Annotated in this window: 44 protein-coding genes (2 of these 44 only partly in view); 29 read left to right on the top strand and 15 right to left on the bottom strand. The window is 37.5% G+C overall.

The features are described 5' to 3' along the window. From IPO46_11395 to IPO46_11320, 16 genes are all read left to right on the top strand, one after another. Positions 1–490: the 3' end of a family 20 glycosylhydrolase gene (locus tag IPO46_11395; protein ID QQS62678.1), read on the top strand. Its footprint begins 1,802 nt before the window's first position; only the last 490 of its 2,292 coding nucleotides appear in the window; the start codon falls outside the window, past its left edge; it ends in the stop codon at positions 488–490. A 46-nt stretch (positions 491–536) separates the two neighbouring features. After that, positions 537–1,694: an exo-alpha-sialidase gene (locus IPO46_11390; GenBank protein QQS62677.1), complete on the top strand. Its 1,158-nt coding sequence runs from the start codon at positions 537–539 to the stop codon at positions 1,692–1,694. A gap of 167 nt (positions 1,695–1,861) precedes the next feature. Beyond that, positions 1,862–2,980: a glycoside hydrolase family 27 protein gene (locus IPO46_11385; protein QQS64399.1), complete on the top strand. Its 1,119-nt coding sequence runs from the start codon at positions 1,862–1,864 to the stop codon at positions 2,978–2,980. A 5-nt stretch (positions 2,981–2,985) separates the two neighbouring features. Continuing rightward, positions 2,986–3,312 (top strand): L-rhamnose mutarotase, encoded by a 327-nt coding sequence (locus tag IPO46_11380; protein ID QQS62676.1) that lies wholly within the window; start codon positions 2,986–2,988, stop codon positions 3,310–3,312. Positions 3,313–3,329: 17 nt separating this feature from the next. Further along, on the top strand, positions 3,330–4,637 hold the full coding sequence (fucP, locus tag IPO46_11375) for an L-fucose:H+ symporter permease (protein QQS62675.1): 1,308 nt from the start codon (positions 3,330–3,332) through the stop codon (positions 4,635–4,637). 15 nt (positions 4,638–4,652) lie between these two features. Further along, positions 4,653–6,299: an altronate dehydratase gene (locus IPO46_11370; protein QQS62674.1), complete on the top strand. Its 1,647-nt coding sequence runs from the start codon at positions 4,653–4,655 to the stop codon at positions 6,297–6,299. An 11-nt stretch (positions 6,300–6,310) separates the two neighbouring features. Continuing rightward, positions 6,311–8,293: a glycoside hydrolase family 2 protein gene (locus tag IPO46_11365; GenBank protein QQS62673.1), complete on the top strand. Its 1,983-nt coding sequence runs from the start codon at positions 6,311–6,313 to the stop codon at positions 8,291–8,293. Positions 8,294–8,316: 23 nt separating this feature from the next. Next, the gene (locus tag IPO46_11360; GenBank protein ID QQS62672.1) at positions 8,317–9,081 is read left to right on the top strand and encodes an SDR family oxidoreductase; all 765 of its coding nucleotides are present in this window, start codon (positions 8,317–8,319) and stop codon (positions 9,079–9,081) included. 5 nt (positions 9,082–9,086) lie between these two features. Beyond that, positions 9,087–10,460, top strand: coding sequence for an alpha-L-fucosidase (locus IPO46_11355; protein ID QQS62671.1), 1,374 nt, complete (start codon positions 9,087–9,089; stop codon positions 10,458–10,460). A gap of 12 nt (positions 10,461–10,472) precedes the next feature. Continuing rightward, positions 10,473–11,333, top strand: a complete 861-nt coding sequence (locus IPO46_11350; protein ID QQS62670.1) for a fumarylacetoacetate hydrolase family protein — start codon at positions 10,473–10,475, stop codon at positions 11,331–11,333. Then, positions 11,320–12,144 carry an amidohydrolase family protein gene (locus IPO46_11345; GenBank protein ID QQS64398.1) on the top strand — a complete coding sequence of 275 codons (825 nt, stop codon included), beginning with the start codon at positions 11,320–11,322 and terminating at the stop codon, positions 12,142–12,144. The genes IPO46_11350 and IPO46_11345 overlap by 14 nt, the downstream gene beginning before the upstream one ends. A 2-nt stretch (positions 12,145–12,146) precedes the next feature. After that, positions 12,147–12,929, top strand: a complete 783-nt coding sequence (locus IPO46_11340) for an SDR family oxidoreductase (protein ID QQS62669.1) — start codon at positions 12,147–12,149, stop codon at positions 12,927–12,929. 22 nt (positions 12,930–12,951) lie between these two features. Then, positions 12,952–13,794 carry a glycoside hydrolase family 16 protein gene (locus tag IPO46_11335; GenBank protein QQS62668.1) on the top strand — a complete coding sequence of 281 codons (843 nt, stop codon included), beginning with the start codon at positions 12,952–12,954 and terminating at the stop codon, positions 13,792–13,794. Positions 13,795–13,820: 26 nt separating this feature from the next. Further along, entirely contained in the window at positions 13,821–15,863 is a 2,043-nt protein-coding gene (locus IPO46_11330; GenBank protein ID QQS62667.1) for a beta-galactosidase, read from the top strand. Positions 15,864–15,980: 117 nt separating this feature from the next. Further along, positions 15,981–18,374 (top strand): glycoside hydrolase family 95 protein, encoded by a 2,394-nt coding sequence (locus IPO46_11325; protein QQS64397.1) that lies wholly within the window; start codon positions 15,981–15,983, stop codon positions 18,372–18,374. Between the two features lie 63 nt (positions 18,375–18,437). Continuing rightward, a complete protein-coding gene (locus tag IPO46_11320) occupies positions 18,438–21,011 on the top strand; it encodes a family 20 glycosylhydrolase (GenBank protein ID QQS62666.1) in 2,574 nt (857 codons plus the stop codon). A 30-nt stretch (positions 21,012–21,041) separates the two neighbouring features. Here the strand turns inward: IPO46_11320 and IPO46_11315 are convergent, their stop codons facing one another. Next, positions 21,042–21,665 carry a response regulator transcription factor gene (locus IPO46_11315; protein QQS62665.1) on the bottom strand — a complete coding sequence of 208 codons (624 nt, stop codon included), beginning with the start codon at positions 21,663–21,665 and terminating at the stop codon, positions 21,042–21,044. Positions 21,666–21,667: 2 nt separating this feature from the next. Next, positions 21,668–23,656, bottom strand: coding sequence for a sensor histidine kinase (locus IPO46_11310; GenBank protein ID QQS62664.1), 1,989 nt, complete (start codon positions 23,654–23,656; stop codon positions 21,668–21,670). Positions 23,657–23,857: 201 nt separating this feature from the next. On the opposite strand from IPO46_11310, the gene IPO46_11305 reads away from it, so the two are divergent. The 8 genes from IPO46_11305 to IPO46_11270 all read left to right on the top strand — a co-directional run bounded on the left by IPO46_11305 (position 23,858) and on the right by IPO46_11270 (position 33,061). Then, the gene (locus tag IPO46_11305) at positions 23,858–24,895 is read left to right on the top strand and encodes a hypothetical protein (protein ID QQS62663.1); all 1,038 of its coding nucleotides are present in this window, start codon (positions 23,858–23,860) and stop codon (positions 24,893–24,895) included. A gap of 90 nt (positions 24,896–24,985) precedes the next feature. Beyond that, entirely contained in the window at positions 24,986–26,332 is a 1,347-nt protein-coding gene (locus tag IPO46_11300) for a T9SS type A sorting domain-containing protein (protein QQS62662.1), read from the top strand. Positions 26,333–26,451: 119 nt separating this feature from the next. Further along, entirely contained in the window at positions 26,452–27,501 is a 1,050-nt protein-coding gene (locus IPO46_11295) for a DUF839 domain-containing protein (GenBank protein QQS62661.1), read from the top strand. After that, positions 27,485–29,296 (top strand): hypothetical protein, encoded by a 1,812-nt coding sequence (locus IPO46_11290; protein ID QQS62660.1) that lies wholly within the window; start codon positions 27,485–27,487, stop codon positions 29,294–29,296. The genes IPO46_11295 and IPO46_11290 overlap by 17 nt, the downstream gene beginning before the upstream one ends. A gap of 19 nt (positions 29,297–29,315) precedes the next feature. Then, complete coding sequence (locus IPO46_11285; GenBank protein ID QQS62659.1) at positions 29,316–30,767, top strand: hypothetical protein; 1,452 nt, start codon at positions 29,316–29,318, stop codon at positions 30,765–30,767. A 189-nt stretch (positions 30,768–30,956) separates the two neighbouring features. Continuing rightward, a complete protein-coding gene (locus tag IPO46_11280) occupies positions 30,957–31,640 on the top strand; it encodes a hypothetical protein (GenBank protein ID QQS62658.1) in 684 nt (227 codons plus the stop codon). A 108-nt stretch (positions 31,641–31,748) separates the two neighbouring features. Next, entirely contained in the window at positions 31,749–32,378 is a 630-nt protein-coding gene (locus IPO46_11275) for a PorT family protein (protein ID QQS62657.1), read from the top strand. Between the two features lie 35 nt (positions 32,379–32,413). Then, complete coding sequence (locus IPO46_11270; protein QQS62656.1) at positions 32,414–33,061, top strand: hypothetical protein; 648 nt, start codon at positions 32,414–32,416, stop codon at positions 33,059–33,061. Between the two features lie 53 nt (positions 33,062–33,114). On the opposite strand, the gene IPO46_11265 is transcribed toward IPO46_11270, so the two are convergent. Both IPO46_11265 and IPO46_11260 read right to left on the bottom strand, forming a co-directional pair. Further along, entirely contained in the window at positions 33,115–33,876 is a 762-nt protein-coding gene (locus IPO46_11265) for a response regulator (GenBank protein ID QQS62655.1), read from the bottom strand. After that, positions 33,863–36,874: a histidine kinase gene (locus IPO46_11260; protein ID QQS62654.1), complete on the bottom strand. Its 3,012-nt coding sequence runs from the start codon at positions 36,872–36,874 to the stop codon at positions 33,863–33,865. The genes IPO46_11265 and IPO46_11260 overlap by 14 nt, the downstream gene beginning before the upstream one ends. Before the next feature lie 198 nt (positions 36,875–37,072). Here IPO46_11260 and IPO46_11255 point away from each other — a divergent pair, with 198 nt between their 5' ends. The 3 genes from IPO46_11255 (at position 37,073) to IPO46_11245 (ending at position 42,562) form a co-directional block, all read left to right on the top strand. Continuing rightward, positions 37,073–37,276 carry a HigA family addiction module antidote protein gene (locus IPO46_11255; GenBank protein QQS62653.1) on the top strand — a complete coding sequence of 68 codons (204 nt, stop codon included), beginning with the start codon at positions 37,073–37,075 and terminating at the stop codon, positions 37,274–37,276. 255 nt (positions 37,277–37,531) lie between these two features. Continuing rightward, entirely contained in the window at positions 37,532–41,875 is a 4,344-nt protein-coding gene (locus IPO46_11250) for a T9SS type A sorting domain-containing protein (GenBank protein ID QQS62652.1), read from the top strand. Between the two features lie 189 nt (positions 41,876–42,064). Beyond that, on the top strand, positions 42,065–42,562 hold the full coding sequence (locus tag IPO46_11245) for a hypothetical protein (GenBank protein ID QQS62651.1): 498 nt from the start codon (positions 42,065–42,067) through the stop codon (positions 42,560–42,562). 117 nt (positions 42,563–42,679) lie between these two features. Here the strand turns inward: IPO46_11245 and IPO46_11240 are convergent, their stop codons facing one another. Next, entirely contained in the window at positions 42,680–43,306 is a 627-nt protein-coding gene (locus IPO46_11240; GenBank protein QQS62650.1) for a nucleotidyl transferase AbiEii/AbiGii toxin family protein, read from the bottom strand. After that, positions 43,261–43,563, bottom strand: a complete 303-nt coding sequence (locus IPO46_11235) for a hypothetical protein (GenBank protein ID QQS62649.1) — start codon at positions 43,561–43,563, stop codon at positions 43,261–43,263. The genes IPO46_11240 and IPO46_11235 overlap by 46 nt, the downstream gene beginning before the upstream one ends. Positions 43,564–43,822: 259 nt before the next feature. Here IPO46_11235 and IPO46_11230 point away from each other — a divergent pair, with 259 nt between their 5' ends. Together IPO46_11230 and IPO46_11225 are read left to right on the top strand one after the other, a co-directional pair. After that, entirely contained in the window at positions 43,823–46,258 is a 2,436-nt protein-coding gene (locus IPO46_11230; protein ID QQS62648.1) for a TonB-dependent receptor, read from the top strand. A gap of 73 nt (positions 46,259–46,331) precedes the next feature. Then, a complete protein-coding gene (locus IPO46_11225; protein ID QQS62647.1) occupies positions 46,332–47,558 on the top strand; it encodes a PepSY domain-containing protein in 1,227 nt (408 codons plus the stop codon). A 9-nt stretch (positions 47,559–47,567) separates the two neighbouring features. Here the strand turns inward: IPO46_11225 and IPO46_11220 are convergent, their stop codons facing one another. The 9 genes from IPO46_11220 to IPO46_11180 all read right to left on the bottom strand — a co-directional run. Continuing rightward, complete coding sequence (locus tag IPO46_11220; protein ID QQS62646.1) at positions 47,568–48,980, bottom strand: glycoside hydrolase family 125 protein; 1,413 nt, start codon at positions 48,978–48,980, stop codon at positions 47,568–47,570. 2 nt (positions 48,981–48,982) lie between these two features. Continuing rightward, positions 48,983–51,274, bottom strand: a complete 2,292-nt coding sequence (locus tag IPO46_11215) for a GH92 family glycosyl hydrolase (protein QQS64396.1) — start codon at positions 51,272–51,274, stop codon at positions 48,983–48,985. Between the two features lie 47 nt (positions 51,275–51,321). Beyond that, the gene (locus IPO46_11210) at positions 51,322–53,631 is read right to left on the bottom strand and encodes a GH92 family glycosyl hydrolase (GenBank protein ID QQS62645.1); all 2,310 of its coding nucleotides are present in this window, start codon (positions 53,629–53,631) and stop codon (positions 51,322–51,324) included. Between the two features lie 225 nt (positions 53,632–53,856). Further along, the gene (locus IPO46_11205; GenBank protein QQS62644.1) at positions 53,857–54,636 is read right to left on the bottom strand and encodes a TerC family protein; all 780 of its coding nucleotides are present in this window, start codon (positions 54,634–54,636) and stop codon (positions 53,857–53,859) included. Between the two features lie 37 nt (positions 54,637–54,673). After that, complete coding sequence (locus tag IPO46_11200) at positions 54,674–55,336, bottom strand: VTT domain-containing protein (GenBank protein QQS62643.1); 663 nt, start codon at positions 55,334–55,336, stop codon at positions 54,674–54,676. A gap of 42 nt (positions 55,337–55,378) precedes the next feature. After that, positions 55,379–55,648 (bottom strand): zf-TFIIB domain-containing protein, encoded by a 270-nt coding sequence (locus tag IPO46_11195; protein QQS62642.1) that lies wholly within the window; start codon positions 55,646–55,648, stop codon positions 55,379–55,381. Between the two features lie 826 nt (positions 55,649–56,474). Next, positions 56,475–56,942, bottom strand: a complete 468-nt coding sequence (locus IPO46_11190; GenBank protein QQS62641.1) for a CHRD domain-containing protein — start codon at positions 56,940–56,942, stop codon at positions 56,475–56,477. Between the two features lie 97 nt (positions 56,943–57,039). Beyond that, positions 57,040–57,312 carry a hypothetical protein gene (locus IPO46_11185; GenBank protein ID QQS62640.1) on the bottom strand — a complete coding sequence of 91 codons (273 nt, stop codon included), beginning with the start codon at positions 57,310–57,312 and terminating at the stop codon, positions 57,040–57,042. Between the two features lie 7 nt (positions 57,313–57,319). After that, a protein-coding gene (locus IPO46_11180) for a M4 family metallopeptidase (GenBank protein QQS62639.1) crosses the window boundary here: on the bottom strand, positions 57,320–57,671 show its end. It continues 737 nt past the right edge of the window; only the last 352 of its 1,089 coding nucleotides appear in the window; its start codon lies off the right edge, out of view; its stop codon occupies positions 57,320–57,322.

Raw genomic sequence — 57,671 nt, 5'->3', positions numbered from 1 at the left:
TGCAAAACAAAATTTTGTAATGCACAAAGCCATTGCAAGGCCGGTGAACTATACGTTTCCGGTAAGTAGGTTTTACATGGCCGATGGCCCCAACTCTTTAACAGACGGCGTAAGGGGAACCGGCATTGTGGGTAAGTACTGGCACGGTATCAGCGGAAATGATTTAATAGCAACAATTGATTTAGGAAACACAATAAATATTCAATCCATATCATTAGGTTGCTTACAAAACTACAGCGATTGGATTTTTCTTCCGCAATCTGTAAAATTTGAAACTTCCATTAACGGAAATGATTTTGAAGAAATACAAATCATCCAAAATCCAATCAGCACAAACGAGAAATCTGTACAATACGATTTTAAAATTTCATTTCCGGCAAAGCAGGCAAAGTATATACGGGTAAGTGCAAAAAACAACCTTTGCCCTCCCGGCCACCCAGGTACAGGAAAGCCTGCATGGATTTTTGCAGATGAGGTTATTGTGGAGTAATTATTTTTTTTGATTTTTTAGGCTATTCATAATATTATAAGTTGCAATGAAAAAATTGTTAGTGTTTTTATTCATTATCTTTTGCACTATAAATATTTTTAGCCAGCCAAATATACCTGTTTTTGAATCGGGTAAGGATGGCCATAAAAGCTACCGCATCCCTGCAATTATTAAACTGAACAATGGCCACCTGCTTGCTTTTGCCGAAGGCCGAGTACAAGGCGCAAGCGATTTTGGAGATGTGAATATTGTACTAAAAATAAGTACTGATAATGGCCGTACATGGGGTAGCATAAAAACAATTGTTGATTATGATACCCTGCAGGCCGGAAACCCTGCGCCTGTTGTTGACCTCACAGATCCAGCTTACACAACTGGTAGGATATTTTTATTTTATAATACCGGTAATAAACAAGAAAGCGATGTGAGAAATGGAAATGGATTGAGGGAAGTATGGTATAAAACATCTACAAATGGCGGTATCAACTGGAGCGAAGCCGTGAACATTACTTTGCAAACTCATCGCCCAAAACTACCGCAAATAAACCCTGCTTATAATTTTACCGCTGACTGGAGAAGTTACGCCAACACACCTGGCCATGCAATGCAATTTGAAACCGGGAAGTATAAAGGAAGGATTTATATTGCGGCAAATCATTCTGAAGGAGGTATCCAAAATGAATCAATGGATTATATTGCCCATGGCTTTTATACCGATGACCATGGTAAAACCTTTCACATAAGTAACAATGTTAACCTCCCTGGCGGCAATGAAAACATGGCTGCAGAATTAAGCGATGGCCGTATAATGCTCAACATTAGAAATCAAAGGGGTGATGTAAGAGCAAGATATATTGCTATAAGCAGCAATGGCGGCCAAAGCTGGGACACCAGCTATTTTGATAAAAACCTACCCGATCCTGTTTGCCAGGGAAGCTTGCTTACTATTGGGAAAAAGAGAAAGCAAAATATTTTGGCTTTTAGTAACGCAGCAGATGAAAAGCGAAGGGACAACCTTACACTCCGTATCAGTTTTGATGATGGCAAAACCTGGAAGAAAAATTTTGTGATCTATAAAAATCCATCGCAGCCGGATGCAGCAGCATATTCAGATATTGTAAAACTCTCCGGAAAAAAAATTGGCGTTTTATACGAAAAAGATAATTATTCAAAGATTGTGTTTACCGTTGTAAAATGGAAGTAAGCTTATTTAAAATAATGTAAGGGGTAAAAGAACATTTACTTTTTTAACTAATTATAAAATCAAAATATTTATCCAACTTGAAAGAAATCCTCATCACAACAACCTGCTTTTTACTACTGTTAAAATTTGTTCCGGCACAAAACACAAAGCTTGCCTCTACCCCGCCCATGGGCTGGATGAGCTGGAATTTTTTTGCCGATAAAATAAATGAAAAAGATTTAAAAGAAATGGCCGGTGCCATGGTAAGCAGTGGAATGGCCAAAGCCGGATACAATTATATTTTTATTGATGATGGCTGGCAGGGCGGCAGGGACAATAAAAATAATATGCTTGCCGACCCGGTAAAATTTCCATCAGGCATTAAAGCATTGGCAAAATATATGCACGACAGAGGATTGAAACTTGGCATCTACAGCGATGCTGCACAACTCACCTGTGCAGGTTACACGGCCAGTTTAGGATTTGAAGAGCAGGATGCAAAAACTTTTGCAGGCTGGGATATTGATTATTTAAAATACGATTATTGTCATGCCCCTGCCGATTCAAATACAGCAAAGCTTCGGTATAAAGCAATGGCCGATGCATTAAGAAAAAGCGGAAGGGAAATTGTATTTGGTGTTTGTGAATGGGGCGAAAGACAACCCTGGCACTGGGCCGTAAAGGCAGGCGGGCAATTATGGCGTACCACACATGATGTGCGGGATAAATGGAAGAAGAAACCAACAGAAAGCTGGGGCCTGGGTATCCTGGATATATTGGATGTTAATGCTGAATTTTATGAATTTGCCGGGCCGGGTCGTTGGAATGACCCCGATATGTTAATTACAGGTTTGTATGGTAAAAAAGGGCCTTCGGGTGATGGGGGCGGCACCGGTTGCACGGATACCGAATATCAAACACAGTTTAGCTTATGGGCTATGATGAATGCACCGCTGTATGCCACCAACGATTTACGTAACATGAATGAGGCAACAAAAAGCATTTTATTAAATAAAGAAGTGATTGCCCTTAACCAGGATGCATTGGGCAAACAGGCCATACGTAAAATAAATAATGATACCTGGAATGTATTTATAAAACCACTGGCCAATGGAGATTTTGCCATTGCTATATTAAATAGAAGTGAATCAGCAAAGGATTTCAATCTTAGTTTTACGGAATTAGGTTTAATTGATAAATATGAGATAAGGGATTTGTGGCAACATAAAATTATAGGCAAAGGAAATAAGTGGAAAGGCACGGTACAGGTACATGAAACAAAATTATTCCGGTTAAAAAAAATATAGGGCTTATGAGATATTGTTTTGCACTCGACTTAATAGATGATGAACAGTTGATGAAGGAATATGAAATGCATCATCAAAACGTTTGGCCTGAAATTATTGGATCAATAAAAGATGCAGGTATTAATGAATTACAAATTTATCGTGTAACCAACAGGCTCTTTATGATAATGGAAACCAATACTGATTTTTCTTTTGATAAAAAGGCAAGAGCAGATTTAAACAACCCGGTTGTACAACAATGGGAAACACTTATGTGGAAATACCAACAGGCTTTGCCTGCAGCCAAACCTGGTGAAAAGTGGATGCTTCTGAACAAAATATTCGAACTTTAAAAATAAATTTTTATTAAATGGCTTTACCTGTAAATGATATTTCTAATACCAATGTTGCAAGCAATAAAAAAAACAACTATCTGTTTCCATTTATCCTGGTTACAAGTTTATTTTTCTTTTGGGGTTTTGTGCATAATCTCGATCCTATCCTTATCCCACATTTGCGAAAAGCATTTGTGTTAACTGACTTACAATCATCACTCGTTGACACTTCGGTATTCATTGCCTATTTTGTAATGGCGCTGCCGGCAGGTTATATTATGCGCAGGTACGGTTATAAAACCGGGATCATCCTGGGTTTGATACTTTTTGGAATTGGTTCAATTTTATTTGTACCGGCAGCCAATACATTACAATATGTTTTTTTCCTTGGTGCCTTATTTATCATTGCCTGTGGCCTTACATTTTTGGAAACGGCAGCCAATCCATACATTACAGTACTTGGCCCGGAGGCAACAAAAACACAACGCCTCAATTTTGCCCAATCCTTTAATGGCCTTGCCGCTTTTATAGCGCCGGCTTATATTGGTAAAATAATTTTATCGGGTAAAGAACTAACGGAGCAGCAGATTGCTGCCATGAGCACCGAACAACTACATGTTTATTTAAGCGGTGAAGCTGCTAGTGTAAAAATACCCTATTTAATTTTGGGCATTATCATTTTACTGGTTGCTATAATTTTTTATTTTACAAAGCTGCCCGATATTAAGCATGAAGAAAGTTACAAAGGACAGTCTGGATTTGCCTCTGCCCTCAAATCAAAACGTTTAAAATGGGGAATTGCTACTCAATTTTTTTATGTAGGCGCACAGGTTTGTGTAGGAAGTTTCTTTATTAAAATGTGTACCACAGCAGCCGGAATAAATGAAAAAACAGCAGCGGTATATCTCGGCACTTACGGCCTTGCCTTTATGCTGGGCAGGTTTGCCGGCACATTTTTAATGAAATACATTGCCCCGGTAAAATTACTGGCTTTGTATGCAGCTATTTGCATCGCATTAACGCTAGTGGCAATCTTTGCCTCAGGAAGCTTAATAATTTATACATTAATAGCCATTGCATTTTTTATGAGTATTATGTTTCCCACTATTTTTTCAATGAGCATAGAGGGCTTGGGACACAATACCAAAATTGGGTCTTCCTTAATCATAATGTCCATTGTGGGTGGTGCAGTATTGCCGCCAGTATTGGGTTTTATTTCAGATACAACTAAAAATATCCAGCATGGTTATGTGGTTCCATTGGCATGCTTTATAGCAGTTATTTTATTTGCATTGAAAAATAGTAAGCCTATGGCAATAACCGAAAAAATTAATTTAACTTAAACGCCAGTAAAATAAATGCTGAATAAAATATTAAAAATAAACAACAGCGATAATGTGATCACCGCACTTTCCGATTTAAAGAAAGGGGAAGAAGTGCAGTGGAATGGAAATTTATTTTTAATAAAAGACAACATTGCCGCCAAGCATAAGTTTTTTGAAAAAGACATGCAAGCTGCTGAAGAAATAATTATGTATGGAGTTTTAGTTGGGAAAACTCAAGTTGCTGTAAATGCAGGCAGCTTGATGACAACCGAAAATGTGAAACACGCCGCACAACCTTATGCGTACCGAAAAATTAATTATCAATGGTATGTACCCGATGTTTCAAAATTTCAGCATAAAACATTTAATGGATATAAAAGAAGCGATGGCAAAGTGGGCACTGCTAATTACTGGCTTTTTATTCCCACAGTTTTTTGCGAAAACCGCAACCTGGATGTGATAAAGGAAGCTATGCACAATGCATTGGGATATGCAGTAACCGACAAGTATAAATTTTTCACCAATGATTTAGTCGATGCCTTTAAAGCTGGTGATAATTTAGATGCAGTAAAATTAAACCCTGCAAATGCAGCAAATATTGGGAAAAAAAGATTATTTAAAAATATTGATGGCATAAAATTTCTAAACCATGCAGGAGGTTGCGGCGGCACCAGGCAAGATTCAGCAACCTTAAGTAAGTTATTGGCTGCGTATGCCAATCATCCCAATGTGGGTGGAATAACCATGCTGAGCTTAGGCTGCCAGCATTTGCAGGCACAGCAATTAACAGAAGATATTAAAAAACATACACCCGGTTTTGATAAACCTTTATTGATTTTTGAACAACAAAAATCGCAAAGTGAAGAACAATTGATTGCTGATGCCATTAAAGAAACATTTAAAGGATTGATTGAATTAAACAAAATAGAAAGGCAGGCTGTTTCTTTAGATAAACTATGTATTGGCGTAAAATGCGGTGGCAGCGATGGTTTCAGCGGTATATCTGCAAACCCTGCTGTGGGTTATACAGCAGATTTAGTTTCCGCTTTGGGTGGTAAAATATTACTGGCCGAGTTTCCGGAGTTATGCGGCGTGGAGCAAAATATTATAGATCGTTGCACTACCGAAGAAACAGCCAATAAATTTATCAGGCTCATGCAGGAATACGATGCACAAGCACATGCTGTAGGTTCTGGTTTTTATATGAACCCCTCTCCAGGAAATATAAAAGATGGTTTGATTACTGATGCAATTAAATCAGCCGGCGCTTCAAAAAAAGGCGGTACCTCTCCTGTTGCAGATGTTTTGGATTATACTGAGCCTGCAACAAAACCGGGTTTAAATATGGTTTGTACTCCAGGCAACGATGTGGAAGCCACCACAGGCAAAGCAGCAGCAGGTGCCACTTTAATTTTATTTACAACAGGATTGGGTACACCCACCGGCAACCCCGTGTGCCCAACCATAAAACTGGCAACCAACAGTAAATTAGCCCGGCACATGAATGACATTATAGATATTGATTGCGGAACTATAATTGAGGGTGAAAAATCAATTGAACAAATGGGTGAAGAAATTTTGGACTATTGCATAAAGGCAGCAAGCGGCGAAATAATCCCCAAAGCCGTACAATTGAACCAGGATGATTTTATACCCTGGAAAAAAGGGGTAAGTTTATAAAAATAAAACTGATGATAAAAAAGATTGGCATATTTGTTTTGTTCTTTTTTGCAACGATACATGCAAATGCACAATTACAAAAACAAACCATTAACAATGGATGGAAATTTTATTATGCAAAAGCCTCAAAATGGTATGCTGCAACGGTGCCTGGCACTATCCATACCGATTTACTAAGCAACAAATTAATAGCTGACCCCTATTTTGGTGATAATGAAAAAAAACTGCAATGGATTGATAAAGAAAACTGGGATTACAAAACTTCCTTTACAGTATCTCATAAAATTCTTCAACAAAAAAATATTGAGTTGGTCTTTGACGGGCTGGATACTTATGCCGATATTTTTTTAAACGGAAAATTGTTGTTCTCTGCAGATAATATGTTTCGCCAATGGCGGGCCAATATTAAGCCTGTTTTAAAATCAAGGAACGAAATACTCATACGGTTTTATTCAGCCAAAAACAAAGTTGATTCTATTGCTAAATCTAAATTACCTTTTGTAGTGCCCGATAACCCACGGGTATATGTCCGTAAAGCGCAATATCATTTTGGCTGGGATTGGGGCCCAACTTATATAACCTGCGGTATTTGGAAAAATATTTTTATTGAAGCTTATCCTGAACCGCAAAAAGAAATACCCTTTATTAATAAACGTAAAATAGAATTGGTGCAGGAGCCCGACAGCATTGGCAAAACTTTTTATTTTAAAATAGATGGCAAACCCGTTTACTTAAAAGGCGCCAATTTCATTCCCTCCGAAATGTTTTTGCCACGTTTAAAAAAAGAAGATTACCGAAAAATAATATTAGCTGCCAAAGATGCCAATATGAATATGCTCCGTATTTGGGGCGGCGGCATTTATGAAGATGATGCATTTTATGACTTATGTGATGAATATGGCATTATGGTTTGGCAGGATTTTATGTTTGCAGGTGGCATGGTTCCCGGCGATAAACATTTTTTTAATAATGTAAAAGAAGAAATAAAATATCAAATAAAAAGATTACGGCATCATCCCTGCATTGTGTTGTGGTGCGGAAATAACGAAGTAGATGAAGCATGGAACAACTGGGGCTGGCAAAACCAATTTAAAATTCACGGCAAAGATTCAGTAAAAATATGGAACGATTATAAACGGTTGTTCCAGGACAGCATTGCAGCATGGGTGCAGCTATACGATGGCACAAGGCCTTACACTTCTACATCGCCTTTGAATGGCTGGGGCAGGGCAAACAGTATTACCGAAGGTGACAGCCATTATTGGGGCGTATGGTGGGGCTTGCAGGATATTGAAGTGTTTGAAAATAAAACAGGCCGTTTTGTAAGTGAATATGGGATGCAGGCCATGCCCAATTACAATACTACACTATCTGTTACCTACCCTGCAGACCGATATTTATTTTCGGATGTTTTAAAAGCACACCAAAAACATCCCACCGGTTTCCAAAATATACAATCGTATTTGCACCGGTATTTTTTAGATTCCTCATTGGTTAAAAAGCTAACGTTGGAAAATTATACCTACCTCACCCAATGTTTTCAATACTATTGTTTAAAAAATATTATTGCTATTCATCGAAGCAAATACCCTGTAAATATGGGCACTTTACTTTGGCAGTTAAATGATTGCTGGCCGGTGTGCAGCTGGTCAATTACCGATTACAGCAGGCAGCCAAAAGCCGCATGGTATGCAGTAAAAAATGCTTACAGGGACGATGAACATCCGCAAAGAGATAGCATAAAACCCATAAATTTAAAACTTCAAAAGCCGGTATTTACCCTTAAACATATTGGTGAAAACAATTTTACGATTGAATCAAATGTAGATGCAAAATATGTTTACCTGTATAAAGAAAAAATATTTTTTAATATCAGTGATAATTATTTTGATTTAAAAGCCGGCGTAGAAAAAATATTGAGTGTAAAAAACAAGTATTTTAACCCGAAGGAAATCCATTCACTAAAAATTAAATCACTCTATGACATTAAATGATTTTCGCTCTCAAAAAATAAAATATGTTTTCATTAAAAAATAAAAAAGCAATTATTACCGGCGCCGGAAGCGGTATTGGCAAAGCCATTGCAGTATTGTTTGCAAAACAAGGCGCAGAAGTGCATATCCTGGAAATCAATGCAGCAGCAGCCTCAGAAGTAATTATCGAAATAAACGTTGTGGGTGGAAAAGCCTTTGCACATAGCTGTAATGTGGCAGACCAACAACAGGTGATAGAAATATTCAACAGCATTGGCAATATGCATATATTGATAAATAATGCCGGCATTGCCCATGTTGGTAAAGCAGATACAACCAGTGAAGCAGATTTTGATAAAGTTGTAAATATAAATATCAAAGCTGTTTACAATTGCATTCATGCTGCAGTTCCTTTACTGAGAAAATCAAATGGTGGCGTTATTTTAAATATGGCTTCTATTGCTGCGCTGGTAGGCTTACCCGATCGTTTTGTATATTCCGCAGCAAAAGGGGCTGTATTTGCCATGACTTTAAGCGTTGCCAAAGATTATATTACCGAAAACATCCGTTGCAATTCTATTTCACCGGCAAGGGTACATACGCCTTTTGTAGATGGGTTTATTGCAAAAAATTACCCTGGAAAAGAAAAAGAAATGTTTGAAAAACTTTCCAAAACACAACCCATTGGCCGCATGGCAACGCCGGAAGAAGTAGCGGCACTTGCATTGTTTTTATGCAGCGATGAAGCTTCATTTATTACCGGCTGCGACTATCCTATTGATGGCGGATTTGTAAAGCTTAATAATTAATACAAATGAATTTTAACAAAAAAATAAAAAATTTCCTCATGCCTTTTTTTGTGCTAATGAGTATAAACACATTTGCACAAAACTATCACTCCAATTGGGAATCGTTAGACAAGCGGCCCACACCGCAATGGTATGGCCAGGCTAAGTTTGGCATTTTTCTTCATTGGGGGATTTATTCGGTTCCTGCCTGGGCAACCAATTCTAATGCCGATGGTTTTGGCAGTAATTATGCAGAATGGTACTGGCAGCGTTTGTTTGCACCCAATTTAAAAATACACAAAGAGTTTGTGGCATTTCATGACAGTGTGTATGGTAAAAATTTTCATTACCCGGATTTTGCACAAAAATTCACTTGCGAATTATTCAACCCCAATCAATGGGCACAATTGTTTAAAGATGCCGGTGCAAAATATGTGGTACTTACCAGCAAGCATCATGATGGTTTTTGTTTATGGCCTTCTGCACAATCGTGGAACTGGAATTCCGTAGATGTAGTACCGCATAAAGACCTGGCAGGTATGCTAACCAAAGCAGTTAAGAATGCAGGTTTGCACATGGGCTTTTATTATTCATTGTACGAATGGTTTAACCCGGTTTATAAAAAGGATGTAAATAAATATGTAGAGGAAAGAATGTTGCCGCAAATGAAAGATTTAGTGAGTCGCTATAAACCAGATGTGTTATGGACGGATGGCGAATGGGAGCAAACATCAAAAACATGGCGCAGCGAAGAATTTTTAGCATGGTTATACAATGAATCACCCTCAAAAGAAACCATTGCCGTAAACGACCGATGGGGAAATGATACCAAAGGAAAACATGGCGGCTTTCAAACGTCGGAATACGGTCTCGGAACTATTTCTGGCAACAAAGCCTGGGAAGAAACCCGTGGCATTGGTCAATCGTTTGGCTACAATAGAAATGAAAACCTAAACGAATATGCAAGCAGTGAAGAATTAGTGTATGAATTAATTAGCACCGTTGCAAGAGGAGGAAATTTATTACTGAATGTAGGCCCGGCTGCCGATGGAACTATTCCCGTAATTATGCAGCAGCGTTTGATAGATATTGGCAACTGGCTAAAAGTAAATGGCGAAGCTATTTATGAAACTACCGCCTGGAAAAATGCACCTGCTGTTACAAAAGAAACAAGCTTGTACTTTACAAAAAAAGGAGAAAATATTTTTGCAATTTCTACTAAATGGAAAAAGGAACTGGTTGTAAAAAATATCGGCAAGCCCAAAGCATTAACCATGCTGGGTTACAAAGGACAAATTAATTACAGGTATAAAAATAGCACCCTCTTTATAACTGTTCCTCAGCTAACTCCAGATATAATACCCTGCCAATATGCATGGACGTTTAAAATTGAACAATAAAAGAATTACAATATGAAACTCATACGTTTTGGAGAATTTGAAAAAGAAAAACCGGGAGTAATAATGAATGATAAATGGCTGGATGTTTCGGAATTTATTACTGATTATGATGAACGCTTTTTTGAAGAAGAAGGATTATTGCAATTAAAAAAAATACTTTCAGAAAAACAAAAGAATTTAAAACCAATCAATAAAAACACAAGGCTGGGCCCGCCAGTAGCAAGGCCATCAAAAATTATTTGCATCGGTTTAAATTATATTGACCATGCAAAAGAAACCGGTGCTGCTATACCATTAGAACCCATCATCTTTTTTAAATCAACTACTTCATTATGCGGCCCTTTTGATGATGTTGTAATTCCAAAAAATAGCAAAAAAACAGATTGGGAAGTGGAACTTGCTTTAGTAATAAGCAAAAAAGCATCATATATAGAAGAAAAAAATGCGATGGATTATGTGGCCGGCTATTGCCTGCACAACGATTATAGTGAAAGGGAATTTCAATTAGAACGAGGAGGGCAATGGGTAAAAGGAAAAAGTTGCGACAGCTTTGCGCCGCTTGGCCCTTTTTTAGCAACAACAGATGAGATTGAAGATGCAAATAATTTAAAAATGTGGCTATCGGTAAATGGTAAAACATTTCAAAACAGCAATACCTCTAATCTTATTTTTAGAATCCCCTTTCTTATACATTATATCAGCCAGTTTATGACTTTATTGCCGGGAGATGTAATCAGTACGGGAACCCCACCCGGCGTGGGTTTAGGGATAAAGCCTATACCAGTATATTTAAGGGCTGGCGATAAAGTTGAATTGGGTATTGAAGGATTAGGAACACAAAGACAAAATGCAAAGAATTATGCTGATAGATAGCCATGTTCATTTTTGGAACTTCGATAAACAAAATGATGCCTGGATAACCAACAATATGAAAATTTTACAGCAAGATTTTCTTCCTGTAAATATTTTACCCACTTTGCAAGAGGCAGGAGTAAATGGGCTTGTAGCAGTGCAGGCAGGCCAGAGTGAAACAGAAACCAACTTCTTACTTTCTCTTGCTCAAACAAATTCATTTATTAATGGCGTTGTAGGCTGGGTTGATTTACAAAATGAAACTGTTGAAGACAGGCTGAATTATTATGCACAGTTTACGGCTATAAAAGGTTGGCGGCATATAATACAAGCAGAAGCAGAAGGATTTTTATCAGGCAAAAATTTTATTAAAGGCATTGCACAATTGCAACTATTTAACTATACCTATGATATTTTGGTCTATCAGCATCAGTTAAAAGAAGTTTTAGAACTGGTTCAAAAATTTCCCAATCAAAAATTTGTAATAGACCATTGCGCCAAGCCTGATATTAAAAACAAATCCATAGAACCCTGGAAAACTTTGATAAAAGAAATTGCATCAAATCCCAATGTTTATTGCAAACTATCTGGTTTACTCACCGAATCCAACTGGCAACAATGGGAACCAAAAGATTTTTATCCTTACCTTGATGTTGTGTTTGAAGCATTTGGTGCAAAGAGGATATTATTTGGCAGCGATTGGCCAGTAATGTTGCTTAGCGGCAAATATGTACAATGGAAAAACCTTGTAGAAATATATCTAAAACCATTTTCCGCAGAAGAACAAAATAATATTATGGGTACTAATGCTATTAACTTTTATAATTTATAAAAATGGATTTACAGCTAAAAAATAAAATCATTATAGTATCAGGCGGGGCAAAAGGAATTGGCGAAGGCATTGTAAAAATATTGGCTGCCGAAGGGGCTTTGCCGGTAATTATTGGGAGAAGCGAAGAAGATAATTTAAAAACAGTTGCAATGATTGAAGCAGCTGGTGGCAAGGCTTTTCAGGTTATTGCCGAACTTACAGACCCACTGCAATGCGAACAATCTATAAAAATTATTAGTGATAAATTTGGAAAAATTGATGGCCTGGTAAATAATGCCGGGGTTAATGATGGCGTAGGACTTGAACATGGTGATTACAATTCTTTTGTTGCATCATTACATAAAAATCTAATTCATTATTATTTGTTGGCACATTTTGCAATACCCTTTTTAAAACAAAGCAAAGGCGCCATTGTAAACATAGGCTCTAAAACTGCAGAAACAGGGCAGGGAAATACATCTGCCTATGCTGCTGCAAACGGTGGCCGCAATGCACTCACAAGAGAATGGGCAGTGGAGTTATTGCAATATGGCATTAGAGTTAATGCAGTTATAGTAGCCGAATGTTTTACACCACTTTATGAAAGCTGGATAAAAACATTTAGCAACTCACAGGAGAAATTGCAACAGATAAGTAGTAAAATACCATTAGAAAAAAGAATGACTACAGCAAAAGAAATTGCCAGCATGGTTGCGTTTCTTCTTTCCGAAAAATCGAGCCATACCACCGGGCAACTCATTCATGTGGATGGTGGATATGTGCATTTAGACAGGGCTATAATTTAATAATATATTAGAGAACTCATAAATGAAAAGGAAATTTCTTTCAATACTTTCAACTATTTTTTTTCTTATAATATTTTGTTTTACAGCAAATGCACAAAATAAAAAAGGTTGGAAACTTATTTGGCAGGATGAATTTAATTATACCGGCCTGCCAGATGCTACAAAATGGGGTTACGAAGTAGGCCATATCCGTAACAACGAGCAACAATATTATACCCGGGCAAAAAAGGAAAATGTTTGGGTAAGTAATGGCGTACTCATCATTACAGGCCGTAAAGAAAATTATAAAAACGAAAATTACAAAAATGAAAGTACCGATTGGCGGTATAAAGATTCCATTGCACAGTATACTTCTGCCAGCATAAATACATTAGGAAAAGCAGCGTGGAAATATGGAAGAATAGAAGTAAAAGCAAAGCTTCCAACAGGTGGCGGCATTTGGCCGGCCATTTGGATGCTGGGTGCAAACCGTTCGATAGTTGGCTGGCCAATTTGCGGGGAAATAGATATAATGGAATTTATTGGCAACCACCCTGCCGATATTTATAGCACTATTCATTTTCCGGATAGTATAAAAACAAGCCGTTCATCTGGTAGTAAAATAAACGATAGTACCGTAAGTAATCGTTTTCATATTTACACATTGGAATGGGATAAACAGAAAATGGATATTTGGTTTGATAAAATAAAAATCCACAGTTTTGTTATAGACAGTGCAGGCAGTTATGCAGCAAACACATTCCGAAAACCATTTTATTTGCTCATAAACCTGGCAATGGGCGCTAACTGGCCCGGGCCTATAGATGATAATGTGTTACCACAGCAATATTTAATAGATTATGTAAGGGTGTATCAAAAGAAATAATTAAATAAGCTATATAATTTACAATCATGAAAAAAATAATATTCATTTCTGCCTGGCTGCTTTTTACATGCTTCAGCTCCATTGCACAAAGAGATACCATTGCGGTAAATATTGGCTGGCAGTTTTCAATTGATAAATCTTCACTTGGTTTAAAAGAAAATTGGTTTCAAAAATCATTGCCCGGCAACAGAACAGTTAGCCTTCCACATACCTGGAATATAGAAGAAGAAAACCAGAACCATTATGGCTGGGGCTGGTATCAAAAAAAACTTACGGTACCCAAAAGCTGGAAGAATAAAATTGTTGTATTGCAGTTTGGCGCCATCAACCATACATCTTTTATTTATGTAAATGGAATAAAAGTGGATGAAAATATTGGTGATGGGTTTAATAATTTTTTTGTTAATATCACTGGAAAACTAAATTATGGCAAAGAAAACATTATTACCGTTGCCGTAAATAATGATTACGGTAAAAACAAAGTGCCTTTTGGCAGCTCGTTCGACTGGCCCAATGATGGCGGTATTATCCGCAAAGTAGCCTTGATAGTGAGCGACAAACCTGCGGCCAATTATATTCATGCCGAACCAATATTAAATATTGCCAACAATGAGGGTAAGCTAAAAATAAAATTAGGTTACGATCATGCAGTTAGCAATTTAAAATTCAATATTAGTATTACAGAAGAAAACCAAACCTCGAGGAATATTATTTATACTTCGGTTGTAAACCCGGGATGGCAAAATAAAGAAGCCGTAGTTAATATTGTTTTGCCCAGGGTAAACCCCTGGCATTTTGATTTTCCTAACTTGTATAGAATAGATGTAACCGTATTTAATGGTAAAAAAGCGGTTGATAAAATCTCATCCTGTGTAGGGTTCAGAGAAATTAAAATGCTGAATGGGCAAGTTTTCCTGAATGGAGAAAGAATAAAATTAATGGGTGTGGAGTGGACGGCTGGCAGCAATCCCAATTTTGGTTTTGCGGAAACAGACTCAATGATACTTGCAATGGGAAAGCTAATGAAAAATGTGAATTGCATTTTTTCCCGCCAGCATTTTCAACAGGATGATTTGTTTTATGAATTTTGCGACCGCAACGGAATTATTGTTCAACAGGAAGTGCCGCTTTGGGGACCTGAAACTCCAGCCAATGATACCATACGCTCCATTGCCATGAAACAGTTAGAAAGAATGGTAAGCAATATGTACAATCATCCATCAATTTTTTCCTGGGGTGTGGGCAATGAGTTGCGTGGCCGGGATGCAGATATGAAACAGATGATTGCAGACTTATTGAAGAGGTCAAGAGAATTGGATCCTACTCGTATGACAGCTTATGTAAGCAATACTCTTACCACTAGCTTTTATAACAATCCGAAGTTTACAGCAGATGCTGCAAATGATGGTGATTATTTAATGATGAATGAGTACGGTGCTAGTTGGTGGGATATTCCACAAGGAAAAATTCATTCCTATCTTGATAGTGTGCATTTTAGTTATCCTAATAAAGCTTTTTTTATTTCGGAGTTTGGTTTGTGTGAGCCCAACTTTAAAGGCGGCGACCAACGCAGGCTGGAAGATTTAGTTTATCACATGGCTATTTACGAAAGCAAGCCATATGTAGAAGGTGCCATTTATTTTGACCTTACTGATTACCGAACTCATTATCCCGGCACATCTGAAAAAAATAAATTCCGCAGAAGGGTACATGGTATTTACGATATGTATGGCAATCCCAAGCCATCCATGAAAGTGTTGAGGGAGCTTTCCTCGCCGGTGGAAGTACAACAGGCAAGGCAATGGAAAAAAGGAAAACTTAATTTATTAATATTCGGAAGCATTGGTTTGCCCCAGCATACAGTAAAAGGATATAAGCTGTATGTATCTGCAACTACAGAAAATTACACTTCAACAAAAGCATACGCTTTGCCGGATATTATACCGGGTGAAGGAATAAATTTTGAAGTAGATGATTTATATAATGGGGTGGGCATTGTTACTATTGTACGGCCAAATAGGTATATAGTAACTCAAAAAGATTTTAGCTGGGAGGAGAAAGATCAATAGTAAGTATAAATATAATTTGTGACAAATGCAATTTAGAAATTGAATATATTATATAATATCTTACTTTTCAATAAAAGAAAAATAATTACTAATTATTTCTTCTTTATTATTTTTCAAATTGTATTTCCTACAGATATAATTTGCCAAAAAACCGATGTAACCATTCGTTTTGATAATGCGGCAAATAATTTTACCGAAAGTCTCCCACTGGGCAATGGCCGCTTAGGTGCATTAATGTATGGTAATACAATGAAAGAACGCATCGCCCTCAATGAAATTTCTTTATGGAGCGGTGGCCCGCAAAATGCCGATAAAGACAGCGCCTGGCAGTATTTAAAACCCATACAAGAGTTGCTGCTGGCCAGAAAAAACAAAGAAGCTCAGTACCTTTTGCAAAAACATTTTATAGCAAATGGCCGTGGCTCAGGGTTTGGGAATGGTGCAAACGATAAATACGGATGTTACCAAACAATGGGAGATGTACTTATTAGCTGGAAAGACAGTGCCCTACCGGTTACCAATTATAAACGCTATTTGAATATAGAAGAGGCAAAAGCGGTTTACAGTTTTAACAGAAATGGGAAATTAATTACGGAAGAAATTTTTGTAGATTTTATAAATGATATTACCTGGATAAAACTTTCTTCTAATAAAAAAGGAGGGCTCAGTTTTTCACTTTCACTTTACAGAAAAGAACATGCGGCTGTTTCTTTAATGGATAATAAAATGGTTATGCAGGGACAATTGCCATCGGGTAATGATATGGGAATGCAGTTTGCTGCCATTCTTGAGCCCATTTGTAAAGATGGAAAAATAAAAACAGAAGGCAATGAAATAGTTATAAAAAATGCTACCGAATGTTGGCTCAAAATATCATCCGCTACAAACTATAATTATGGTAATGGTTTACTATCAAATGAAAATGTAGTGGTTAAGTCTATGAGCTATTTGCAAAAAACAAAAAATATTTCTTACAGTTATGCATTTCAAAAAAGTAAAGAAGCATATCAAAAATTATTTAATCGTTGCCGCTGGTATATGCCTGCATACAAAAAGATACACCATCTTACTACCCTTCAACGATTAGTCAATTATCAAAACGGCAGCAGCGATCCACAATTGCCGGTGCTGCATTTTAATTTTGGAAGGTACTTGCTCATCTCATCATCCAGGCCGGGTTTATTGCCTGCAAACCTGCAGGGGCTTTGGGCTACAGAATATCAAACCCCATGGAACGGCGATTATCACCTCAACGTAAATGTACAAATGAATTATTGGCTGGCAGAGCAAACTAATCTTTCTGCATTGGCTGAACCCTTGTTTCAGTTTACAAAAAATTTAGTGCCCAATGGAACAAAAACTGCCCAGGCTTATTACATGGCAGATGGCTGGGTGGCGCATGCAATTAGCAATCCATGGCTTTATACTTCTCCCGGCGAAGGCGCCGATTGGGGCTCTACACTTACCGGTGGCGCCTGGCTATGCGAACATATTTGGGAACATTACCGTTTTACAAAAGATAAAGCATTCTTAAAAAATTATTACCCGATACTAAAAGGAGCAGCGAAATTTTTACAATCTATTTTACTTAATGAGCCCTCACATGGTTGGCTGGTAACGGCTCCATCCAATTCGCCGGAGCATGCCTTTAAAATGCCAACTGGTTTTGTGGGCAATACTTGCATGGGGCCAACAATGGATATGCAAATTTGCCGGGAACTTTTTAAGGCCTGCATTAGTGCATCTAAAATTTTACATACTGATGAAGTGTGGAGTAATGAATTGCAAAAAGTAGTAGCACAATTAGCGCCTAACCAAATTGGCCAGAAAGGTGATTTAAATGAATGGCTACAGGATTGGGAAGATGCCGAGCCGCTTCACCGCCATGTTTCGCATTTGTACGGCCTGCATCCTTACGATGAAATTACACCCTGGCAAACGCCTGAGTTAGCAAAGGCCGCAAGGCAAACCTTAACTGAGAGAGGTGATAAAGGCACCGGCTGGAGCAAGGCATGGAAAATAAATTTTTGGGCAAGGTTGGGCGATGGCAATCATGCCCTAAGCTTGCTAAAAGAATTATTAAATCCGGTAAGCAACAATGGAACAACAATAGGTGGCGGCACTTACCCCAATTTATTTTGTGCTCATCCGCCATTTCAAATAGATGGAAATTTTGGCGGCACAGCAGGTATTGCAGAAATGCTGTTGCAAAGCCATGGCAATGATGAAGTGATTCGTTTTTTACCTGCATTGCCTACTGATGCCGATTGGCAACAGGGTAGTATTAGCGGATTAAAAGCCCGTGGCGGCTTTACTATTAATCTGAAATGGGAAAAAGGAAAACTATCCACAGCCGAAATATTTTCTTCCTTAAGTACTTTCTGCAAAATTTTATTACCTGCAACTAAAGAAATATTAAGTAGTAATGGAAAAATAATTGCAACAGCAAATAGTAAAGCAACAATTGTAACCTTTGCTGCTACTGCAGGAGGATTATACAAAATTTTATAACCCAAACTAAAATTTATCTTTGCCTAAAATAATATACTCATTGCCAGATAAACTATTTTTGAAATGATTCGTATTGTATTATTCCTTCTTTTCATAAGCCAGTCTTTATTTGCACAGGTTACACTACCTGTTTTACATGATTCAGTATTCAATACCTATTTTCATCAACGGGCATCTTTATTTAAAACCATGCCACAAACTAAGGGTAATATTGTTTTTGTAGGTAATAGTATTACTGATGGCGGAGAATGGAATGAATTATTTGGCGATACCAGAATTAAAAACAGAGGTATTAGCGGCGATATTACTGCCGGAATTATTTTTAGATTGCCAGAAATAGCCAAAAGAAAACCGGCAAAGGTTTTTTTGATGATTGGCACTAATGACCTGTCTAAAGGGATAAGCGCCGATAGTGTTGTAAAAAATATTTTGCTTATTTCTTCCTACCTGAAACAAGAAAGCCCTGCTACAAAGTTTTTTGTACAAAGCATTTTGCCAGTGAACAATGTATTTGGAAAATTTAACGGGCACACAGGTAATGGCGAAAAGATAAATTTTGTGAATGAACGGTTAAAAGAAAATGCCGACTCTGCTAGTTACACATTTATTGATTTGTATACTGTTTTTAAGGATGAACAAGGAAGACTGAAAGTAGAGTTTACCAATGATGGGTTGCATTTAAAAGGAGAAGCTTATCTGTTATGGAAGCATTTGCTGTATCCTTACGTATATGACTTACAAAAGAAAGCTTCTTTAATTCCCTTGCCACAACAGCTTACCTGGAAAAAGGGAACTTTCCCTTTGTATAAATGCAGGGCTATCGTGGTTACTGATAGTGCCTTGATGAAGGAAGCAAGAGATTTGGAAAACATCTTTATTGAAAATGGATTGCAAACTTCCATAAACAACAAAGTGGGTAAAGACGAAATTCAAATTGTATTGCAATTTGATACATCCAATTCATCCAAAATGGCAAATGAAGCTTATATTTTAAAAATCTCAGAGAAGAAAATTTTGCTAACAGCAAAAACAACTCATGGTATTTTCTATGGCATACAAACGCTTCGGCAGTTAATGAGGGACGGCGTAATGATTGATGCCTGTGAAATAACCGACCAGCCTGCCTTTGCATGGAGAGGTTACATGATTGATGTAGGCCGTAATTATATGTCAATTCCTTTGCTGAAACAGCAGATTGATGTAATGGCGATGTACAAACTGAATATATTTCATTTCCATGCCACAGAAGATATTGCCTGGAGGTTAGCAATAAAGCAATACCCACAACTCACAGCGCCGGAAACCATGCTTCGCCATAAAGGCATGTATTATACCCAGGCAGAGATAAAGGAATTGATTGCTTATTGTAAAGAGCGGCACATAACTTTTGTTCCCGAAATTGATATGCCCGGCCATAGCGCTGCTTTTAAAAGGGCAATGAAAGTGGATATGCAAAGCAATTCAGGAATGAAGTATTTAAAAAATATTTTAAAGGAAATTTGTAGCACTTACGATGTGCCCTATATTCATATTGGCGCCGATGAGGTAAAAATTACCAATAAAAATTTTATTCCTGAATTTACTGCATACATAGAAAGTTTAGGGAAAAAAGTTATTGGCTGGCAGCCGGGTGGAAATTTTACAAACAGTACCATTCGGCAATTATGGATGGATGACAATGCACATCATACCTCTAACAACCAGGTTCAGTTAATTGATTCCAGGCATTTGTATTTAAACCACATGGATCCGTTGGAAGCAGTTACATCTATTTTTAACCGAAAAATTGGCGATAAAGAAAATGGTGATGCTGCCACTTTAGGCGGTACTATTTGCATGTGGCCCGACAGGGCAGTAGCCAAAGAAGAAGATGTTTTAAGGATGAACCCTGTTTATCCCGGAATGATGGCTTTTGCCGAAAGAATCTGGCGTGGCGGCGGCCAAAGCGGATGGATTGCCAATATAGATGATGGTGACAGAAAAAGTTTTACTGAATTTGAAAACCGGTTGCTTGATAACAAAAAACTTTATTTCAGCAATAAAATTTTTAACTATGCAAAGCAATCTAACATTGTGTGGAAATTATATGGCCCCTATAATAACAATGGTGATTTAGCAAAACAATTTATACCCGAAACAAAAAATTTGAATGAAACAAATACTAAAATATATAAAGAACAAACCGGCGGTACTATCGTATTACGGCATTGGTGGGCACCACTTATAAAGGGCGCTATAGACAACCCCAAAGCCAGTACCACCTGGTATGCCACTACACAAATTTGGGCTGATGAAGATGGTGTAAAAAATTTCTGGATAGGTTTTAATAATATTTCCCGCTCGCCTTCTACAGATTCGCCACCTGCAGATGGTTGGGATGATAAGAGCAGCGCTGTTTGGGTAAATGGAATTTTAATAGAACCGCCACATTGGCTAAGGGCCGGGCAAAAAGGAAATTCCGAAATACCTTTATTAGATGAAGGTTATGAATACCGCAGCCCCACAAAAATTTTTTTAAAAAAAGGTTGGAATGAAATTTTAATAAAAGCGCCCATAGGTAGTTTTAAAGGAAGAGACTGGCAAAACCCTGTAAAATGGAAGTTTACGTTTGTGGAAAACGATATTGGCACAAAGTGATGTAACTAAATAAGAATTTTATTAAAATACTCAAATCAACTTATGCTCTACTGCAAATTTAATAAGGGTAGCTGTGTTTTTTACATTCAGTTTGGCCAATAAATTTTTTCGGTGGCTGTCAATGGTAAACTGACTAAGAAATATTTTTTCTGCAATTTGTGGGTTGGTATAACCTTCAGAAATTAGCGTAAGAATTTCTTTTTCCCTGCTACTTAATACCGGCATTTCTTCTTTAGAATATTTTTGATAGGCCTGCAATGCCTCACCGGCCTCACCACTAAAATAAATGCCTCCATTATGTACCGTATGTATGGCTTTTATCAATTCTTCTTTGGAAGAGTTTTTTAAAATGTATCCCGAAGCATCATTCTCCATCATCTTTTTAATATATAATCCCTGGTTAAATGTACTAAGCCCTAAAATAAAAATGCCCGGGTACTTTTCTTTCATTACCGCACAAAGTTCTACCCCGTCCATGCCGGGCATACTAATGTCCATTAACACTACATCGGCCGTATTATTTACAAAAAACCCCAGGCATGATTGGGCATTCATTGCCTGGCCAACCCATTCTATATCTTTTTCATGTTGTAATAAAGAATAGATGCCTTCAATTACTACAGGGTGATCATCTACAATAAATACACGAATCATCGTTATAAATTAAATTCAATATTTACTAATGTTCCTTTGCCTGGTTCAGAGTGAATGTCTAACTGCCCTTTTAAATATTCTACCCTAGATTGTATATTGGCAAGGCCGGCTCCATTGCTCTCCGCTATCATACTAGCATCAAATCCTTTTCCGTTATCTTCTACTACCACATTTAAGCGATTACCTTCTTTTACCAGCTGCACAAATGCTTCTGTGGCTGCCGCATGTTTCAGTATATTGTTTAGCAACTCCTGTACAATACGGTAAATAATAATCTCCGTTGATTTATCCATTCTTATTTCCAGGCCATGGGTTTGGTATTTTACCATAATGAGCTTGGTTCCATTCACCGTATTACAATATTCTTTCAATGCTTCATCAAGTCCAAACTTGGTAAGCATTTCAGGCATCATATTATGTGCTACTCTTCGCAACTCTTTGATCGAAGTGTCAATCATATCCAATGACCTTTCAAACACGGTCATGTTTTCTGGGGTTATCATTAAATTGTCTTTCATATTGCTTAAGGAAAATTTTACGCCAGATAATAATCCGCCGAGGCCATCGTGCAAATCTTTTGCAAGGCGGCTTCGTTCTTCCTGTTGCCCTTTTAACATTGCATCCACCGCTACCAATTGTTTATCTTTTTCTAATTCGCTAATGCGTTGGTGATGAATTTCGTCCTGCTGTTTTGTCAATAATTTCTTATGGCGGATATTTCGGTAGCCCAGGAAACCGATGAATAAAACGGCTGCAAGAAACCCTGCAAGGATATAGTTGAGCGTGGATTTTTGCTTAATGGAAATATTCTGCATCTTTTTTTCATCATCCAGTTGCAAAATGTGCGCATCTTTAATATCCGATTGGTATTTCGCTTCTAATGCCTGTATATTCTCCTTATGTGTTTTACTTATCACACTATCGTATACTACCAAATAGTCTTTTAGATAGCCCAATGCAGCAGAAAAATTTTTTCTCTTTTCTTCCAGTTCTGAAAGGTTCTTTAAAGAATATTGTTCAATTTGCGGTAGCTCCAGTTTTTTTGATTGCTCAATGGCAACTTTATAATAATAAACAGCCTGTTCATTATTTCCAGTTAAAAAATAACTGTATCCAAGATTTTGATTTACCGCAGCAATCTCATAGTCGTTTCCGGCTTTTATCATATTTTCCAATGCCGCTTTAAAACTTACTACTGAACCCATTTTATCATTTGCAGACTCTATCTGGTACTTACCCAAAAACTTATAGCCCATTCCCAGCATGTAGTAATTTCCACTTTGGCTTGAAATTTTTATTACTTTATCAATCAATGTATCTATCCCTTTGTATTCTTTCAATTCAGTTTTAGCAGAGGCCATAGCAAGGCTGGCAACTGATATCTTAAATGGATCCTGGAGTCTGTTGCTTATTTGCACACATTCTTCAGCATACTGTAAGGCAGTTTTGTTGTCAAGAATTTGTGTATAAAGAGTAGAAAGGTTATTGTAGGTTAAAAAAAGCAACCCATCCTCTTTTAATTCTTTATAAACCCGTGCAGCCTCCTGGTAATAAATTACTGCAGAATCATAGTTTCCTTTATAATGATAAATTACACCAAAATTATGCTGTAACATACCTCTGAACTTTATGGAGCGGTTATCCTTTTTACTTTTAAATATTTCGAGGGATTTATTGTAATAGATTGCGCCGGTATCAAAATTACTTTTATCTGTATACAAAACGCCTGTTAACCTATAAGCTACTCCTAATCCAAAATCAAAATTTAATTGCTTTGAAAGGTTTACTGATTGTATTGCCAATGCCATTGCCCTCGCAGGATTAAGATGTTGATATTTTACAATCATGTTATTCAATAAAACAACTTTTGAAGTATCTTCTTTTATTTTTTTCAACTGCACTTCAAGTGAATCAATTAATTGATTTTGTGCTTTTACCTCAATGCAAAACAAGGCAAAAAATATCAAAAAGTATAGCAATAGAAGTTTCATGAAATAAAGTAGAGCGTAATTGAACATAAAGGTTCACTTTCTTCTCCATATAATCAAACATTCCTTTTAAAATACCAGTTTCAGGTGATTTTTAGGTAAGCTGAAAGGAATCACCGTTTTGGGTGATGACTATAAAAAAAGTCGCTTCTACATTTGGTCAGGCATTTTTACAAATAAACAATACAATAAAATTTTAAAACCATGAAACAGTTCTTCTTACTCTCTTCAGCTGTTTGCATAGCATTTGCAGCCAATGCTAAAATTTGGCGGGTAAATAATAACGCCGGTGTAACAGCTGATTTTACTGATATGCCCGCCTGTATTGCAAGTTCCAGTGTGGTAAACGACGACAGCATTTATGTAGAATCCAGCGTCACTATGTACACAAATTTTACCCTAAACAAACGGCTTGTCATCATTGGTACTGGCTATTTTTTAAGTGGTGTCAACAGCAACCCAGGGCTGCAGGCAAATACGAACCCGGCAACGCTGAATTATTGTTATATAGACACCCTGGCAAGTGGCAGCCAGTTTATCGGCATCAATTTTTCCGATGGCATCTATACCGTAAATGGTCAGGGAGCAGATAACATTAGTTTTACCAGGTGCAGTTTAAACCAAATGAATATTGGATATGGCGGTCCCTTAGCCGGCGCTGATTATACCGGATGGATCATTAACAAATGCTACATTACTAGTATTACTTCCAGCAACCGCCCGGTAAAAAATGCAACGATTACCAATAATATTTTTATAGGGGCTTTTGATACAGGCAACAGCGGAAACCTGAATAACCTTTTACGTAATAATGTTTTCAGAAATGTTATCAGTGCCAATAATACTTATTTCGCCAATAATATTATAACCAATATCACTTTTTCGGCTACTAACAGCACAGTAAAAAACAATACCTGCATTGGCGCTGCGCCTGCAGGTTTTGCACCTTTTGTTGGCCTTAATGGCAATGTTGCCGGTGAATTAGATGCGAATATTTTTCAGGGCCTCACCGGCAACAGTACCGACGGGCAGTGGCGCTTAAAAGCAGGCAGCCAGGCAATAGCCACCGGTGAAACAGTAAGCAGCATAACACCCGACCGGGGCGCATTTGGTACCGCCGACCCTTATGTGCTGAGTGGCATTGCTGCCATTCCAACAATTTATAGTTTAACAGTACCGGCATCGGTGGCAAGTAATGCCACTACTATGCCCATTACCATCAGTACAAAAAGTAATAATTAAAAACCCCTAACCCTAAAGGGGAATAAAAAACTATAGACTCTTAAAAGTCTTCGTTACAGAAGATATTCAGATGGACTTAAAAATAGTGTAATGAAAAAATATTCTACAATCATAGTTTGTTTGCAAAGCATTTTTTGTTTTGCACAACCGCCTTATCCGCCTGCACCATTACCACCCGGCAATATCAACAACATAGAATATTTTTTTGACAGCAAGCCTGAGTTTGGCAGCGGCATTGCTCTAACCGGTTTTACACCGGCTGTAAATATCAATGCTTTTAACGGCACGGTTAATCTAACGGGTGTACCACCGGGTTTTCACCGTATTTATTTTCGCAGTAAAGATGCTGATGGCAAATGGAGTTTTTCCAACTATGCTTTTTTTGATAATTATAACCTGCCGCTGTATCCCACTGCGCCAGCAGCACCTGGGGACATTACACAGATAGAATATTTTATTGACAGCAACCCTGGTTTTGGCAGTGGCACACAGATACCTTTTACACCCGGCACAAATATTTCCGGTCTTAATGCCAATATAAATATTACCGGCCTGCAGCAGGGTGTACATCGTTTTTACATCCGCAGCAAAGATGTAAATGGTAAATGGAGCATTACCAATTTTAGTGTGTTTGATAATAGTTCCGTAGCCCCATACCCGCCAGCCCCACCGGCGGCGCCTCCCATTGCCAACATTGAATATTTTATTGATACCGACCCCGGCTTTGGCAATGCAACACCCATCAATGTGCCTGACAATACAGGTGATATAAATAACTACTCGGTAAACCTGGCTTTATCAGGTTCATTAACCATTGGCACTCATTATTTATATATAAGAAGCAGGCAAAACCCCTGGAGCATATCCAATGTTGTTCCATTTTCTGCTACGGGTGTTGTACCTGTTAGCTGGTTGTATGTAAAAGCGATGCTGCAAAATAATAATGGAGTTATAAGCTGGGGTACCTCATCGGAACAAAATACAGAACGCTTTGAAGTGGAGCACAGTACAGACGGAGGCCGCTTTACAAATATTTCTATTTTGCCCGCAGCGGGCAACAGCAGTACGGCATTGCATTATTCTTTTACGCACAATGCTTTGCCACCGGGTATGAACTTCTACAGGATAAAGCAAATTGATATGGATGGTAATTATAAATACTCACCAGTGGTTTCATTGCTCAATCGCAATGGTCTCCGCCATACCATCATTGCCCCCAACCCTGTTGGCGATATGCTGCATATTATAGAACCGGCACAAACAAAACTGCTGACAGCGGAAGTTTATAGTAGCAGCAATGCGTTAATAATTAGTAAAAGTATAAACAGTAATTCGCAGGTACACAGCCTGCCGGTTAGCAAACTTGCCAAAGGTATTTATCATCTCAGACTAAAATATGAAAATGAAGTAAAGAAATTCTCTTTTGTAAAGCAGTAATTGACCCTAATTCAACAAATATATTTTACAACATGAATCACTTACTTTATCAGTTCAAAAAAAGACGCAGGCCTCTTGTATTTGTTTGCCTTTTGATGGCTGGTTTTGGAAGTAATTGTATGACGCAAACACCCAAACTCACCAATGCATTCGCTGCATCATCAGGCATTGCAGTGGACAGTAAGGGCAATGCTTTTGTAACGGGCCAGAATAATAAGGTAATAAAAATAACAGCAGCCGGAAAAGCGGAGCTCTTTGCAGGTGGTGGGAGAAACCGTAAAGATGGCCTGGCAAAAGAGATAAGGTTTTCCAGCCTTGCAGGAATCGCCATTGACTCCTCCGATAATTTGTATGTAGCAGATGGTACAAGGATTAGAAAAATTACACCGGAAGGTTTTGTAACCACCATTGCCGGTAGTGAAATATCCGGGTATAAAGACGGCGACCGCTCAATTGCGACTTTTGTCAATCTTGAAAATATCGCCATAGATAATAAAGGAACTATTTATGTTACGGATAATGAATTCACCAATAACAGGGGAAGTTCCGGGCATCATGTTATCCGGAAAATTTCGGCAGAAGGCATTGTTACAACAATAAAAAATGGGAATGAAGCTGAACTCCGGGTGCATTATGCAAGAGGCATTGCCTGCGATAAAGATGGTAATTTATATGTAAACGCCAGCGTAAGCCATTGTATTAAAAAAATTTCTCCTTCAGGTGTCATTACCACTGTTGCCGGCCAGTGTGATAAAACAAAATTCAATTCCGTGTATAAAGAAGGCCCTGTATCAACGGCTGTATTGACCAACCCAAGTGGGATGGCTATTGCAAAAAACGGCGACATCTATATCACTGATACAAGACTGCACCGCATCATAAAAATCGCCAACAATAAAGTAACCACGGTGGCGGGTTCCGGTAAATTTAATTTCTCCGGCAACCCCGCCGGCGCTGCAGAGCCCGGCTTTGCCGATGGCAAAACAACTGCCGCACGTTTTAATGCACCAGCAGGTATCGCCTTTGACCGGAATGGTAATTTATTTATTGTGGATGCCAGCAGTTCCAATAACAGCTATATCCGGAAGCTATCACCGGAAGGAATGGTAACTACATTTTGCAAACATGAATGGAACCCTAAAACAAGTCAATATGAAGAAGTGGAATAATTCATACAAGAATAATTCTTTTGTAACCAGCTACAGTTTTACATGGCATCGTTCGTTGCGTCGCACTCTTGTACTTTCTGTTTTCATGGCATCATTATCCATCCAGACATTTTCTCAAACAGAAACATTTGATATTGCCACCTATACCCCGCCAAAAGATTTTAAAAAAGACAGCAAGGCTGCTGTGGTAAATTATACTAACGTAAACCAGGCCACCGGCAGCATTTGTGTAATTGCACTGTTTGCCAGTACTGTCAGCACAGGCGATGCGAAAAAAGATTTTAAAAAAGCATGGCAGGAGTTAGCAGTAACTCCGTACAAGGCGGAAGCCAATCCAAAAACAGAAATGCAAACCACAACTGATGGATGGGAAGTGGTGACGGCCGCAGCGCCAATAAAATTAGATGGGGCAGAGCTATATGTTATCCTGACCGTAGCAAGCGGCTTTGGAAAAACGATGAGCATCAGAACATCATTAAACGATGAAGCCTACACTGCACAAATAGATGCAATGTTTGCCTCAATGGAATTAGATAAAACAAAAACATCATCCATGAGTAATAATAACAGTACAACTACATCTATAACCGGAACTATCGGAAAATTTGGCTTGATGAATTATACATCTCCGGCGGGTTGGAGCCACCAGTCATTCCCCGATGGAGTTGTGTTTAAACCATTGGATATACCACCGGGTGAATATTTATCCATTCAAATAATGCAGCCGTTGAATTTTTCAGGCAGTATGGAACAGGCACTGCAGCAAAGTTTTGATGAAGCGGCTGCCATGTATAATGGAACAAAGATGAACTATGCCGGTAGCGGGGCCAGCTATCAAAAAACAGAAGCAAAAAAATCCTTCCAGGGATGGGAATATATAAGAGCAAATGGCGGCATCCGGATAGGAACCGGTGATTATCCCCCCGAATATGGATTGGATATGTTCGTTACAAAAATCAATAACCGGTTTGAAAGGATGGCAATTTTAAAATCAAGAACGATCAACAGGAGTTGCAGCATGTCTGCATTTTATGCTGATGAAAGACAGCAATACAAAACTGCGATTGATAATTTTTTATTCTCTCTGCAATTTACTGACGGACCACAACCACTCATCACCCAATCTAAAAGCCTTGAAGGTGGTGGCATCAAAGCTGTGTGGCGTGGTATTTCGATGAATGTCAGCACAGCAACTACCAGTCAGCCGATTGGTTTAGGCTATAATGTTTTCACGCCAATATTTTTATCAAACGGACAAGCTTATTTCGGCCCTAAATTTTACTCCGAAGGTTTGAATGATGTTGACACAAGGGTACTTGCAGAATTATACCGCCGGGATTGGGGCACTTATACCTTCAGCACTGGAAGAGGAGTTTTGAAAATGCCTTATGGCGATATCCCACTAAGAATGGAAGGAAACACACTCATCATCACTGCCAATCATACCGATCACCGTTTTTATCAATTGCCTTCGGTTGACGGTGCAAAATTCAACGGCACTTATACGATGAGTGAAGCATATGGAAAAATTCCAGCCATCACTTTCTCTGCCGATGGAAGGTTTAGTGATAATGGCGCTATAAGGGTTTTGTACCATGAATACAATGAATGCATCAACCCGGCCCTTGCACCCGGATCCGGCGCTTATGAAGTAAAAGATTATACGATCACATTCAGTTACAGTGACGGAAGAAAAATAAAAATTGCATTCCTGGGAACGGAATATGATATAAACAATCAAAGCCCGTCCATGTTGCGGATGAGTAATAATGAAGACCCGATGACAAGACAATAATCATTATAAAAAATAAATTATGTTGGACAAAGTGAAATCCCGCAAAGCGGGAAATAAAATAATTGTTTTTGTTTTGCTGTTTAGCTGGATCAATGCATCCGCACAAAAAGAAACACCGGAAGATACTATTGCAAAACCTCTTATTACCGCAGTGGGCAAACCCGACGGAAAGAAAACAGAAATCAAAATAAAAAAAGATGAAGCCAGGTTACGGTCTTCTGATGGAATGCTGGAATTGATAATACCTGTCGGGGCCGTTTCTCCAAAAACTATTATCAGCATTCAGCCCATTACAAATACAATGTCCAATGGAAATGGCCCGGCTTATCGTTTTGAACCATCGGGCATACTATTTAAAAAACCGGTACAAATTATTTTTCATTATGATGAAGAAGAAATTAAAGACAGTTTGCAATTGCTGATGGGCATTGCCATGCAGGACGAAAAAGGGCAATGGTACGGTTTGAAAAAAACCGCTTTAGACACCATTACAAAAACCATCAGTGGAAATATAAATCACTTTAGCGACTGGGGAAGATTTGATAAAATAAAAATTGACCCTTCGTATGCAAGGCTTAAAGTAAACAAAACAAGGAGCTTAACAATTACTCATGTTGCAAGCGAAGACGATGATTTAATAGAGCCGCTTACAAGTGGAAGTGATGATATGCTGAGTCCTCTTATAAAAAGAAAAATTCCCTGGAGGGCCGTATGGATGGCAAATGAAATTGTAAACGGGAATGCAACCGAAGGAAAAATTTCTGTTATTTCCAAAACCAGCGTCAACTATAAAGCTCCTGCCGGTTTACCTCCTAAAAACCCCGTGGCCGTTACTGCAGACCTTACGGGCATTGTATTCCGCACAAAAATAAAAGGGCAGCTAACTACATTTGAAAAGCTCAGGCTTGTCAGCAATATTTTAATCTTTGATGATGCTTATGAAGTAACCATGATAAGTGAAATACAGGATCCGGGAGCAGGAACTAATCTTGGCGCCGCTACTTATAAAGATACAGGCAGCTTTGTAATATCATTAAATGGCAGAGAAGCAAGGATAATTGAGAGGGTCAATAGAAACACAAATGCTGATTTGGGTTATTTAGGGGGCTGTTGCTGGAATTTCAAGATTATAAAAACCGGCACAGGTAATATCCATATCGCCGGTGCTCCCGTTGTAAAAGTTACCCCGCCATCAGCGCCCGGAAAATCAGCTATTGTAGAAGTCCGTTTTAACCGGATTCCGGCAATATTTCCCACTTTTCAGGTTACCTGTCAATGCCCCGGTGATAAGAAGCCTATGAATTTCACCAATGCCCAGGGTATTGTGATGATGTCAAGATTTCTGCGTGCCGACCCGGAATATATAAAATTCGAAGCAAAAGAAGGTGAACAAACTATTTTGGAACATGGGCAGCCAGGAGGCCAAGTTTACACAAAATTTACAGTGAAGCACATAAAAGAAGATGAATGATTAGAACGTTGTTTGCCCCATTTTCAGGTGATTATACTCCAATGCTAACAAAATCACTGTTTCGGGTGAGAGATACCATCCTGCATTATTTTAATTTTAGATTATTAAAATCATCCTTTCAAAAAAACATTTTATTCTATTGAAAAAACTTTAGGAACCGGGTACGTTTAATTATTTAAAATAATACTGATGAAAAAGAACATAACATTTGTAACGATCGTATTCATTCTTTTGAGTTTGTATTCATCGGTACATGCCCAAACAAAAATTATAAAGAAAGGTGCAAAATATGATACGATTATTGTAAAGAAGGGCTACAAACCGATTAAAAAAGCAAAACCTGTTGCCGTTCAGGTATCAGTAAAAGAAATCGTTTTACCCGTACCGGAATACATTAATCAACCCTATTATTTTGACCACGACAAAAACAACCTGATAAAATTAGAAAATGCCAATGCCCTGATGGTAACCAAAAAGAAAACGCTGGGTTTAAAAGGCGCTAAACAATTGCTGAGCATGGATGCTGCTTCATCTAAAATTCGTTTCGTTGCAAAAAAAGATATTGTTTTTTTTATTAAAACCAGTGGAGATGTAATTGACCTCACTTCGTACATAAAACTTTACGAGTTTGTACCTGTTGGGCAAAAACGGGAAGTAACCGTTACTACAAAAGAAGGAATGCTAAATAATAAAGAGGAAGCCATTGGAAGGCTTATCAGCTTTAGTGTAAAAATGATTTCCAAAGACAATTACCAAATTCAATTGCCCGAGCAACTGGCTGCCGGAGAGTATGGCTTTGTGTGGGTAAAAAACATGGAGCTTAAAGAATTTACCGTTTTTGCTTTTGGAATAGATTGGAAAAGCAGCGATTGAACTACCAATTTTCTATGGCCTGCTTTGAAACCCCTGATCAGCCTGGCTTTAAAGTATTTTTAGCATTATGGAACAAAAATTATTAAAAACAATTAAACAATCATCATCATGAAAAAATTATTTATTTACCTGCTGCTATCCTTACCATTACCGCTGATGGCACAAATTGGCATTAAAGGCGGTTTAAACTTTGCAAAAGTTTCTAAAGCATCAGAAATAAGCAGCAGCAATAAGGCTGGTTTTCATGCCGGAATTTTCCTGGCTATGCCTTCCAAAAAAATGATCAGCTCCCGTACCGAACTCATTTTTTCACGCCAGGGATACGATTATAAAAACGCCACCACTACCGGCAATGTAAACATGGATTATATCCAAATGGGACAATTGATGTCTATAAACATTACTAAATATTTCTCCCTGATGCTGGGTGCACAAACTTCTTACCTCATCAGCGCACAGGCAGATAGCAGTACTGGTACTGGAAGCGGTCCCGAAAAATCAATAATGGACCTTTATAACCGGATTGATTATGGCTATGCAGTGGGTGTAGAAATTCACCCGGTTTTGGGATTAATCATTGGCGCCCGGTACAATGTGAGTTTAGCAAAAGTGTATAAAGATCTGCAAAATATGCAAGCTCCGTCTTTTACAAGCCAGGATGCTAAAAACAATGTAATACAAATTTCTGTGGGCTGGCGTTTTGGCAAGCAACCTAAGAAAGAAAAAAAGGAAGATTAAATTTTAGAGACTTTTAGAAATTATAAAATACAGTTATGAAATATTTAATGTTAACCATTCTGCTCCTGTGCGTATCAATTTACCTGTATGCACAAAAATATCCCGAACCAGAGTTTAACAATGAAGTAGTTTTTCTTAAAAAAGACAGTACCCATACTTTGTTGCGGCTGGAGAAAGAAAGCTCTAAAATGGAAAGCAAAACAAAAGGAGCTGGCTTTGGTGGTTACGAAATGGGTTATATATTTGATGGGGAAAAATCAACCATTCGTATTCAAAAAGCCCCGGGCTATTCTTTTGTTTTCTCTACCGGCGCTTCGGTTAAAACGGCTTCGCCACAACAAGACTCAATAATGAGAGCCAATGGTATGGACCCTGCTATGATGGATGGAATGAGTGGAATGGGCGGAATGAATGACCCAGCCAATACCATTACTTTGTATAAGGCCGAATCAGCCAAAGGCAAAAGAAAAATACTAATGCAAAAAGCCGGTGGCGCATTTTCTATGGGGAAAAATAAAAGCTCAGACAAATTTACCTTTAGCGTAAAAAAAATAAGGGAAGGTTATTGGGAACTGGTTATAGATAAACCCCTCACCCGTGGCGAGTATGCATTTAGCATGATAAACATTGGCGCAGGCGCAATGGATGGCAGTACCGTGCTATTTTCATTTGGTGTGGATTGAGCGTTACAATTATTGAACAAAATAAAAATTTATTCCTGGTAAGCTTTTCAGCATTAACCGGTTAGCCATGCTTCAAAATCTTTAATGCGCTCCTTCACCACATCAATTTTAAAATCCGTAAATCCTTTTAACCGTACATAAGGTTTTTCAAATTTTTCAATAAAATCTTTTGCCACCAAGTGGTATCTATTTTTGGTTACAAAAAAATCAATGTTATTTTCTGCAAGTATATCACAAATTTTTTGCCATTGCAGGGAAACCGTAATTTCCTTTTCTTTATTAGCTAAAAAAATATTTCTTTTTCTTGGTTCCGTATGGTGCTGGCAAATACAAATGAGCTTTCTTAAATCTACCAGCACTTTACTTTTATTTTCATCTTCTAACCATACCAGGCTTTCTTTTTTTAATGGTTGTAAACATTTTTCTTCTGCCTCTTGCAAGTACTGGGGCAAATGAATACGAAGGTTTTCCCATAATGGTTTTACCAGGTATTTATCTACTTTGTATTTATTAATAATTTCCTGTGGTATCTCGGGGTTGTCTTTTTGAAATCCGGTATTAAAAATAATGTAAGGATTATAACCCGATAAATTTTGTACTTCTTGCAAAATTTCATAAGCGCTGCCGCCATTAAGGCCCCAGTCTAAATACAATAAATGCGGCTTGGTAGTTTTTATTTTTTCAATGGTTTCTTTTACACCAACACAATAACCCAGCGACTCCCACCTGTCGAAATTTTTCATGCGCCTTATAATGCCCTCACAAACATCCGGCGCATTTTCTACCACTAAATAAGTTAATTTATCCGTTGCCATCCTGTAATGTGTTTGGAATTTTAATGGTTATACTGGTGCCAAAGCTTTCATTGCCTGCTGTATAAATTTCATCCCAGTAAGCAATATTTATTTTATGGGCATTGGCCGTATTAATAATGTTGATAATTTCATCCTGGTTTTTTGTACCCGTCCCATGCCTGGTGTAGTTACTCAGCGTAGCCGATTTTTTACGCCCTACTCCATTATCGGTAATGGTTACATTAATATAATTTTCAATTTCTGCAATGGCAATCGTTAATTTCCATGGCCCTTCTTCCCTATTGCTAAGGCCATGCAGCAAAGCATTTTCTACCGGTATTTGTAAAATGCCCATGGGTACTTGTATATTTTTTAGGCGTTCAATAATTTCATCAGCAGGAAAATGGGTCTCCAGCTTTTTTAAATACATCAGTTGGTGAATATGCACCAGGTTCGTTACCAGGCTCCACTCATTTTTAAAATTGTGTAATATTTTTTGCTGCCGGGCATGGTTAAAAATAATATTTACGCTTTCGCCCAGCCTGCTTAACACACTTTCTGCTTCGGGCTTATCGTCCATTTGTGCACCAATGGTGTTTAGTGCATTTAAAATAAAATGAGGCCTAAACTGGCTGCTTAAACTAACCAATTGCAGGTTGGCCAGTTTTTTTTCCTGTTCACTTTTAAAGGAATGAAATTCGGCTTCTTTTGTTTTAGCCTTTTGCTCGGCCAGTTGCCTTTTTCTTTTTAAATTGATAAAATAAATAATAGTACCCAATAAAAGGCAGCACAGTAAAAGCCAGAACCACCATTGCTGCCACAAAAATTTTTGAATATTTATTTTATAAACATACCTTGTAGTACTGCCATCTGCTTCATAAATTTCTAAAATAAATTGGTACCGCCCGCTACTTATATTTTTTATTGAATAAATATTTTGGAGTGATGGCTCTGGCAATAAAATGGAATCTCCTGCTTTAATTAAAACAGCGCTGCTGTATCTCGGCATATTATCAGGGCTTAAATAACGCACCAAAATGTCGAAAGAATTATTACCCGGTTTAAACTCATTGTTTTTACCAGGCTGTAAAACAGTTTGGTTATTACCCGATTCTACCAGCACCGTAACCGCCACTTTATAAACCGGTAAGCTCAACCATTTTTTTACATCCCATTGGTAAAGCATATCGCTGCTGCTAAACCAAACTGTGCTATCTGTGGTAGAAGTTAAAGAAGTGTTTTGTTCTGTAAACGATGTAAAGCCAGCTTCCTGCGGATTAAGGTAGCGAAGGATAATTTTATTTTTTAAATGAAAAGAATCTAAGTTTAACAGCATCATTTTATCGTAACCGCTTATTACCATCCAGTTTTTGTAAAGCGTTAGTGAGGTAATGGCATTGCTGTTGCCCAGCATCGGATGATTTATTTTTTTACAATTTAATGGCGACGGATTTTTGCTGTAATCGTTGTAATACCAAAGCCCATTAGTACCGCTGCCCAGCCATACGGTTCCCTTTGAATCGGTTAAAGAAGAGAAGGCGCCAAAACTAGTTTCCTTTTTATCGGTAAGCCAGGTGATAGCCCTGTCTTTTTGGGGGTCATAAACCATCAGTCCTCGTTTAGAATGCCCACACCATATACGGCCAAGGCGGTCTTCTGTAATGGTAAGAATGTTTAAAAGATTAGCGCCCTTGCTGCTGTCTATCTTATGCCATATAGGTTCATCGGTTTCTAACTGAGTGGTAGTAGTTTGCCAAAGCCCATTGTGGCCACCGGTACCAATGTAAAAATGTTTGTGGTCTTTAGTAATGTAGGTGTAAAACCCATACATATCTTTTGTAAGTCGGCGGCTTTTACCGGCTTTATTAATTCTAAATAAACCTCTGCCAAAACCTTCATCAAGTAGGTACATATTTTTATTAAACGCAGACCCACCGTTGGTTATTTTTGCTTTATTATTTGGCAACGCATGGGCTTCGTCGTTATGAATAATAGTAATGCCGCCATTATAGCTGCCGGCCCATATATCGCCGGCTTCATCTTGCCTAAGCGAAAAAATAGCATTGCTATTATTGTTGCTAAACAAGGCAGGATATTTTTTTATACTGTTAAAAATTCGCAGGGGTTTATTTCCGGTGCCTGCATAAAAAGAACCATAGTGGTTTTCAAAATCCAACAGGTTGGCATAGTCCTGCGAAATAAAAAGGGGCGCTTTTTCTGTAGGTTGTGCAATGTTAACAATCTGCCGGTATCCATCTTTTAACTTTAAAAAATCATAAGGGTAGGTTTCGGCATTTATTAAATTATATACCGCTTCATTATCAGCTACATTCTTTTTTATAACGCCGTTTTTAATTTGCAGTATTGCCCGTTCCTTATCTGTACCCTGTGCTGTTAAATTTTGCACATTGGTAAACTGCCTGATGGTTACTTTGCCGGTAGCATAAGCAGCCACTTTTTTAAACCTAAAACTTGTGGGTAATAATTCATAAATAATAAGCGAATCGTTGTTATTGGTAGCGGTATAATAGGAGTTGCCTGAAATATAAATTGCACCATCAAACTTTGTATTGATAACATCAGTATATTCTCTTTGCACAAATTCCTTTCCCGAAAAGGTATAGGTTTCCTTATAAGCACTCATATTATTGATGTAAACCAGCGCTCCATTTATTTCGGTATATAATTCAAATTCTTTGGGTAAGCGAATGATGTGCTGTACGGTATCGCTACGCAAAACCACAATTTTTTTTGAATCGTAATACCAGGTTTCCTTTTCATTTACTTCATAAAAATATCCGCTTAAAGCGCCCTCATTTGAAATAGACGACAAGGGTATGCGGTAGTTATTGCCATGTATGGCCAAATCGCCATCGTAGGTTTTAGTATATACTTTGCCCGAAGGCGCATGATAAATGGTGGCATAGTTAAAACCAATATAACCATCTTTATCGCTTAAGGTATAAGTATTGGTAACTGCGGCGGGAGCATTAAATGTCAGTTGTGCTTTTGTTACCAAGCAGCAGCAAATAAATATAATGGTTAGTATGAATTTCACTATGTAAATATAAAGTAGAAGGGGATAAATTTTTTAAGGTTTCGTGTAGGGATTTGGCGGTTTGGTGAAAGAAAAAAGTTCTATTTATTTGTAAAACAAGGTATTTTGATTTATTCGTTTAAAATACTTACTTTTTGTATTAGTAGCAAAGGCCGCTTAATGACAAAATTAAAAAATATACATCCCGGCGAAATTCTTGCAGAGGAATTTTTAATCCCTTTTAATATTACTGCCTATAAACTTGCAAAAGATATTGAAATACCCCAAACAAGAATCTCTGAAATATTAAAAGGCAACCGTAGAATAACGGCTGATACGGCTTTGCGGCTCAGCAAATATTTTGGCAACTCTGCTAAATTGTAGCTTGGCCTGCAAAATGATTTTGATATTGAAGAAGAAATGGCTGTAAAAGGGAATCGTTTACAATCTATAAAAGCGTTGAATGTAAAGGTTGGTTAGTGTAAAAATGAGCAGGTTAAAAATATGCTGTTCTTATAAACAAATCCACAATGTATTTTCTTCCCGTTTTGTTTGGTGTGCAATTTTATAGGTTTGATGCTTGGGCATTTTTAAACTTAAAATATTATTTTTTTATTTACACGGAATAAAAAAATACAAATGAAAAGTTTTTTACCATTACTATTTACCCTACTATCGGCATTATTAATATTTCCTGTATTGGCACAAAATAAAATTGCGAGTGTGCAATTGCAGGAGACCGGTTTGCAGAATTCGGAATTAAATAATAAGTTCAAAAAATATAGTGTATGGAAAATCGATTCAGTAACCAATGTAAATGATCAAAGTAATATATTACAATTACATTTGGGAGCTAGAACGCTTTCTTATATCGTTAAATCTAATAATCATTTAACTAATGAAGATTTTACAATTTCCGCCGGAGGCAAACAATTTTTGCAAGATACTTCGCTCGTTCATTTAAATACGGGAAAAGCGGCGGAAAACGAATGCCATATTTCAATTGCAAAAAATTTTATTTTAGGGAGCTTTACTATTGGAGGGGAAGAATTTGTTATTGAACAAGTAATAAATTTTATTACCGAAGCGGATAAAAATTTGGTGCTTGTTTACAATATTAAAGATGAAATAATTTCTGATGTAAGATGCGGTACTAATTCAGTAAACGATACACAAAGAGAACTGCCATCAGCAGACAGTAGTACCCAAACTACAAATGGAATTTGCAGGGTAATTGATTATGCTATTGCTGTAGACTATTCTAGTTTTCAAAACCACGGAAGTAGTATTGAACAAACTTCCAATTACATTTTATCTATCATGAACATGGTAGAAGGCAATTATGTGGGAGTTTTTACCGATGATTTATATTATAAAATTTCGGAGATTGTAATTTTCACCAGCCCGCAGGTGAATCCCTGGGTTTTTAATGCTGACATTTCTGCAAACCTAAACTTATTTACTGCATGGGCACCTACGGGTTTTACAAAGCCATTTGATAATGCTTCTTATTGGTATACACAAGCTGGTTCTTTCCAACCAATAGGCTTTGCCTGGATCAATACTACGTGTGCAACCAATGGTTATAATACTAATGTAATTCGGGAAACTGGTTTATCATCTAATACTACGAGACAATTAGTAGCTCATGAAATTGGCCACAACTTTGGATGTGGCCATACCTCAGGGTTTATTATGAATCCCGCAGTTAATAATGCAAATACATGGGCACCAGAATCAATTACAACAATAAATACAAGAATAGCAGGAAGTGGTGGTGCCTGTATTACAGCTTGTAACTATGTAACCTGCGAAAATTTGGTAACACCAAATGTTACAGTAACTGAAAATGGAAGCCAATTAATTGTAAACTGGACAGCAAGTGCAAATCCTACAAAGGTAGAATATAGGAATAGTACAGCTGGCTTATTTACGCTAGTGGGCACCTATAATAGTCCTACCAATTTAGCTACAATCAATCATAACCCTAATTGTAATGTTGCTGAATATTTCCAAATTAAGGTTACTAACATTTGTCCTAATTCGAATACAGGCGTTCCAACAATTATTGTAAAACAATCAATTGGCGGCAATCCGCCAACGCCAACTATTGCAATTGTCACAACAGCTTCTAATCAATGTAGTGCAACATTTGCTGCAACAATTAGTAATGGAGGAACTACTCCAATTTTTCAATGGAAAGTAAATGGCCAAACTGTTGGAACAAATTCCAACAGTTTTACATCTGTCAATTTAGGGAACAATGATACAATTAGTTGCATTTTAACTTCATCTTTGAGTTGTACTACTGAAAACAATGTAACAAGTAACAGTATAATCTTTCAAGGCCCAACCCCAACAATTTCAATTTCCTCAAACAACACGGTTTTATGTGGCGGTGCAAATACCACTTTTAATGCGACAATAACAAACGGTGGTAATTCACCCATTTATCAATGGAAAGTAAATGGTGTAAATGCAGGTGCAAATTCCAATACTTTCTCCACTGCTACATTAAATCATAATGATATTGTTACCTGTGTTTTAACTTCATCAATTAGTTGTGTTACCGCTAATAATATTATAAGTAATGCTATTACAATAGCCCTTACTGAACCAATTTCGAATTTTAGTTTTACAAAAACAGGGTTATCTGTAAATTTTATTAATTCAAGCACATGTGCCGCTTCTTATGCATGGGATTTTGGTGATGGATTCAATTCTTCAATAGCAAATCCAACACATGCATATGCTGCTAATGGTATATATAATGTTTGCCTAACTGTTACTAATATAAATGGAACAAATCAAAAGTGCCGGCAAATTCCTGTTTTTAATTCTTGGACAGATAACATGAATGGTACTACTAATGGTAACCCAAACCTTGTCACTTATCAAAATACCTACTGCGATGGAGAGTCTTATTTTAATGGGGTTACGCCGGTTTATAACGAATATCCTGTTATTCGGTACGACAAGCAATTGTGGATGCCAAAACAAGGTACAATAGAAATGCTAGTTAAAGTTCAAAATGGATATACATCCTTTGGTGGTAGTAATGCAACAAGTGCAACTCTTTTTGCTATTGATAGTAATGGTTTAACAAAATCTAGTTTTATTGTAGGTTATGCTGATGGTAAAGTTGCTTTTAGGAGATATAATTCAACCGCAAATACATTTTCAGATGTAATTGCAACTGCCACAACTTTCCGTTTTAATGAATGGCATGTAGTGTCAGTAAGTTATGGTACTGCTGGAACTATTATTAAGGTAGATGGTACTACATATGCTACCAATACAACAGTAAATTTTCCGCTAAATGATGGGCATGGCTTTTTAGGTGGCGCTAACTTTCAAGATGCTTCGAATTGGTGGGGGATTTATGGATTCAAAGGTTGGGTAGATAAATTAAGGGTATCTTATACGCAGAGTGATTGGCAACTTACCTTAGCAAACTTGGCTCCAACAGCATCCATCTCTGCATCAACAAATAATATTTGTGCCGGAGTTCCAGTAACTTTTACTGCTACTACCAATGCTACTGCTGCAAATTTTCAGTGGAAGAAAAATGGAGTTAATGTTGGCAACAATAGTAATATTTATACAGATAATAACCTTATAAACGGCAATACGATTAGTTGCGTTATAACTGCCACAGGAGGTTGTTTTAATACAAGCGCTGTTACTAGTAACGGCATTACCATGCAAGTTACCAACCCACTTTCACCTGCACTTACCATTTCCACTACTAAAATAAACTCTTGTGCAGGAGAAACTGTAACATTCACTACCAGCCCGCTTCACGGAGGAGCTACTCCATCCTTTCAATGGAAAAAAAATGGCATCAATATAGCCACAGGAAATGATTTCTCTACAAGTAGTTTAACCAATGGCGATATTATTTCTTGTGTAATGACTACCTCTTTGGCTTGTGTTAATTTTGCTACAGCAAGTAGCAATAATCTACAGGTCACCGTTAATACTATTGTAATTCCAACGGCAACTATTTTTGCAAATGCAACAAATATTTGTGCCGGTACAAATGTTACTTTTACAGCAAGCAGCAACATTGCCAACCCAACTTACCAATGGAAAGTAAATAATAATAATTCGGGTAGCAATAGTAATATTTTTACTAGTAGTACATTAAATAATAATGATATAGTGAGTTGTACTTTGCTTACGCCTACTACCGGATGCTATTCTTTAAACACAATAAGTAGCAACCAGATATCAATAATAGTGAAACCACTATTAACCCCAACAATAAGTATAACAAGTAGTGATGCAGATAATATTTTATGCAACGGCCAAAATGTTCAGTTCTCTGCATGGGCCAGCAATACCGGTACAAATCCCATTTATCAGTGGAGGCTAAACGGAATTAATACTGGCGCAAATACAACCAGTTTCAACCTGCAAACCCCCGCAAACAATGATGAGGTTACTTGTGTGCTAACCAGCAGCGAGGGTTGCTTAGTCACCAATAATATTCAAAGTAACCAGTTAATTTTGGAAGTAGTTCATGTAAATCCCATTATTCAAAAAAATGGATTTATACTTAATGCGATATCTGCAAATGCCGGTGCTATTTGGCAATGGAATCAGGATGGGCAGCCAATTGCCGGAGCGAATGGTAATAATTATTTACCGATAATTTACGGTAATTATACCGTAACAGAAACCTTTAAAAATTGTACCAATACAAGTACTCCCGTATTGCTTACTCCATTATCTACAAATAATATCATTCTTATTTATCCTAACCCTGCCAGCCAACTGTTGTTTGCACAAAGCCAAAGTGCCCAAATAAAAATAAATGCAGTCTCTATTTACGATGCATCAGGAAGGCTTGTCATAAATCAGCAATTTAATAATGCCAATTTGGTGCAGATTAATGTAAGCAATATTTCAAATGCAATTTACCTTGCTGTATTTGATACAAACAACGGACAGTTTAAAACCAAATTTATAAAACAATAAAACACAAAATGTCATTTTCTGAAAAACAACAAATAGAGGCTGAAATTCGAAGGCTGAACGATTTAATTAAATATTGTAATGACCCTAATAACCCCGATTTACCCAGATGGATTCAGCAAGTAAAAAACCTAAAAGCCGCTTTATCTACGTATGAAAAATGAAATTTTTTGTATGGTATAAAATTTAAAAATGAAAAAAGTAAACCTATTGATATGTTTTATACTAATTGCACATATTTCTTTTGCGCAAAAAGTAACTTTCAACATAAATGGTAATAATTTTACAATTTTAAAAACTGAAAAAGAGAATACTGTTATTGCCGAATATAGAATGGATTGGATTCAAATAAGTGCCGCTCTTCCATCAATGAATAAAACGGGCAGGTTTAATAGTTTTGGTATTGAAATAGTTGGCAAAAAAGTAGACAACTATCCAGTGGGTTGTTGTGATAAGCAAAATTATAACGAGCCATATAAAAATAATGTTACTGCTAATTGGTATAACCACTCCGGGCTTCAACAAAATATAAGTGCAAACCAGGGAGATATTGAAAACAATATGGGTGAAATAACGATTACAAAAATAATTGGCAATGTAATTTCCGGTAAATTCAGTGTTAACATTGGTGGCTTTAAAATTCAGGGAATATTTGAGGATATTCCTGTAAAAAACTTTTCTACACCGTAAGATACTGTAGTATCCTTTTAATCTTTAGCTAAAATATGTTTGGGAGCCATCCATCCTTATTAAACCTGTACAACAGTTTAAGGCATAACCTAACTCCGAAAAAAACAATAAGTTTCTCTACACCAAATACTCCCTCACCTTATTTTGTATAAAAGCCTGCACACTTTCCCAGGTTTGTTTTTTTAGGCTTATGGGAGCTTCGCTTTCTTCTGCATCTGCAAAAAAAGTGATGGCTTGTGGTACGGTGATGAGTAAATTTTGAGTGCTGTATTTTTCTTTATGAAATTGTATAAAATCTTTTACCGTAAAATGTTTTAGCAGCTCGGCAATATCCCAAAAGTCTTTCTTTTTACCACGGCCTAGGATGGCTTGCACTTTCATGGCAATAATATCTTCGGTAGAAAAAAAACGAATGCCCTCCTGGGTAGTTTCGGGCCTTATTAAGGGATGAGGATGTCGGATAATATCAATTTTTACCTCATCTATATATCCAAAAATACCAAAACGAGGTTGTTTTTCTTCCACTACAAATTTTTCTTGAAATTTACCTTTAAGTGATTCAGTTATTGCGCTATTCTCAAACGGCTTGTTACAGAATAAATCTAAATCCACAGACATACGGTGTCCATATATAAGTGATAAAGCTGTGCCGCCAACTAAAGAAAAGTTCTCCAATTCCGGCATTGCCATCAATTCCTTTAATACGGAAATAGCTCTGGGTTTAACTGTCTTAACGTATAGCATCTAAAATCTTTTAACGGCCGGTTAATTACTGCACTTGCCAGGTACATCCTGGTTTCTGGTAAAAATTTTGCATTTAATAATGCGGTGGTTACTTTTTCATCGCCATAATAACGGCGACAATTGCGAATATCGTCCACATCGCCTCGCTCAAAAACACGTTCTATTACAAAATTTGCTTTGGCATCGTAATCAATGTTTTCAAATACTACATCCCAAAAAATGCGTTTATCAAATATGGGTTTTGCTTTGTTTGGCATAGTATAAAGGTACAATTTAGTTTTAGTTTTAAATGCCTTTCTAAACTCCTCAATTGTTAGCCTGGTCAATAGCTGAAGCCATATTTTAAAGCAGAACGCTTCTCTTTTTTAGCGTAAATCATAAAATGCCTTCCCTGCACTGTCATCACTAAAAAAAATATAATATTTTCATATTTCCCATTTGCGAAACTGAGTTTCCCGTTAGCGTATTGCTACAAAAAAACCCTTTACTTTCTTTGCTTCCAAACAAATAAAGTTTATGAGGTTTATATACAAATCAATCAGCACAAATAAAATATTACCCATAACTGTTCTACTTTTTATCTCTTTTGCTACCCAGGCACAAACGGGAAATTTAACAGGGTTTATTAAAACCAAAGAAGGCAAACCGGCTGCAGAAGTATACATTCAAATTAAAGAAACAAAAAAAGTAACTGTAACCAAGGAGGATGGTTCTTACCTGTTAACCCATATTCCCCAGGGAACATATCATATTATCGTTTCTTTTGTAGGTTTACACACTATACAAAAATCGGTGTCCATTTTAAATAATAAAACCAGCGCCATTGATTTTACTTTAGTGGAAAATGAAACGGAACTAACAGAAATTATTGTTTCCACAAACCGGTCAGTAAATGAAAAACCAGTAACCGTAGGCAAGCTGCCCATCAAACCAATGGATCTTCCGCAGGCGGTAGTAACAGTGAGTGAAGCCACTATTAAAAATCAGCAGGCGCAACGGTTGAGTGATGTAATTAAAAATGTAAACGGTGTTTATCTTGGCACCACAAGGGCCAGTACACAGGAAAGTTTTTATGCAAGGGGTTATAGTTTTTCCTCTACCAACATGTTTAAGAACGGATCAAGAGTAAACTCCGGCGCTATGCCCGAAGTAAGTTCGTTGGAAAGTGTGGAAGTATTAAAAGGCAGCGCTGCTATTCTTTATGGCAATGTGGCTCCGGGTGGTATTTTAAATATGATTACCAAAAAACCAAAGTTTGTATTTGGCGGAGAAGTAAGCTTGAGAGCTGGAAGTTACAATCTCATCAAACCTGTAATTGATATTTACGGACCGTTAAACAATAAAATAGCTTATCGTATAAACGGTACTATTGAATCGGCAGACAGTTACCGTAACCAGGTTTCTTCAAAACGGTATTATATTAATCCTTCTTTACTTTTTAAAATAGGCAATCGTTCCGAACTGATTGTGGAAGGCGATTTTCTGAAACATGAGTTTACTCCCGATTTTGGAACCGGCACATTAAATGATTCCGCAAAAGGAATTCGTCCGGCTTCAATTGCTGCTGTGCCAAGGTCAAGATTTATGGGTACAAACTGGCAATACAATACAACTATTCAAACAACAGCTTCGGCTACTTTCAATCACTCATTTTACCAAAACTGGAAATTGAACTCGGTTTTATCTTTTCAGCAATACAAACGGGATTATTTTTCGGTAGAAAGAATACAGGCATTATATTATCCACAACCGGGAACCTGGGCAAGACCATTGGGAAGAGTAGATACCAAAGAAAAATATTTTACCGGGCAGGTAAACCTGAATGGCCAGTTTAAAACAGGTAAAGTAGAACATATTTTACTGGCTGGCGCCGATGCCGATCATTACATCACCAATACTTACAACTACGATGTACAGGGAAAAATTTATGATACCATCAACATTCTCGATCTCAACAAATTTATACAACGCACCGATATCCCTTTAGCAAATCGTGTTACATTAGTTGAAACGCCTGTAAACCGATTTGGCGCTTATGTACAGGATTTAATAAGCCTTACACCAAAAATAAAATTATTGGCAGGTGTTCGCTGGTCGTTGCAGGAATCACCATCCAACAGCACAACTTATTTGCAAAAAAATGATTCCATAGCTAAAGGAAAATCTGCATCGGCAAATGCATTTTCTCCAAGAGTAGGTATTGTTTACCGCTATAAACAAAATGTATCACTGTTTGCAAGTTATTCCAATTCATTCTCTGTAAATACCGGATTGGATATTTATAACAATACCTTACCTCCATCCATTATTGACCAGTATGAACTGGGTGTAAAAAATATTTTCTTTAATGGAAAACTAACGGTAAATGTAACCGCTTACAAAATCATCAATAACAACCTGGCGCAAACAGCACAGTTTGATAAAGACGGAAACCCCAATAGCAACAGCAACCTGAAAGAACTTACAGGGCAAACCAGCAGCAATGGAATTGAATTGGATGTAATGGCTAATTTCCTAAAAGGACTCTCTGTTATTGCAGGATATAGTTATAATGATATGCACTATACAAAAACCCCGGGCAATAAAGGAAGTTATGTACAAGGTGAACGCCTCGTTAACACACCGGCGCATACAGCAAACGGAACCATTTTTTATACTTTCAGCAGGGGCAAATTAAATGGATTGAAAATAGGAGTTTCGGCATTTTATGTAGGCAACCGCTTTGGCGGATGGAACAATACCATTCAGCAATCGCAAAATTATTCAAGATTAATACCTGTTGATGGTTTTACAACCGTAGATATTTCTGCCGGGTACAACATAAAAAGATTTTCTTTGCTGGCAAAAATTTCTAACTTAACCAATACCTATAATTATTACGTACACGAAAATTATAGTATCAACCCCATACCGCCACGGCTGTTTATAGCAACCGTTGCGTATAAGTTTTAATAAAACAAAATTAATATTTACAAAAGGGACGGATTAATACCGATCCCTTTTGCTGTAAAAAATAATAAACAAAATGGCTAAAACTTCCCTGCAAAAAACAAGCTGGCAAAGCGTAAGAAAATTATTCAATGATATTCATCTCTGGCTTGGGCTTGCAAGCGGTCTTGTTGTCATTGTGGTTTGTTTTAGCGGCACCGTGTATGTATTTAACACAGAGTTGACAGAATGGGCAGCTCCGCAATTGTATAAAGTAAATCCTATTGCAGGCAAAGAACGCATACCGGCTGATTCACTGATTCAAAAAATTGAAGAAGCATCCGGGGGAAAAATAACCAGTGTTTCCATACCTGCCGATTTGAAAAGAACCTACCAGTTTAATGTAAAAAAGAAAGGCGATGAAAGCCGCGGCGGCATTGGTTATTTTGTAAATCCTTACACAGGCATAATAACAGGAACATCAAAAGATAAAAGCGAAACCAAAGAATTTATGGGAATCATGTTCAGCCTGCATCGCTGGTTGCTGCTCGATAAAATTGAGAAACCTATTTTCAAAAGCATGACCAACCTTGAATTAGGCAGAATGATTAATGGCTGGGCTACCATCCTGTTTACTTTAGGCTGCATCACCGGAATGATTATATGGTTCCCTCAAAAAATAAAAGCCTGGAAGCAGGGTTTAAAAATAAAATGGAATGCAGGATGGAAAAGAATAAATCATGACCTGCACAATTCACTTGCCTTTTATGCTTTATTCTTTTTGCTGCTGATGGGCCTTACCGGGCCGCAATGGTCATTTGACTGGTACCGGACAGGCATGCAAAAAACACTGGGAACTTATAAACCCAAAGATGCACCTAAAGAAAAACCCATTCAATCTACGTTATCTTCTGCAGTAAATAGTACAGGATTATCTATTGCCGATTATATAAAAGTTGCCAGTCAAACATTACCATACCAGGGCAATTATTCCATTTCTTTTCCGGCAGACTCAGCTTCAACCGCTGTAATCGCTAAAACAAAAACTGGTTTTTTTGCACCTGCGGCTGGGGACAGGCTTACAATAGATCAATACACCGGAAATGTATTAAAGAAAGATATTTTCAAAGAAAGATCATTCAACGAAAGAATTGCCGGTTCCATCAAAGCCATTCATGTGGGAAATGTATATGGAACCTTTACAAAACTCATTTATTTTCTTGCCTGCCTCATAGCCACTACCCTTCCTGTAACCGGCACGTTGATCTGGTTAAATAAAATGAAGAAGAAAAGGAAACCAAAACTTAAGGAAGCAATTGCTTAAATATTATCGTTACAATAAGGCTGGATGTTTCTCTGCTACATGCATTAAAAATTCACCAAATAAAGTATTGGCCCATGCAAACCATTTACGGGTAAATTTACTGGCATCATCTTTATAAAATGATTCATGAATAAAACCTGTGCCACCATGCGTAGTTTTTAAAAAATGAATACATTTTTTAATTTCAGGTGCATGGTTACTCGTAAGCCCACGCATGGTAATGCTTAGCGGCCATATCATAAACATGCCTGCATGTGGCCCGCCAATACCTTCGGCAGCCTTTCCTTTAAAGAAAAAAGGATTGTTGGCAGACAATAAATATTTACGGGTGTTTACATAAATCGGGTCGTTGCTTTTTACCGCATTCAAATACGGCAATGATAATAAACTCGGCACATTGGCATCGTCCATTAAATTAAAGCTACCAAAGCCGTTTACTTCAAAGGCATAAATTTTACCATATTGCTGGTGATGGATAATGGCATATTGCTGTAACGCCTTTTCTACTTCCTTAGCAAGTGATAAACATTCATTGGCCATTGCCGCATCTTTATATACAGCATTTAATATTTCTGCTGACTGTTTTAAAGATACAACGGCAAAGAAATTTGAAGGCACTAAAAATGAAAATAGGGTTGCATCATCACTTGGCCGAAAAGTAGAACAAATTAAACCCACAGGTTTTACCGGGTAACCATAGCCTGCAAGAGGTACGCCATCTGTAGCCCAGGCGGTGGTTCGCTGAAAGCTGTAAGGCCCATCTCCGTGTTTGCGTTGCTGCTCTTTAAATGTTTGCAAAGTAAGTTTTATACATTGTTTCCAATCTGCATCAAAAACTTTTATATCGCCACTCGTTTTCCAATAGCGGTACGCCAGGCGAATGGGATAACACAAAGAATCTATCTCCCATTTACGTTCATGAATGCCCGGTTGCATTTTAGTAAGGTCGCTTTTCCACTCACTTATTTTATTTACATCTTTATAAAAAGCATTGGCATAAGGATCGAGTATGATGCATTTTTTCTGGCGGTTAATTACGCCTTCAATTAACTCCCGAAGCTTTGCATCATTTTTAATAAAAGGCAGGTATGGCCACACCTGTGCAGTACTGTCCCGCAACCACATGGCATCTATATCGCCGGTTATTACATAAGTATCCGGCTTGCTCTCTATCATTTCAAACTCTACGGTGGTATCTAAAGTATTAGGAAAACAATTTTCAAAAAGCCAGGCAAGTTCAGGGTCGGTAATTTTTTTCTTCATGCCCACAATAGTTGCTTCTACGGCTTCACTGGTAAATTTCCTGTAAGCCAATGGTGGACGCTTTGTTTCAAAATTATTGGCAAATGCCAACGATGGCCGCATAGCAATACCGGCAGCTAACATACCTGATTGTGCAATAAATTTTTTTCTTGATAACATATTTATCTTTTTAATGAAACAGAATAAGGATAGCACTTTGAGGAAATACCCCTTTTTGTTTCGGGTTTATCACTCATGGTAAAATTAAGTGTGCCGCCTTTTAGCAGTTCACTGTGTTTTACATAATTAAAGTTATACAACTTGTTATTCCATTTCAATTCTTTCACGAATTTATGTTGTGCAGAATTTGATGGTGCCAGAATATTGAGTTTTTTCCCATTCTCCAGTGTAATATCAATTTGATTAAACAAAGGCGTACCCAGTACATATTCATCGGTAGCGGGACATACCGGGTAAAACCCCATGGCCGAAAAAACATACCAGGCCGATGTTTGGCCGTTATCTTCATCGCCACAATAACCATCCGGCGCTGCCTTATAAAGCTTGTTCATAATTTCCCTTATATGCAGTTGCGATTTCCAGGGCTGCCCCGCATAATTGTATAAATACGGCATGTGTTGTATGGGTTGATTGCCGTGGGCATATTGCCCCATATTCATTATTTGCATTTCTCTTATTTCATGGATCACGCTCCCGTAATAAGAATCATCAAACAATGGCGGCAGGTTAAAAACAGAATCCAACATGGCACAAAACATTTTTTCGCCGCCCATTAAATCAATCAAACCCTGCACATCATGAAACACACTCCAGCTATAATGCCAGCTATTGCCCTCCGTAAAAGCATCGCCCCATTTAAAAGGATTGAATGGTTTTTGAAAACTGCCATCTTTATTTTTACCCCGTATTAGTTTTGTTTCGGGGTCAAATAAATATTTATAGTTCATCATCCGCTTTGCATACAAATCAATTTCGGCCTGCGGCTTTTTTAATGCTTTGGCCAGTTGCCAAATGGTAAAATCGTCGTACGCATACTCCAGGGTACGGGCTGCGTTTTCATTAATCTTTACATCGTAAGGTACATAACCCAGCTCGTTATAATAATTGACTCCACGTCTTCCCACTGCATCCATGGGGCCTTCGTTATTGGCGCCATGCAGCAAGGCTTCGTACAGCAAGTTAATATCATAGCCTCTTAAGCCTTTCATATATGCATCGCTTACTACCGATGCAGAATTATTGCCTACCATCACATTTCTAAAACCCGGGCTGCTCCACTCTGGTAAAAATCCACCTTCTTTAAAATCATTAATCAATCCTTCCTGCATTTCTTTGTTGGTGGACGGGTAAAGTAAATTCAGCAATGGATACAAGGCTCGAAAAGTATCCCAAAAGCCGGTTCCGGCATACATATAACCGGGCAGCACTTTTCCGTTGTACGGACTATAATGAACAATATTACCAGCCGCATCAATTTCGTATTGCTTTTGTGGAAAACAAACCGCCCTGTACAGGCAGGAATAAAAAACAGATAATTGCTCTGCCGTGCCACCGCTTGCTTTTACACGTCCCAATACTTTATTCCACGCTTCTTCAGATTCTTTTACTGCTTGCTGAAAAGTATGGCTCCCAATTTCATTTTTTAAATTTAAATACGCTTGTTCAAAACTAATAAATGAAGATGCAATTTTGATTTGTACTTTTTCGTGCCTCCGGGTTTTAAAACCTACTACAGCGCCTGCATGATTACCGGTAATTTCTAATTTATCTTTCGCCAAAACACTATCGTGCCAGGTATAATTTAAAGTAAACGGTTTATTGAACTGAATTACAAAATAGTTTTTAAAATTATTGGGTACGCCGCCGCTGTTACGGGTGCTATATCCTATAATTTTATTATCTCCAGGAACAATTTTTATGTACGAGCCTTTATCAAATGCATCTACAACTATAAATGCACTGTCTGTTTCTGGGAAAGTACATTCAAAAAAAGCAGCCCTTTCGGTAGCTGTAAATGCAGTATGCACATCATAATCGGCTAAGTAAACTTCATATAAATAAGGTTTTGCTGTTTCTGCTTTATGGCCAAACCAGCTCATACGTTCATTTTCCCTGAATTTTAATTTTCCTGTTACCGGCATAATAGAAAACTGCCCGTAATCATTCATCCACGGAGAAGGCTGATGCGTTTGCTTAAAACCTCGAATTTTTTCGGCAGTATAAGTGTACTGCCATCCATCTCCCATTTTTCCGGTTTGTGCTGTCCAAAAATTCATGCCCCAGGGGCGGGCAACTGCCGGATAGGTATTACCATTAGATAAAGCGTGGCTTGATTGTGTACCCATTAAAGTGTTTACAAAATCTACCGGATTTTGTGCGGTAGCGTTAAAAAATGCACAACACAGGATGAAGAATGAAATAGAAATATTACGGTAATTACTTTTTTTAAACATACCAACGTTTCGCATTGCCATCAGATTAATTTTTTAATTCCAAACATTTATTTCGGCCTGTCTTTATCCTCTTTTCCAAAATCAGATGGCTTGTTTCCCATGGTAAGCAGTAACGCTCCGCCATTCATTAGCATTGCATGGGTAAACCATGATTTTGTATAGGGCCTGCCATTAAAACTTGCACTTTGAATATATACATTCTCATTTGAATTGTTAATGGCTTTGATAGTAAATTTTTTATTGTGGGGTAAATGGAATGTAGCTTCATTTACAGCCGGGCTACCCAAAATATAAATTCCGTTTGCAGGGTTTACAGGATAAAATCCTGCTGCAGAAAAAATATACCATGCACTCATTTGTCCGCAATCTTCATTACCGCATAAACCATCGGTTTTGCTGGTATAAAAAGTATCCACAATTTGCCGAACCCTCCATGCCGTTTTCCATTGCTCGCCGGCAAATGCGTACAAATAAGGAATGTGATGATTGGGTTCATTGCCCTGTGCATACATTCCAATTAACCCGCTAATATCCGGCGATGCTTCTTCACCCATAGAAGCTGAGGTAGTGAAAAGCTGATCCAACTTTTTCGTAAATGCATCATCGCTTCCAAACAAGCCAATTAAGCCTTTAGGATCATGCGGTACCAGCCAGGTATATTGCCAGGCATTGCCTTCTACGTAGTCAAATGCAAGGTGAGAAGAATAAGCAGGATCAAAAGGCGTTCGCCAGGTATTATTAGCATTGCGGCCACGCATAAATTGGGTTATACTGTCAAAATACATTTTATACAAATTACTTCGCTTCGTAAAATAATCGTAGTCGTCTTTTTTATTAAAAGCTTTTGCCATTTGTGCTACACACCAGTCGTCAATGGCAAATTCCAAAGCATTAGAAACAGTTTTCTCTAAAGTATCTGAAGGAATAAATGTAAGGTTATTGAGGTATTGGGCCTGAATGCGAAGGTCTTGCTTTGGCACAACCCGTGGATCGCCCCATGGTATAGGGTCTTTTCTCATTGCCGTAATTTTCACTGCTTCATAAGCCAGTAGGGTATCGTAATTTTTATAGCCTTTAAAAAATGCATCTACAATAACCGGTATAGAGTGGTCACCATTCATACAGTCGGTTTCATTACCCATTAAATGCCAAATGGGCAAGCGGCCCTGCTGCTGGTAAATATGCAAAAATGTATTGATGATGTCGTTCACTTTATCGGGCTGCGTTATGGTAAATAATGGGTGCAATGCCCGGTAGGTATCCCATAAAGAAAAAACAGAATAGTTGTTGAACCTGGCATTATGATATATTTTTTTATCGGCACCGAGGTAATCTTTATTTACATCATTAAATAAAACAGGTGCAAAAAGAGAGTGATACATTGCGGTATAAAATACTTTTTTGGTATCGTCGTTGGCCTCAATTTCAATTTTGGAAAGTTCTTTGTTCCATTTATTTTTTGCCTGCTTCGCTACTGCATTAAAATCCCAACCAGGCAATTCTTCTTTCATATTGAGTGCAGCATTTTCGGCACTTACCGGAGATAAAGCTACTTTTACCAACAGCGGAGAATTTTGTTTTACGTTAAATTCAATTGCTGCTTTTAAAGTATTGCCACTACCCTTAGTTGCATTCTGCAGGCTATCTTTTATATAATATTGAATGGCCTGCATGGGTTGGGAAAAAACGGCTGTAAAAAATACTTTTTGATCTTCTGCCCATCCGTTGGAAAAACGGTAGCCTGTAATGGTACTGTCGTTAATTTTTTCTACCAATGCATCTGTTGCCCTGTCCCAGCCCATGCCAAAGCTCATATCAAATAATAAACGGGCTGTATCATTTTTTTCAAATTGATAACGGTGCATCCCTACCCTTTCAGTTGCAGTTAGCTCAGCTTTAATTTTATATTTATCCAGCAATACCCTGTAATAACCCGGTTCACATTTTTCATTAGCATGGGAAAAAGTAGAAACATATCCTATATCGGGTTTTTCTTTGCTGGCTTTGGTTACATCTAATTTGCCTACGGTAGGCATAATTAAAATATCATTCAGGTCGCCAATACCGGTGCCACTAAGGTGCGTGTGCGTAAAGCCCATTATATTGTTACTGCTGTAATGGTAACCACTGCACCAGTCCCAGCCTTCCATAATTTGCGAAGGGCCAAGCTGTACCATGCCAAAAGGCACATTGGCGCCAAGAAAAACGTGCCCATGGCCGCCTGTGCCAATAAAGGGATCTACAAATTGCGTATAAGATTTTTCCTGTACAGTGCTTATATTTTTTTGTATGCAGGAAGAAAGGGAAAAAAACACAATAATTAATAGTATGCAAAAACGTATGCCGGAATTCTTCATATAGATGGAATTGAAAATTTGCTGATAAAAAATGGGCTTGCCGGTAGCCTAAGTTACGAAACAATACTACGCAATAAATTGCAAATTTTTGCTCTATTTTTAAAAGTAAATTTTACCCTCAGCTATTGTACTGATATGTAAAAAACAACTATGTATCATTTGCCATTGAAACCTATTATCGCCATTCCCTCTTTTGAGAACTGTTTTAGCAGAAAACAACAAGCACTACTTTTCCCTTGGAAGCCCCAATTTTGCTTTTTGTGCCCTTTGCCTTAACCGGATGTTGAGCATTTCTACCAATAATGAAAAACCCAGGCAGGAATAAATTATACTTTTGCTCACCTCCTGGTGCAAACCACTGGCAATAAGTACCACGCCTATTACCACTAAAAAAGAAAGCGCCAGCATTTGTAAAGTAGGATGTTGATTAATAATTTTAGTTACCGGCCCAGCAAATAACATCATGATTACAATAGAAATTATTACCGCAATAATCATGATGAGTACATTATCTACCAAGCCAACAGCGGTAAGAATAGAATCGAATGAAAAAACGGCATCTACTAAAATGATTTGAAATATTACAGCGCCAAAACCAATTTTAATGTTACTGTTGTGCTGCTCCTTTTCCTGTTCTTTTTGAAATTTATGATGTATTTCCAGGGTGCTTTTTACAATTAAAAAAATACCACCGGCAATAAGGATTAAATCTTTAATACTCAAATGCAGGCCTTCATCTGCAATGCCCGGTATAGATGCAATACTAATTACAGGGTCTTTTAAACCTATAATCCAATTGATGCAAAGTAATAGCCCTACCCTAAATACCATGGCCAGCAACAAACCTAAATTACGGGCTTTACGTTGTTGGCTTTTGGGCAACTTGCCCGCTACTATAGAAATAAATATAATATTATCTATACCCAATACAATTTCTAAAAAACTTAGGGTAAGCAGGCTTATCCATACTGCAGGGTTGGAAAAATCCGGAACAATAAAATCCATAAATGAAGAGTTAAATATTTTTTGGTAATAATATAATTTAGCCGGGAAGAGTGTCTAACTTTTTTTTCTTAAACCGGGTAGAAATCATTTTTAAAAATACCGGGGCTGTTGTAACTACTACAATTCCGATAATTATTTTTTCCAGGTTGTTTTTTACCCACTCGTTTTCGCCCAATAAAAATCCTGCGCCAACAATGGATAATACCCATAAAAAACTACCTGCAATATTATAAAAAGAAAACTTTGAAGGCTTCATCTTAACCATTCCGGCAACAATGGGCGCAAAAGTGCGTACTATGGGTAAAAACCTGGCCAGCATAATGGCTCCGCCGCCTTTTTTATCATAAAATTCTTTGGCCTGCAGTAAATATTTTTTCTTAAAAAACCAATTGTCTTTACGATGCATCAACAAAGTTTCAGATTTTATCCCCAACCAGTAACCCACAAAATTTCCCAGCGTCCCTGCTGTTGCTATCAAAACAATCCAATAAATTAAATTAACTAAAGGCAGGTTAAAAGGAGCTAAAGCATTGGCAATTACCATACCTGCTATAAACAACAAAGAATCTCCGGGGAGAAAAAAGCCAAACGGAAAACCGGTTTCTATAAATACGATTAATACAACAATGTATAATCCTCCGTTTTGCATAATCCACTCAGGGTTGGTTATATGAGAAAAGAAATCAATGATTTCCTGCATGATAAACTGATTTTTTAAACTGACCGATGGGTATAAAATTTCTTAATCAAAGTCGAACAAATCGCTCAAAAAAGATTTTTTCTTATAAGGTTTTTGCTGGCTGTAAGAATGTTTGTATTTATGCTCCTGGTAACTGGGGTTCGAATCAAAAACCTGACCTTGCGGTGGTGCTGCAAATTGTGTGGTATAATCCAGCATTTTATCGAGCTCTCCTTTATCGAGCCATACGCCACGGCATGATGGGCAATAATCAATTTCAATATTATTTCTTTGGGTCATTAAAAGGGTTTCGTTGCAATTGGGGCATTTCATGATAGTACTATTTTTATTTGAAAAATTATTGTAAAAACTTATAAACTAATGTTCTTCTTTAATTAAAAAAAGAATTAGCTGCAGTAAAATAAACCAGGGAAAATTTAAAATAAATAATAGAGGGAAAGCAAAGAATAATATTGTGGCCGTAACCAGCCATCTTCCTGTTCGTATTGCCCGGGTAGTGAAACTATTAGGAGAAAATTTCGGCAAAAAACTTCATCTGCTATACTATTTTTACAAAAAATCCGCTGTGTGATCCGTTGTTCATGGCGGCACGCTGAAATATCGTTAATTCTTATGTTCTCTTCAAGGTCGGAACCACTGTTTTTAACAGGTATCCCGGAATTATTAGCAAAATAAGGATTTAATGAAGTAGCATTTGCAATTGGCGCAGCCAATAACACGCAGTTAAGTAATAGAAAAAAGCATACAACTATAGATTGAAGCTTCCCCGTGTTATGTTTTTTTGTAATCATTATTGGCTTGCCAAACAAGTGGGCAAAATTAGTTGAAAAACTCAATAAAATTGTTATTTTTCTCTTAAAGACACTAACAGAAGCTAAATTAAACCAGGTCTGCTTCTTTTTGCCTTTTCAAAATATTTTTTGCAGAAATGGCAATTGGAAAATCAATACAAATAATTAATATTTCCTATTGCAAGCAAGGCACGTTTATCTTCAAAAGTTCCTTGCCTAACCTACATGAAGGCTTTATGGTAAAGTTGATAACCAGCCATGCTTTTATGGTAATCAGTACAGCTTTTAAGTAACTACTTTAGCTCAAAAAAAAAATAGAATACCCATTTATAAAGGAATAATTAAATTTAAAAATCAATTTGTCCCCTTATTTCTCCACCCGGATAAGTAGCCGTATGGATATTTACATAATACATATCCTGCAATAAGCTTGCTTTAATTAAAGCAACATTATCCAACAATACGGTATCGGTAAAAGTGCCTGAGGTTACTTTTGGGATTGCAGCGCTAAAATCATACTTTACTGATGCGTTTACACCCATGGATGCTATACCGTGTATATGCGCCCCCACAGGATTTCCGGATAATTCCATCCAGGTAATGGTAAACCTCAATAAGTTATTGCAGGTATCAAAACTTACGTTCAATTTACCCATAGCAGTAGAAGTATTCGCAGGCACTTCCTGGTTGCCCGCAAGGGGTAAATTATCTTTAACTACATCACATGCAACCGAATCCGGGTCGTCTTTTTTACATCCGATAAAATTTAAAGTACTTAAAAGAATGATGAGTAAAACGCTTTTAATAGATTTCATTATTATTGAATTTACTGCTTAAAATATGCTTCAATTTTAAAATTGAAAAAAAATCATCTTTTAATTTCACCAATTTCTCTTACCATATTTCATTTGCTCATATAACTACTTTAAGCTTATTAAATAATTCATCAAACAATGGATTGAATTCACCTGGTATATTATTTATTGAAATTTTGGTCTTTTTGTTTTCGTTCTCTTTTGAAATAAAATAACTGAAGGCATCTTTGGCTTTTATCAAATTCTTTTTGGGTGAAACAACAATTTTTTTGAGCAATGCTTTATATTCTTTTTCGGAAATATCAAAGTTTATTTCTGCTTTTTTGGTTTTACCCAGCAACCCGCCTGTTTCGGTGAATGTTAATTTCATTAATCAACTATTTTACTTCGGCTGCATCCCAGCCTTTGGTTACTGCTTTTACCTCATTGCTCCCTGCTCCATATAACGTTTTTGCTTTGGCAATGGTAGCTTTTCGTGCATCTTTAAATGTAGCGCTTTTTTTCAATGCTTTTTTATCAGTAAGTGCTGCATACCAAATTGCGCCTGCTTTTTCCCAGGCATTACCCGCCATTTCGTAAGCCGCTACATAAAATGCAAAATTGGGTATGCCACTGTTATAATGTACGCCACCATCATCTCCTGTCATTTTTATATAGTTACTCATTACGGCAGGTTGAGGGTCATCTCCCAGCTCCGGGTGGTTTTTAAATGCAGTACCAGGCGCTTTC

The organism is Chitinophagaceae bacterium (genome assembly GCA_016699815.1).
Classification (GTDB): domain Bacteria; phylum Bacteroidota; class Bacteroidia; order Chitinophagales; family Chitinophagaceae; genus Ferruginibacter.
This window is presented reverse-complemented; position numbering and strand designations above follow the sequence as displayed.

Bases quoted from the DNA above. Each gene is read 5' to 3' on its own strand.
- IPO46_11390 (QQS62677.1), top strand. From the start codon at position 537: ATGAAAAAATTGTTAGTGTTTTTATTCATTATCTTTTGCACTATAAAT.
- IPO46_11385 (QQS64399.1), top strand. From the start codon at position 1,862: ATGGGCTGGATGAGCTGGAATTTTTTTGCCGATAAAATAAATGAAAAA.
- IPO46_11380 (QQS62676.1), top strand. From the start codon at position 2,986: ATGAGATATTGTTTTGCACTCGACTTAATAGATGATGAACAGTTGATG.
- fucP (QQS62675.1), top strand. From the start codon at position 3,330: ATGGCTTTACCTGTAAATGATATTTCTAATACCAATGTTGCAAGCAAT.
- IPO46_11370 (QQS62674.1), top strand. From the start codon at position 4,653: ATGCTGAATAAAATATTAAAAATAAACAACAGCGATAATGTGATCACC.
- IPO46_11365 (QQS62673.1), top strand. From the start codon at position 6,311: ATGATAAAAAAGATTGGCATATTTGTTTTGTTCTTTTTTGCAACGATA.
- IPO46_11360 (QQS62672.1), top strand. From the start codon at position 8,317: ATGTTTTCATTAAAAAATAAAAAAGCAATTATTACCGGCGCCGGAAGC.
- IPO46_11355 (QQS62671.1), top strand. From the start codon at position 9,087: ATGAATTTTAACAAAAAAATAAAAAATTTCCTCATGCCTTTTTTTGTG.
- IPO46_11350 (QQS62670.1), top strand. From the start codon at position 10,473: ATGAAACTCATACGTTTTGGAGAATTTGAAAAAGAAAAACCGGGAGTA.
- IPO46_11345 (QQS64398.1), top strand. From the start codon at position 11,320: ATGCTGATAGATAGCCATGTTCATTTTTGGAACTTCGATAAACAAAAT.
- IPO46_11340 (QQS62669.1), top strand. From the start codon at position 12,147: ATGGATTTACAGCTAAAAAATAAAATCATTATAGTATCAGGCGGGGCA.
- IPO46_11335 (QQS62668.1), top strand. From the start codon at position 12,952: ATGAAAAGGAAATTTCTTTCAATACTTTCAACTATTTTTTTTCTTATA.
- IPO46_11330 (QQS62667.1), top strand. From the start codon at position 13,821: ATGAAAAAAATAATATTCATTTCTGCCTGGCTGCTTTTTACATGCTTC.
- IPO46_11320 (QQS62666.1), top strand. From the start codon at position 18,438: ATGATTCGTATTGTATTATTCCTTCTTTTCATAAGCCAGTCTTTATTT.
- IPO46_11315 (QQS62665.1), bottom strand. From the start codon at position 21,665: ATGATTCGTGTATTTATTGTAGATGATCACCCTGTAGTAATTGAAGGC.
- IPO46_11310 (QQS62664.1), bottom strand. From the start codon at position 23,656: ATGAAACTTCTATTGCTATACTTTTTGATATTTTTTGCCTTGTTTTGC.
- IPO46_11305 (QQS62663.1), top strand. From the start codon at position 23,858: ATGAAACAGTTCTTCTTACTCTCTTCAGCTGTTTGCATAGCATTTGCA.
- IPO46_11300 (QQS62662.1), top strand. From the start codon at position 24,986: ATGAAAAAATATTCTACAATCATAGTTTGTTTGCAAAGCATTTTTTGT.
- IPO46_11295 (QQS62661.1), top strand. From the start codon at position 26,452: ATGACGCAAACACCCAAACTCACCAATGCATTCGCTGCATCATCAGGC.
- IPO46_11290 (QQS62660.1), top strand. From the start codon at position 27,485: ATGAAGAAGTGGAATAATTCATACAAGAATAATTCTTTTGTAACCAGC.
- IPO46_11285 (QQS62659.1), top strand. From the start codon at position 29,316: ATGTTGGACAAAGTGAAATCCCGCAAAGCGGGAAATAAAATAATTGTT.
- IPO46_11280 (QQS62658.1), top strand. From the start codon at position 30,957: ATGAAAAAGAACATAACATTTGTAACGATCGTATTCATTCTTTTGAGT.
- IPO46_11275 (QQS62657.1), top strand. From the start codon at position 31,749: ATGAAAAAATTATTTATTTACCTGCTGCTATCCTTACCATTACCGCTG.
- IPO46_11270 (QQS62656.1), top strand. From the start codon at position 32,414: ATGAAATATTTAATGTTAACCATTCTGCTCCTGTGCGTATCAATTTAC.
- IPO46_11265 (QQS62655.1), bottom strand. From the start codon at position 33,876: ATGGCAACGGATAAATTAACTTATTTAGTGGTAGAAAATGCGCCGGAT.
- IPO46_11255 (QQS62653.1), top strand. From the start codon at position 37,073: ATGACAAAATTAAAAAATATACATCCCGGCGAAATTCTTGCAGAGGAA.
- IPO46_11250 (QQS62652.1), top strand. From the start codon at position 37,532: ATGAAAAGTTTTTTACCATTACTATTTACCCTACTATCGGCATTATTA.
- IPO46_11245 (QQS62651.1), top strand. From the start codon at position 42,065: ATGAAAAAAGTAAACCTATTGATATGTTTTATACTAATTGCACATATT.
- IPO46_11240 (QQS62650.1), bottom strand. From the start codon at position 43,306: ATGCTATACGTTAAGACAGTTAAACCCAGAGCTATTTCCGTATTAAAG.
- IPO46_11235 (QQS62649.1), bottom strand. From the start codon at position 43,563: ATGCCAAACAAAGCAAAACCCATATTTGATAAACGCATTTTTTGGGAT.
- IPO46_11230 (QQS62648.1), top strand. From the start codon at position 43,823: ATGAGGTTTATATACAAATCAATCAGCACAAATAAAATATTACCCATA.
- IPO46_11225 (QQS62647.1), top strand. From the start codon at position 46,332: ATGGCTAAAACTTCCCTGCAAAAAACAAGCTGGCAAAGCGTAAGAAAA.
- IPO46_11220 (QQS62646.1), bottom strand. From the start codon at position 48,980: ATGTTATCAAGAAAAAAATTTATTGCACAATCAGGTATGTTAGCTGCC.
- IPO46_11215 (QQS64396.1), bottom strand. From the start codon at position 51,274: ATGTTTAAAAAAAGTAATTACCGTAATATTTCTATTTCATTCTTCATC.
- IPO46_11210 (QQS62645.1), bottom strand. From the start codon at position 53,631: ATGAAGAATTCCGGCATACGTTTTTGCATACTATTAATTATTGTGTTT.
- IPO46_11205 (QQS62644.1), bottom strand. From the start codon at position 54,636: ATGGATTTTATTGTTCCGGATTTTTCCAACCCTGCAGTATGGATAAGC.
- IPO46_11200 (QQS62643.1), bottom strand. From the start codon at position 55,336: ATGCAGGAAATCATTGATTTCTTTTCTCATATAACCAACCCTGAGTGG.
- IPO46_11195 (QQS62642.1), bottom strand. From the start codon at position 55,648: ATGAAATGCCCCAATTGCAACGAAACCCTTTTAATGACCCAAAGAAAT.
- IPO46_11190 (QQS62641.1), bottom strand. From the start codon at position 56,942: ATGAAATCTATTAAAAGCGTTTTACTCATCATTCTTTTAAGTACTTTA.
- IPO46_11185 (QQS62640.1), bottom strand. From the start codon at position 57,312: ATGAAATTAACATTCACCGAAACAGGCGGGTTGCTGGGTAAAACCAAA.